At 42.6% G+C, this 57,671-nt stretch carries 41 protein-coding genes, 2 tRNA genes and 1 pseudogene (1 of these 44 running past the window's edge); 29 read left to right on the top strand and 15 right to left on the bottom strand.

What is annotated here, in order from left to right:
* Together PN447_RS14095 and PN447_RS14090 are read right to left on the bottom strand one after the other, a co-directional pair.
* Positions 1 to 847: the beginning of a 3'-5' exonuclease gene (locus tag PN447_RS14095; protein ID WP_271763663.1), read on the bottom strand. Its footprint begins 1,616 nt before the window's first position; the window shows 847 of its 2,463 coding nt (coding positions 1-847); the start codon lies at positions 845 to 847; its stop codon lies beyond the left edge, outside the window.
* Positions 848 to 863: 16 nt separating this feature from the next.
* Complete coding sequence (locus PN447_RS14090; RefSeq protein WP_271763662.1) at positions 864 to 4,349, bottom strand: RNA-directed DNA polymerase; 3,486 nt, start codon at positions 4,347 to 4,349, stop codon at positions 864 to 866.
* Positions 4,350 to 4,635: 286 nt separating this feature from the next.
* Between PN447_RS14090 and PN447_RS14085 the strand changes: the two genes are divergently transcribed.
* On the top strand, positions 4,636 to 4,959 hold the full coding sequence (locus tag PN447_RS14085; protein WP_271763661.1) for a hypothetical protein: 324 nt from the start codon (positions 4,636 to 4,638) through the stop codon (positions 4,957 to 4,959).
* 158 nt (positions 4,960 to 5,117) lie between these two features.
* Here the strand turns inward: PN447_RS14085 and bioB are convergent, their stop codons facing one another.
* The 4 genes from bioB to PN447_RS14065 all read right to left on the bottom strand — a co-directional run bounded on the left by bioB (position 5,118) and on the right by PN447_RS14065 (position 10,204).
* Positions 5,118 to 6,128: a biotin synthase BioB gene (bioB, locus tag PN447_RS14080; protein WP_271763660.1), complete on the bottom strand. Its 1,011-nt coding sequence runs from the start codon at positions 6,126 to 6,128 to the stop codon at positions 5,118 to 5,120.
* Between the two features lie 341 nt (positions 6,129 to 6,469).
* Positions 6,470 to 9,349 carry a glycerol-3-phosphate acyltransferase gene (locus PN447_RS14075; RefSeq protein WP_271763659.1) on the bottom strand — a complete coding sequence of 960 codons (2,880 nt, stop codon included), beginning with the start codon at positions 9,347 to 9,349 and terminating at the stop codon, positions 6,470 to 6,472.
* Positions 9,350 to 9,444: 95 nt separating this feature from the next.
* Positions 9,445 to 9,585, bottom strand: coding sequence for a hypothetical protein (locus tag PN447_RS14070; protein ID WP_271730551.1), 141 nt, complete (start codon positions 9,583 to 9,585; stop codon positions 9,445 to 9,447).
* A gap of 319 nt (positions 9,586 to 9,904) precedes the next feature.
* Positions 9,905 to 10,204 carry a 30S ribosomal protein PSRP-3 gene (locus PN447_RS14065; protein ID WP_200988431.1) on the bottom strand — a complete coding sequence of 100 codons (300 nt, stop codon included), beginning with the start codon at positions 10,202 to 10,204 and terminating at the stop codon, positions 9,905 to 9,907.
* 139 nt (positions 10,205 to 10,343) lie between these two features.
* On the opposite strand from PN447_RS14065, the gene PN447_RS14060 reads away from it, so the two are divergent.
* A complete protein-coding gene (locus tag PN447_RS14060; protein ID WP_271763658.1) occupies positions 10,344 to 11,150 on the top strand; it encodes a TIGR01548 family HAD-type hydrolase in 807 nt (268 codons plus the stop codon).
* A gap of 50 nt (positions 11,151 to 11,200) precedes the next feature.
* Here the strand turns inward: PN447_RS14060 and PN447_RS14055 are convergent, their stop codons facing one another.
* Together PN447_RS14055 and ruvB are read right to left on the bottom strand one after the other, a co-directional pair.
* Complete coding sequence (locus PN447_RS14055; RefSeq protein ID WP_271763657.1) at positions 11,201 to 12,007, bottom strand: tetratricopeptide repeat protein; 807 nt, start codon at positions 12,005 to 12,007, stop codon at positions 11,201 to 11,203.
* A 48-nt stretch (positions 12,008 to 12,055) separates the two neighbouring features.
* The gene (gene ruvB / locus PN447_RS14050) at positions 12,056 to 13,153 is read right to left on the bottom strand and encodes a Holliday junction branch migration DNA helicase RuvB (RefSeq protein WP_271763656.1); all 1,098 of its coding nucleotides are present in this window, start codon (positions 13,151 to 13,153) and stop codon (positions 12,056 to 12,058) included.
* 142 nt (positions 13,154 to 13,295) lie between these two features.
* Between ruvB and hisF the strand changes: the two genes are divergently transcribed.
* The 8 genes from hisF (at position 13,296) to PN447_RS14010 (ending at position 21,991) form a co-directional block, all read left to right on the top strand.
* Positions 13,296 to 14,084 carry an imidazole glycerol phosphate synthase subunit HisF gene (hisF, locus tag PN447_RS14045; RefSeq protein WP_271763655.1) on the top strand — a complete coding sequence of 263 codons (789 nt, stop codon included), beginning with the start codon at positions 13,296 to 13,298 and terminating at the stop codon, positions 14,082 to 14,084.
* Positions 14,085 to 14,177: 93 nt separating this feature from the next.
* On the top strand, positions 14,178 to 14,369 hold the full coding sequence (locus tag PN447_RS14040) for a hypothetical protein (RefSeq protein WP_271763654.1): 192 nt from the start codon (positions 14,178 to 14,180) through the stop codon (positions 14,367 to 14,369).
* A gap of 82 nt (positions 14,370 to 14,451) precedes the next feature.
* Positions 14,452 to 14,524 (top strand) — tRNA-Ala (locus PN447_RS14035).
* A 234-nt stretch (positions 14,525 to 14,758) separates the two neighbouring features.
* Positions 14,759 to 15,340, top strand: coding sequence for a Uma2 family endonuclease (locus PN447_RS14030; RefSeq protein ID WP_271763653.1), 582 nt, complete (start codon positions 14,759 to 14,761; stop codon positions 15,338 to 15,340).
* Positions 15,341 to 15,442: 102 nt separating this feature from the next.
* Positions 15,443 to 17,779, top strand: a complete 2,337-nt coding sequence (gene hsdR / locus PN447_RS14025) for an EcoAI/FtnUII family type I restriction enzme subunit R (protein ID WP_271763652.1) — start codon at positions 15,443 to 15,445, stop codon at positions 17,777 to 17,779.
* Positions 17,780 to 17,852: 73 nt separating this feature from the next.
* A complete protein-coding gene (locus PN447_RS14020) occupies positions 17,853 to 19,301 on the top strand; it encodes a type I restriction-modification system subunit M (protein ID WP_271763651.1) in 1,449 nt (482 codons plus the stop codon).
* 399 nt (positions 19,302 to 19,700) lie between these two features.
* Positions 19,701 to 20,315: a hypothetical protein gene (locus PN447_RS14015; protein WP_271763650.1), complete on the top strand. Its 615-nt coding sequence runs from the start codon at positions 19,701 to 19,703 to the stop codon at positions 20,313 to 20,315.
* 2 nt (positions 20,316 to 20,317) lie between these two features.
* Positions 20,318 to 21,991, top strand: coding sequence for a restriction endonuclease subunit S (locus PN447_RS14010; RefSeq protein ID WP_271763649.1), 1,674 nt, complete (start codon positions 20,318 to 20,320; stop codon positions 21,989 to 21,991).
* Between the two features lie 96 nt (positions 21,992 to 22,087).
* Here PN447_RS14010 and PN447_RS14005 read toward each other — a convergent pair whose 3' ends face one another.
* Positions 22,088 to 22,582, bottom strand: coding sequence for a pentapeptide repeat-containing protein (locus PN447_RS14005; protein ID WP_271763669.1), 495 nt, complete (start codon positions 22,580 to 22,582; stop codon positions 22,088 to 22,090).
* A gap of 139 nt (positions 22,583 to 22,721) precedes the next feature.
* Here PN447_RS14005 and gcvT point away from each other — a divergent pair, with 139 nt between their 5' ends.
* From gcvT to gcvP, 3 genes are all read left to right on the top strand, one after another.
* Positions 22,722 to 23,858 carry a glycine cleavage system aminomethyltransferase GcvT gene (gene gcvT, locus PN447_RS14000; protein WP_271763648.1) on the top strand — a complete coding sequence of 379 codons (1,137 nt, stop codon included), beginning with the start codon at positions 22,722 to 22,724 and terminating at the stop codon, positions 23,856 to 23,858.
* 219 nt (positions 23,859 to 24,077) lie between these two features.
* The gene (gcvH, locus tag PN447_RS13995) at positions 24,078 to 24,467 is read left to right on the top strand and encodes a glycine cleavage system protein GcvH (protein ID WP_271730529.1); all 390 of its coding nucleotides are present in this window, start codon (positions 24,078 to 24,080) and stop codon (positions 24,465 to 24,467) included.
* An 81-nt stretch (positions 24,468 to 24,548) separates the two neighbouring features.
* On the top strand, positions 24,549 to 27,461 hold the full coding sequence (gcvP, locus tag PN447_RS13990; RefSeq protein WP_271763647.1) for an aminomethyl-transferring glycine dehydrogenase: 2,913 nt from the start codon (positions 24,549 to 24,551) through the stop codon (positions 27,459 to 27,461).
* A gap of 323 nt (positions 27,462 to 27,784) precedes the next feature.
* Here gcvP and PN447_RS13985 read toward each other — a convergent pair.
* A tRNA-Pro gene (locus PN447_RS13985) sits at positions 27,785 to 27,858 on the bottom strand.
* 128 nt (positions 27,859 to 27,986) lie between these two features.
* Here PN447_RS13985 and lipA point away from each other — a divergent pair.
* The 4 genes from lipA (at position 27,987) to PN447_RS13965 (ending at position 32,304) form a co-directional block, all read left to right on the top strand.
* A complete protein-coding gene (lipA, locus tag PN447_RS13980) occupies positions 27,987 to 28,856 on the top strand; it encodes a lipoyl synthase (protein ID WP_271763646.1) in 870 nt (289 codons plus the stop codon).
* Between the two features lie 45 nt (positions 28,857 to 28,901).
* Positions 28,902 to 29,828: an NAD(P)H-dependent glycerol-3-phosphate dehydrogenase gene (locus PN447_RS13975; protein ID WP_271763645.1), complete on the top strand. Its 927-nt coding sequence runs from the start codon at positions 28,902 to 28,904 to the stop codon at positions 29,826 to 29,828.
* Between the two features lie 465 nt (positions 29,829 to 30,293).
* Positions 30,294 to 31,541: an RNA polymerase sigma factor SigC gene (sigC, locus tag PN447_RS13970; protein WP_271763644.1), complete on the top strand. Its 1,248-nt coding sequence runs from the start codon at positions 30,294 to 30,296 to the stop codon at positions 31,539 to 31,541.
* Between the two features lie 307 nt (positions 31,542 to 31,848).
* Positions 31,849 to 32,304 (top strand): transcriptional repressor, encoded by a 456-nt coding sequence (locus PN447_RS13965; protein ID WP_271763643.1) that lies wholly within the window; start codon positions 31,849 to 31,851, stop codon positions 32,302 to 32,304.
* Positions 32,305 to 32,314: 10 nt separating this feature from the next.
* On the opposite strand, the gene PN447_RS13960 is transcribed toward PN447_RS13965, so the two are convergent.
* A complete protein-coding gene (locus PN447_RS13960; RefSeq protein WP_271763642.1) occupies positions 32,315 to 33,532 on the bottom strand; it encodes a peptidoglycan-binding domain-containing protein in 1,218 nt (405 codons plus the stop codon).
* A gap of 15 nt (positions 33,533 to 33,547) precedes the next feature.
* Positions 33,548 to 37,282, bottom strand: coding sequence for a cobaltochelatase subunit CobN (gene cobN / locus PN447_RS13955; RefSeq protein ID WP_271763641.1), 3,735 nt, complete (start codon positions 37,280 to 37,282; stop codon positions 33,548 to 33,550).
* Positions 37,283 to 37,473: 191 nt separating this feature from the next.
* Between cobN and PN447_RS13950 the strand changes: the two genes are divergently transcribed.
* From PN447_RS13950 to PN447_RS13920, 7 genes are all read left to right on the top strand, one after another.
* On the top strand, positions 37,474 to 39,402 hold the full coding sequence (locus PN447_RS13950; protein WP_271763640.1) for a GAF domain-containing sensor histidine kinase: 1,929 nt from the start codon (positions 37,474 to 37,476) through the stop codon (positions 39,400 to 39,402).
* 22 nt (positions 39,403 to 39,424) lie between these two features.
* Positions 39,425 to 40,912 (top strand): hydroxysqualene dehydroxylase, encoded by a 1,488-nt coding sequence (locus tag PN447_RS13945; RefSeq protein WP_271763639.1) that lies wholly within the window; start codon positions 39,425 to 39,427, stop codon positions 40,910 to 40,912.
* Between the two features lie 455 nt (positions 40,913 to 41,367).
* Positions 41,368 to 43,074, top strand: coding sequence for an Ig-like domain-containing protein (locus tag PN447_RS13940; RefSeq protein WP_271763638.1), 1,707 nt, complete (start codon positions 41,368 to 41,370; stop codon positions 43,072 to 43,074).
* Positions 43,075 to 43,255: 181 nt separating this feature from the next.
* A complete protein-coding gene (locus PN447_RS13935) occupies positions 43,256 to 44,416 on the top strand; it encodes an FAD-dependent oxidoreductase (RefSeq protein WP_271763637.1) in 1,161 nt (386 codons plus the stop codon).
* 32 nt (positions 44,417 to 44,448) lie between these two features.
* Positions 44,449 to 45,099 carry a histidine phosphatase family protein gene (locus PN447_RS13930; RefSeq protein ID WP_271763636.1) on the top strand — a complete coding sequence of 217 codons (651 nt, stop codon included), beginning with the start codon at positions 44,449 to 44,451 and terminating at the stop codon, positions 45,097 to 45,099.
* A 134-nt stretch (positions 45,100 to 45,233) separates the two neighbouring features.
* The gene (locus PN447_RS13925; RefSeq protein ID WP_271763635.1) at positions 45,234 to 46,250 is read left to right on the top strand and encodes a glucokinase; all 1,017 of its coding nucleotides are present in this window, start codon (positions 45,234 to 45,236) and stop codon (positions 46,248 to 46,250) included.
* A 57-nt stretch (positions 46,251 to 46,307) separates the two neighbouring features.
* Positions 46,308 to 47,402 (top strand): TRAP transporter substrate-binding protein, encoded by a 1,095-nt coding sequence (locus tag PN447_RS13920; protein WP_271763668.1) that lies wholly within the window; start codon positions 46,308 to 46,310, stop codon positions 47,400 to 47,402.
* A 4-nt stretch (positions 47,403 to 47,406) separates the two neighbouring features.
* Here the strand turns inward: PN447_RS13920 and PN447_RS13915 are convergent, their stop codons facing one another.
* Together PN447_RS13915 and PN447_RS13910 are read right to left on the bottom strand one after the other, a co-directional pair.
* A complete protein-coding gene (locus tag PN447_RS13915; protein WP_271763634.1) occupies positions 47,407 to 48,744 on the bottom strand; it encodes a TRAP transporter large permease in 1,338 nt (445 codons plus the stop codon).
* Complete coding sequence (locus tag PN447_RS13910) at positions 48,741 to 49,295, bottom strand: TRAP transporter small permease subunit (protein WP_271763633.1); 555 nt, start codon at positions 49,293 to 49,295, stop codon at positions 48,741 to 48,743. The genes PN447_RS13915 and PN447_RS13910 overlap by 4 nt, the downstream gene beginning before the upstream one ends.
* Positions 49,296 to 49,506: 211 nt before the next feature.
* Between PN447_RS13910 and PN447_RS13905 the strand changes: the two genes are divergently transcribed.
* From PN447_RS13905 to PN447_RS13890, 4 genes are all read left to right on the top strand, one after another.
* Positions 49,507 to 50,952 carry a bifunctional orotidine-5'-phosphate decarboxylase/orotate phosphoribosyltransferase gene (locus tag PN447_RS13905; protein WP_271763632.1) on the top strand — a complete coding sequence of 482 codons (1,446 nt, stop codon included), beginning with the start codon at positions 49,507 to 49,509 and terminating at the stop codon, positions 50,950 to 50,952.
* 338 nt (positions 50,953 to 51,290) lie between these two features.
* Complete coding sequence (locus tag PN447_RS13900) at positions 51,291 to 52,637, top strand: histidine phosphatase family protein (protein WP_271763631.1); 1,347 nt, start codon at positions 51,291 to 51,293, stop codon at positions 52,635 to 52,637.
* 104 nt (positions 52,638 to 52,741) lie between these two features.
* The gene (locus tag PN447_RS13895; protein ID WP_271763630.1) at positions 52,742 to 54,031 is read left to right on the top strand and encodes a dihydroorotase; all 1,290 of its coding nucleotides are present in this window, start codon (positions 52,742 to 52,744) and stop codon (positions 54,029 to 54,031) included.
* Between the two features lie 1,177 nt (positions 54,032 to 55,208).
* Positions 55,209 to 56,717, top strand: coding sequence for a HEAT repeat domain-containing protein (locus PN447_RS13890; RefSeq protein WP_271763629.1), 1,509 nt, complete (start codon positions 55,209 to 55,211; stop codon positions 56,715 to 56,717).
* Between the two features lie 214 nt (positions 56,718 to 56,931).
* On the opposite strand, the gene PN447_RS13885 is transcribed toward PN447_RS13890, so the two are convergent.
* Positions 56,932 to 57,066: a hypothetical protein gene (locus PN447_RS13885; RefSeq protein WP_271763628.1), complete on the bottom strand. Its 135-nt coding sequence runs from the start codon at positions 57,064 to 57,066 to the stop codon at positions 56,932 to 56,934.
* Positions 57,067 to 57,495: 429 nt separating this feature from the next.
* On the opposite strand from PN447_RS13885, the pseudogene PN447_RS13880 reads away from it, so the two are divergent.
* Positions 57,496 to 57,671 (top strand): annotated as a pseudogene (locus tag PN447_RS13880) (ATP-binding protein); the annotation flags it as partial.

Genomic DNA, 57,671 nt, shown 5'->3' with positions numbered 1-57,671 from the left:
GAGTAGCGCGGTAGTTCCAAGTTAGAGAGTATTCTTGAGGGTGAAAGTCTTGTTTAAATCGACGAATAACTTTATCCGGTTCCGAACCTCGCCACTTGTAAATCGTTTGGTCTAAATCACCAATCATGGCAATATTATCCGTACCAGAAGCTAAACATTTAACAATTTCATATTCAGAAAGATGAGTATCTTGAACTTCATCAATCTGGATAAAATCAAAGCGTTGTTTCCATCTTTGTTGAATTTTTGGATAATATTCCAGCAAGTAACGCACGTAAAATATTAAGTCTGCAAAATCCACAGCATGACGTTCTTGAAGAATGCTTTGGTATTGACTCGCTAATTGTGCTTGACCTATTCCTAGAGATGCAAACAGGTTTTCTAAAGGATAATGGGGAGATAACTGTAACTGACTAGCTTTAACTTTACAATCAGCTAATTTAAAAAAGATATCTTGAGCTTCTTTGTCTTTGGAAAGACAGAAAATCTCTTTAATTATTCCCAGACAGTCAGCATCATCGTAAACTACAAAATCTACTGGTAAACCAATTTGACGAGCTTCAACTCGCAGTATGGAAGTACATAAACTATGAAAGGTTTTGATGGTGATGTGGCAAAATTCTTCAGGACACATTTGTGCTAACCTTTCTTTCATTTCTTTTGCTGCTCGGTTAGTAAAAGTCAAACACAAGATTTTTGCTGCAGGAATACCGCTTTTAATAGCTTGAACTACTCTTGATGATAAAACGCGGGTTTTACCAGTTCCCACTGGAGCAAGCACTAAAATTGCTCCGTTGATGTGCTTGATGATTTTTACTTGATCTGGGTTAGCTTGAGTTGGTGACATAGAAAGTATGATATTTTTACAGTGAGAACTTCTGCTCTTTAGTGACTTCTGTCTTTTTCGGGTTGTAATATTGTCTAACTCTGGCTGGTTCAACTTCTTGAAATATTTCTGCAACTTTTCCCGATTCTGCAAGTTTCACAGCATCTTTAATTAAATAATCCTTGACCTCTTCCTCAGAAAATGAAATATTATCTGGTAAGTCATAATTGTAAAGTCCCAAAATCAAAATGTAGTTTTTTTTGAGTCGGGTAAACGGAGGAGGATTACTTTCTAAAGCCTTAGCAACATTTTGAAAATGTTGATTTTGTACATAAGGTTTAGCTAGCTGACCCAAATATAGCCAAGTTTCTGTTGCTTTTAGCTTTTCAATATCAGATTGTGCTTGTGTTGCACAGTTAAATATTAATTCCCAATTATTGAATTCGATTATAGGTAAAAAGCGAAATGCTTCCAGTAAAATTGCGCGGTAATATGTACTGGTTTCTTCATTTGTTATGTTACTTTTTTGAAAATGTTCCCATAGTTGATTGATTGCATTTATGTGTCCCTGAGAAGCTAAACCAATAACTACATCTAGCAAATCACGAATTACGAATAAGTCAGGATCGCAAATTAAGTTAACAATTTCCTGACAAACTGGATCAAACCCTAAAATTAGTAATTTATTTACCGATAATCTAATGCGAGATTGTAACTTCCTCTGTTTGATATTTAGTTCCCGCTTTTCTGTTTTAGTGGGTGAATCAGCTTTCTCCTTGATAGTTACTGTAATTTCTTGTAGTTCTTTTAAACTATCTTGAAAAATATGAACAAATTTAGACTTTAACTGATTTTTTTTATTCACCCAATTGTCATTCTTCTGTTGAAATTGACTACTCCAATTAGCAATTATAATAAACTTATCATTTCTTGGGAGAGATGGGAACGTTAAGTCATTTTGATTGTTTAATTTTTTGGTAACCAATTTTTGATAAATTTTGCGACTCAGCCGCATTTCTGTAATATAAATACCCTGAGAATATAAACAATGCTGATATATTTTAATCAGTTTCCACCATGATTTGTCATCATGACTCCTATTAGCTAATTCAAATTCTGTGCGGTAATCATAATTCATTATCCATAAAGGATCAAGAAGCTCAAAATTAAATTCTTTATTTAGTGGATCTAAATCAGTATCTAGTTTTGTTGTCGGTAGAAAATCTGATATATTATCATAATATTCAGTCTTATTCTCATTAAGATTAAGTCCTAGTTTGCCGAGTTGCTCTTTTAATTCTATTTCAAATGGTTCAAGCTCATGAGTACGCGGAACAACTGCAATAATATCATCAACATAACGATGCAATTTGATTTGATGTTTCCATCGCGGTTGATTACGGAAATAATCATCAACTGCTTTCAGATACAGATTTGCATAAAAACCTGATGTGAGAGTTCCTTGTTTTAGTCCCATCCCATTCTCATGTCCATTATTCAAATTTCGCTTGAGAATTTGACTAAGTAACCACTTAATGCGGTTACTGCTAATTTCCAATTCTGTGACACTAATATCAAGCAACTGTTGTTGAATCACTTTGACATAATATGATTCTATGTCAGTTCTCATAACAGCACCATTTGGATAACTCTCAGCACTTGCTCGTGATTCTTCTAAAAAATTTTTATATTTAGGAAAGTAATCTTCATATAAATCTTCCGTTTGTTCTGACTTGAGTTTATAGGAATAAAAATTCAACTCGTTTTTTTGTGCAAGAGTTTGCAGAATCGCAATAGCTAGTATTTCTTCTTCTAAACGAGTTAACTGCTTTGAACGTCCTTTTGTTCTACTCTTGACAAATTTATAGTCAATATCCTGATTAGAGGGAAGAAATTTATCTGAATATAAACTGTCAACTAAGTTATCAACGACCATTTGTAAATTTTCATCTAGATTACTTTCAAATAATCGGATTTCTATTTCATCATAAAAAGATTCATTGAACACATTATTTCTGGCTTTAACCCAAGCTAATTCTATATTTTCTAAACTTATCAGTTGATTCCATTGATTATCTTCTTCAATTTCCCTATTTTTGATGGTTTGACAAAGGGCATGGAATTGAGTTTCATGATTGAAAATACCTTTTTCTTGCCAATAGCTATTAACAGGATTCTCAAAGTAAACTATATCTTTAACTGGAATCACATCAGAAAATGTATGGTTTTTACCAATAAAGGTTTCTAAAGCATTGCTTATAGCCTTGGTTCCTTGATTAATGTCAGTAATTTGAATAATTTGCTTGAGGGTATGTTCTAGGTTTTTTGTTCCTATTGTCATCAAATATAATGTTTCAACCGGTACTTCCTCTAATAACCTTTTTAAAGCAAGTGCTTCATCTTGCCAAAAATCTTTTTTTATTTCTGTATCATTTTGTAGTTCTAATCCTAAAGCTTGAAGTTGTTTATCTCTTTCTCGTTTAAGAATGTTATCTTTGTCTATAGATGCAGCAATATCAAGTTGCATGACAAAGAGGTTAGATAATAATTTATCTGAAGATTTATCTCCCTTGCATTTATTTTTTAGGTAAGTAATTGTCGTAAGAGTTGCTTGTGCCAAAGATTCATTGATTGGCTGAAAATTTAATAAGATGTTAAATGGTGCAATCTTCTCTTTGAGTTGCTGCATCAATTTTTGATAAATCGCATAGCTATAAATATTAGGTTCTATACCTATGCAAATAATTTCTATTGGGTTTAATCGAATTTCTTCTTGAGGTAAAGTTAATATTTTTGCAATCAAAGCAGTTGTAGCAGCACCCATAGTACCACCAATATCCAATAAGTAAATGCGTGGATGATATCTGAGTTTTGTCATTAATCGACTGGAGTCAATGACATTATCTAAAATATGAACTGCTTTAAAGTAGTTAGGAGGAAATAGAGTATAAAACTGAAATGCTTTACTTTTTAAATCTGCTTTATCTAGAGAGTGTAAAATATCTTTTGAATAATCAAGTTGCTGATATCCCTTTGCGTCTGGGATGTTTGACAACCATTGATGTACAGCAGAGTAAGCAGAACTAATGACAGGATGAAACGACCGATAAATTTTGGCTTGTTCAGCTATGACTAAATTAGTGAGTTTTTTTGAATGCTGCGCGGGAAGTCCTGAAAGTGCTTGCAATAAGAGTTGCTTGGCTATGTCATTAATAGTCTTTCCATCATTTTCGGCTCTCTGTTTTAAAGCTTCTATGGTTTCATCCTCTAGTCGAATGGTGACTACCCTTCCTGGTTCCCATAAGATAGTTAGCTCACCGTTGAGAACCTGAACAATATCTTCAATGGTTTCCAGTTTGGATTTACCAGGATTTTCTATTGCTTTACTTATAGAACTGTGATATCGGGAAGCAGGGGAAACATCTCCGTCTGCAGCTCGATGTTCCGCAAATTCCTTGGCTAATTTGTACAGCGTCCAGTCTAATTCCTTGAGACGTTGCTCGAAATCCTCATTTTGTATCATTTGTGTCTGTCTTCCTCTATGTTGGCTGACTATAAACTCAGCCTATCTCTCTTTTTGTATTATGTCAATGATATAGTTTATTAAAATAATTGAAGATAAAAGCTACTTGACTGTTTATAATTAGCGTGCAATAATACCTTCAGCAACAAAGAAGGCACTCCAAGTGTATTGGAATGCCTTTTGGTGTACTGAACCCTTCCCAATTGCCTGGGGGAAAGGGTTCTAACTTTCTTAACGTTAAATTGTTTCTGTAATTCTCAAACTCAATAAAAAGCGAGAACTAACAATGTATAACCATGATAACTCACGGGCAGTTGATATAGGACAAACAGTTGCTGCCCTTCCTGATTCTTTGGCTGAAAAAATCAAATATATGGAATTGACCCTTGCTTTAGCCAATGCAGAAAACCAACAACTTCAGGAAAAACGGGATGATGAGAGGAGGGGTTATGTAATGCAATATATTATGCGGTTGATTGCGCAGCTGGAAATTCCCTCTAGTCATCAGCGCGTTCTCAAAGCGATGACAACTTCAGAACTTGATACTTATGCACAGGAGTTGTCTGAGCAATTAAAACACCGTCCACTGAAACATTTGTCAGTAGCATAGTACAACGTGATTTGAGCAAGAGGGACATTTATTATGCCTTTCTTGTGTCCTGAAGTCAGACAGTGAACTTCACTATTAAGTCGCAAAAACAGGAATATTTTCCAATTTTCCTATCATCTTTCTCCCCTCCTCCCTTGGGGGAGGGGTTGGGGGTGGGTTTATCCCACGACTGCGGGAGTTGTCACTTGTTGGGGTCTTTGCTGGGGGGGACGCATTTCTAACCCCAGCAAATTCAGCATTTGTCTGTCAGCGTCGTAGTCTGGACAGGGGGTAGTGACAGTGAGCATTTTCTGATCATCGCTGGAAAAAATAGAATTAGCCCCAGCCATAAAACATAAAGCTTGTTCCACTTGAGAAAGTCTCGCCCTACCAGCACTCAGACGCACATCAGAAGTTGGCATAATAATTCTGGCTGTAGCAATCATGCGCACTACTTCCCAAATGGGGACATCTGGCTGATTTTCTAGGGGTGTACCCGGGACTTGGGACAGAATATTAATCGGTACTGACTCGGGATGAGGTTGTAAATTCGCCAGTGTCTGTAACATCCCCACGCGATCCTCGACACTTTCGCCTAAACCCAGGATACCCCCAGAACAAACAGTGACGTTTGTTTGTCTTACATTGTCAATTGTATTGAGGCGATCGCCATAAGTTCTCGTGGTAATAATAGTATTGTAATATTCCTGGGAAGTATCCAAGTTATGATTATAAGCATATAGTCCGGCCGCTTCTAGGCGTTTGGCCTGGTCTGTGTTAAGCATTCCCAGAGTACAGCACACCTCTAGACCCATATCCGTGACTTCTTTCACCATGTCCAGCACTGTTTCAAATTGCGAATTATCCCGCACCTCCCGCCAAGCAGCACCCATACAAACCCGACTCACACCCTGTGCTTTAGCTTGTTGAGCAATCTTAACAACTGTTTCTTTCTCTAGCAGTGCTTGGGGCTTTACCTCAGTTTTATAACGGGAAGACTGGGCGCAGTAACTACAATCTTCGGGACAAGCGCCGGTTTTGATTGATATCAGCTTACAAACCTGTATTTTTCTGGGGTCATGATATTGACGATGCACGCTAGCAGCCTGATAAATCAGCTCTAGGAATGGCTGGTTGTATATCGCCTGAATCTCTGCTTTCTGCCAATTGTAGCGTATTCCCACCGACATCACTATCCTCTTTGAGACTGGATTGATTAAGAGCCATTTTCTAGTTGGTTCTCTGAAAATACAGCGTTGGGATTAAATCATCTCAATCTTAGTGCTGTAGATATTAGACATCAGCTTACCAAGATTTCGCGGTTCTGGCATTAGCTCAGATCACGGAGGACTCAACTGCTGACTGGAAACCAGAAGAGGTCTATCGTGATGTGAATGGCGCGCGCAATAAAATATTGCGTGCTTTGCAAGCAACTAACTGCCTTCACCGTGACCCATGATTCTATCGTGCTTTCTGACGAGTCAGAATTGACGGATGCCGTAGTTAATCTAGTTTAATCGCTTTGATTAGCTTAAAAGTTGCACAATTCTATAATTCCTCTTGACCCATCTATGCGTACCCGTTGCCCATCTCTTAGTCTCACTGTAGCATTATAAACATCCATAACAGCGGGAATACCGTATTCACGAGCTACGATAGCACCGTGAGAAAGTCTTCCGCCAGCTTCAGAAATTAAGCCTCCTGCTCTAACTAACAAAGGTGCCCAGCCTGAATCTGTATAAGGTACTACTAAAATTGTGTGGCGGTCAACTTCTGGTAATTGTTGTAAGTCTCGTACTATCTTGATCCGACCTTCCGCTTGACCGTGGCTAGCGGGGATACCCTGTAGTACTTGGTCTGAGTACAGTGGGGAGGGAGGAAGGGGATGGGGTGGTGTATGACCATAAACTAAAAGGGGGATTTGATGAAATTCACTATCTTGCTGGAATTGCCATCGCCTAAATTCTACTATCTCAGATAAATCTTCCCTCAGTTCAATATCATCACCTGCTACTAAACGCCGGACTTCGTTCAACTCTAGAAAAAAGATATCCCCACTTTGCTGGATTAAGCCGGATTTTAAGCAAGCTTGCTCTAAAGCTAAAAATCGCCACCGCAATTCAGCTAAGAAACGAGAATAAATTTCGGTAACTTGTCCTTTAATATCTACCCGGCGCTGTACTACCCCCCCTTTGCGCTTTGTCAACCTCACCGGTTTGTCCGTCTCTGCTGCACTTTGCCATAACTGTAAAAACAAGTCCTTGATGGTTTGGGGGTTTTCTTTCCAGGTAGGAACAGCAATATTTGTGCCCACATCACTCAAATAACCGTAATCTTCCAGCAATTGGTTAAATTCATCGAGAATTTTCTCTCCTTCTGGTGTTTGCGCCAATTCTTCAAAGACTTGATCCGGTTGCGAGTCAGGTAATTGCTGTTTCGCCTGTGCCGCTAAAGCAGTCAGCGATCGCAATGCTGCTACCTCCGGAGCTATACTGTGATCAATTTCCGCATCTTTAACGCGAAAAATCCCCTGTCTTAAAGCGACGCTCAAAGGGACTAAAATGCTGTAATAAGTTGCAGTGCGTAGTAATTCCAGAATATAATCTATTCTCTCCAATAACTGGGCTGCTGTCAGTTCTTCTATTGATTCATGTGCTAATTCTGACAAACTAGGCAGAAACTTTTTACTATAATCCCGCTTAAAGTCTTTTTCTAAGCTCAGTTCTCGCGTGAGTAACCGCATTAACCCTGGTAAATTATTCCAAGTGGACTTTAACGGCGGTTTGCTCATCTTCGCCCCCCTAGTGAGAAATTCCAGACTTTCTGGTGGTAGACCCATCCGTAAAAAAATCTCTCCTAGCAGGGAAGCATTAAAATAAGCCCGGGAATAGTGGAGAGTAGCAGTTGCCGTAAAATCCAATCCCCAGGAGCGATCGCCCAAAACCACTGTAAAAATATCTCCCCAAACTCCGCAAGTTAAGGGGCGATTAATCGACCAAGTTAACGGATGAATCACACCAGGAATGACCTCGGCGGCTATTTTCCTCGTCCAGATGGGCAATAGAGTAGTAATAGGTCGAGACTGCAAAACCCAGAGATTTTGACCATCATAAGTCCACTCCATATCTTGGGGTACCCCGCGATACTGTTTTTCTAGTTGGCGGACTAAATATGCTACTTGTTTGATTAATGCTTGTGGTACTTCTACTTCCTGTCGGGACATTTCCCCCACCACTTGCACAGAGGAAACATTCTCTGTTTCCACCACAAAGGCGCGATATTGTTCTGGTGTCACCTTACCGGAAACCACTTGAGTGGGACTACCTGGTAAAGCCTCAATTACAATTGCATCCCCCTGTTGGCTAATGGGGTCACGACTGAAAGCTACACCAGAATACACACTGGGAATTTGTTGTTGTACCAGCACAGCCATGGCCATATCTGGTAAACCGCGATCGCGACGATATTGTACAGCAGACGGATGATTGTAAGAAGCTTGAACTTGGGCGATCGCATCTCGTAATTGCTCGGTGGTAGTAACATTCAAAATTGTTGTATACTGTCCGGCTGCAGAAGCTTGTTCAGAGTCTTCTCCGATAGCAGAGGAGCGCACCACCAAAGGAGACAGATGAGAAGGCTGAATAATTGCCATCAAATTTTCCGGATCATCAACTCGGGAAATTACCCATCCTTTAGGTACTGGATAGCCCCAGCGATTAATTTCAGATAATGTTGCGGCTTTGTGTCCCACCAGATTTGCATCTAACTGGTCATCTAAACAAAAAATCCGGTGATTCCCGCGTAAATATGCAAAAGCTGCTTGTGACTCTGCATCAGTCTCCGGTGCTGGTAAATTCAGGTCATCGGGAATTTTTGTATAAATCCACCCTAATACTCCCGCTAGGGTCACAGCCGCGATTATTTTGGGTATATCCTCAATATTCAGGAGTAACATCAACCAAGGAAACAGGAATAAAACTCCGAATTTTACCCATTGCCTAGATCGCAGAACTATAAAACTGATAATAGCCAATAAACTTGTAAATATTGCCACCAGAGGATCATGTACCAGGAACCCCCAAACAACATTGGTTGTCCCAGCCCCTCTGCCCGCCCCATATCTCCCTAAGACTAAGCCGATGAGAGCAATTAATTCCCAAGGGGATCCAGGGGGAAAAAACACACGGCACAGCAAAACTGCCCCCATGCCTTTCAGGGCTTCTGAAATAACCGCCAGGATTCCTACCCAGGTGCCGCCGTGATAAAAAGCGGCTGAAACACTGATGTTTTTAGTACCAATTTGTGATAGTTTTCTACCCGTCAGGGCATAGGTAATCCAAGCAATAATTGGCAAAGACCCCAAGAGGGGACAAGCAATTAAAATAACGAGGACACCCCAAGATTGAATCATTATGGTAGCGAAGACGTTTTAATCTATCTTGGTGGGTGGACACGTGGCAGCGGAATCAACCGTTGTTGCCAGTGTCCATCTTAGTTCCTAATCGCTTAGTTTAGCGCATAGGCGGCTTGCAAAGCCCATATAATTAAGGCGGCAATGGAACCCAAGAGTAGCACAGTAGAGATGGTGACTACTCTGGGGGAATCGGCACCCTTGAATTTCATAATTCCTCGGTTTAAATCGGACATAGCTTTGTAATCCTCCTTTGTTACAGTGCTAATTTGTCCGTTTTGATTGTAGTCTTTCTATTTGTCCATCAAGCTAAATTACAGATAATATTTTGTTTAAGCTTTGTATTTTGGCTAGCAAGTCCCTGTTGTTGAGAAATCCGTTGCTCATATGCATTCCGAATCGTAAAAACAGCGCCCGGGGCGCTGCTCATTTCAGGATACAGCAAATTTTATTGGCTGAGAAGGGCGGGCTTTCCTACCCACCCCACAAGTCTTTTAAGATTTATATAGTACTTGTCCCCATGCAACTTACTGTATCTAAAAACATAAGTAATATTTAGGCGCTACCTGTAAAAGCAACTTCAGGGAATTTCAATTGAGCTTCTGCCATCGGTCGTCTTCTGCCTTCCTCTTGCCAGTAGTTAATCACTTCTGTAGCTTTATTGAGCAATTCGACGCGATCTAAATCACTAATCCAGTGTTTAGCTTCTAATTCCTTTTTTAACTCTTCCCAGGCATCATTGCGAGGCCAGAAAAAGTACTTAGTCAAAGGACTTGTACCCTTGCCTACAACTTGATCCACTGCTAGGGCAACGTTTTCATCTAACCACAGAATTTTCAGAATAAATTGGGTCAATCACACCTCCGGGGAATATCAGGGGATTCTTACACTGTATGTGCTATGCGATCGCTTATTCTAACGCAATACCTCACCTATTGACTAAATAGTGGTCACAAATTGCTCTACCATAACCTCATAAAATAGAAAATCTCCTATGATGGCAAAATCTTCAGTAAAAACTATTGTTGTTTTCGATATTGACGGCGTAGTCAGGGATGTTGGTAACTCCTACCGTCGGGCTTTAGCGGATACTGTGGAGCATTTCACCAACAGCGCCTATCGTCCTACACCCGGAGACATTGATCAGCTCAAATCTGAAGGACTATGGAATAATGATTGGGAAGCTTCCCAAGAATTTATTTACCGCTACTGTGAATCCCAAGGGAAAACTCGCCAGCAGTTACAACTAGATTACAATGCCATAGTTGCCTTTTTCCAATCTCGTTATCGCGGTACAGACCCAGAGAACTGGACAGGGTATATATGTAACGAACCCTTATTATTACAACCGAGTTATTTAGAAAACCTCACCACCGCTGGAATTGCTTGGGGATTTTTTAGTGGTGCTACCCGTGGTTCTGCTACCTATGTTTTACAGAAACGTCTGGGTTTACAGTCACCAGTCTTAATTGCCATGGAAGACGCACCGGGTAAACCAGACCCTACAGGACTGTTTACCACAGTGGAACTGTTAGAAAATCAAGTTAATAATCTAACAATTATCTATGTGGGAGATACTGTAGCTGATATGTATACGGTTAACAAAGCTAGGGAAATAAAACCTGATCGTAATTGGATTGGTGTAGGAATTTTACCGCCCCACGTCCAAGACACAGCCGCCCATAGTCATGCTTATAGTCAAACTTTACTAACAGCAGGTGCAGCGGTAGTTTTAAGTAACGTTGAGCAGCTCAATCCGGTCAAAATAGGAGAATTACTACAAGAGCTGGGGAAAATTTAAACTTTTCCATCAGATCGCCGACTTGTTAAGGAAGTCGGGGATCTATTTGATTACTCAATATGCAAAAATTTATCTAAAGCCGCTACCATCTTGGGCGGCCAACGGCGAATATTTTTGACCCAGTTCATATCTTTGTAACGATTATCCAGGCCATAGGCTGCTACCCAGTTACTTTCGGCTTCCCCTTTGTTACCATTTACCCAGTAAGCTGCGGTGAGGGCGGCGCGCATATCAGCAAATTTAGGATATTTGCGGACTATGTTTTTCATTTCGTGGATGGCGGCGTCGGTTTGACCGGTTTCATACAGGGCCAGGGCGTAGTTAGCCCTGGCAAAGGCAAAGTTAGGGGCTATTTCTACGGATTTTTGATAGTCGGCGATCGCCTCTTGCCATTGTCCTAAACCCGATTTGGCATTACCCCGGTTATTGTATGCCATGGCATCATTAGGGTCAAGTTCTAATATATGATTATAGTCGGCGATCGCCTCTTGCCATTTCCCCAACCCTTCCAAAGCTGCACCACGGTTTAAATAGGGGTCAGTTGCATCGGGGGCTAATTCTATAGCTTTGTTGTAATCTGTGAGTGCTGCTGCTAATTTATTTTGACTGACCCGGGAGTTTCCCCGGTTACTCCATGCACCTGCATTAGTGGGAAACTGCTCAATAATTTGTGTCCAGTAAATTTCCGCAGTGGCAAAATCACCTTTATTTGTAGCTGCTAAAGCTTTATTAGCTAGTTGATTGCCTTGTTCTAGCTGTCCTTGAGTAATAGTAGCTCCTGGGGATACTGCCATGGCTGGTGTACTCCAGGTGAATACCAGTAATAAACTCAACAAAGTACTAATTAATTTTACCATCAGGATTTACCTTAATTTCCAATTCTCAGTGTCCCCATTTTCCCCCAATTACAGCATAGATAACTGTTCATTAGGGGGCTTGAGTCCCAAATGCTTGTAGGCGGCGGTGGTGGCGGTGCGTCCCCTGGGAGTGCGGCTTAAATAGCCAATTTGCATGAGGTAAGGCTCATAAACTTCTTCAATGGTTTGGGTATCTTCACCGGTAGCGGCGGCAATTGTTTCTAATCCTACCGGACCGCCGTTAAATTGTTCAATGATCACACTCAACATCCGGCGGTCTGTCCAATCTAAACCGCAGGGGTCTACTTGAAATAGTTCCAGTGCTTCGGCGGCGACCGTTTCTGTAATCTTACCTGATATTCTGACTTGGGCGTAATCACGGACTCGTTTAAGTAATCTATTAGCGATCCGGGGGGTACCTCGGGAACGACGAGCAATTTCTGTTGCACCATCTGCAGCTATGGGGGTTTTGAGTAACTCCGCGCTGCGGGAAATAATTTGGCTGAGTTCTTCCACTTCATAAAACCGCAGTTTCTGCACTAACCCAAAGCGATCGCGTAGGGGTGAGGTGAGAGCGCCTACACGGGTTGTGGCTCCCACTAGAGTAAATTTGTTGAGTGGTATACTTCTAATGCGAGCGCCAGAACCTTTACCAACGGTGATATCTACGCGATAATCTTCCATGGCTGGATAGAGAATTTCTTCTGTCATGCGGGAAAGACGATGAATTTCATCAATAAATAGGACATCCCCAGGTTTGAGGTTGACCAGTAACCCGACAATATCTCTGGGACGTTCTAGGGCGGGGGCGCTGGTAATTTTGTAGTTTACTCCCATTTCCGATGCTAAAATTACTGCCATTGTTGTTTTTCCCAATCCCGGAGGGCCATATAGCAGTAAGTGATCTAGCACCTCACCCCTTGATTTAGCTGCTTTGATGGCAATATCTAGCACATCCTTTAAGTCTTTCTGTCCAATGTAGTCACCAAATCGCTGTGGTCTGATACTCTCTTCTGGGTGACCTTGTTCGTCAGTTGTTACCGACGGTTGCAAAATCTTCTCGTCAGATCCACTGCGACGCCCGGTAGGCTGATTTGGTTTTCCGTTGGGTTCTTGAGGCTGTTTTTTCGAGGAGATTATCGCCATAATTCAGCTATCAACCTTGAGTTCAGGACTGTTTGAGGATTAAACCACCATGGCTAGAGCAAAAAAAAATTTTTGCTGAGAATTACACAGGTCAATTTAGAATTTAAATTCCAGATGATTAGCCAGGAGTGAAAAATTTATTATGTTGTCTAAAAGAATCTTACCCTGCTTAGATGTGAAGGCGGGACGGGTTGTTAAAGGAGTTAACTTTGTCGATCTCAAAGATGCGGGGGACCCGGTGGAACTGGCTCAGGTTTACAATGAAGCTGGTGCTGATGAGTTAGTGTTTCTGGATATTACCGCTACTCATGAAGACCGGGACACGATTATTGATGTGGTCTACCGCACTGCTGAACAGGTGTTTATTCCTTTGACCGTGGGTGGTGGGATTCAATCATTAGAAAATGTTAAAGCTTTGTTACGAGCCGGGGCGGATAAGGTTAGTATTAATTCGGCAGCGGTACGTGATCCAGACTTGATTAATCGAGCTAGCGATCGCTTTGGTAATCAGTGCATAGTTGTTGCTATTGATGCCAGGCGCAGAATTTCCCCCGAAAATCCGGGCTGGGATGTCTACGTCCGCGGTGGTAGGGAAAATACTGGTTTAGATGCTTTACTTTGGGCACAAGAAGTGGAAAAACGCGGCGCAGGAGAATTACTAGTGACGAGTATGGATGCTGACGGAACTCAAGCTGGCTATGATTTAGCACTGACCCAGGCGATTGCGGAATCTGTACAAGTTCCTGTGATTGCTTCCGGTGGTGCTGGTAATTGTGAACACATCTACACTGCATTAACTGAGGGGAAGGCGGAAGCGGCGTTACTCGCTTCATTACTACATTACGGCCAATTAAGTGTGGGGGAAATTAAGGAGTATTTACGCGATCGCTCGGTACCAGTCAGGTTGTTATCTTCAGGTTCAAAATTTTAGGGAAATTTAACCAGATTTATCACAAGTTGAATCCAGTTCTCTGAAATAGTGTTAAGATAGGTGTATAAGTATGAATAAATATGAAGAAATATTATGTTGGTTGTAATTTTATTATTTGACATTGCACTAGTGGCGTGGTCCTTGCACCTGATGGAAAAAGCCGTACAGCATAAGGAGTTTTCCTTAATGCTGGCTGGGGGCTTAGTGGCTCTGGCGGCGGCGGCTATGTTAGTTGTTTATTTTCTGATGGGGCATTGTATGACCTATTTGTTACAATTGTCTTAAAAAATCCTGAAGAATTAGAGATTAATCATAAATCCACCTTGACAAAACTCAAATCTTCAGGGATTATGATAAAGCATGACTCGGGGCTATAGCGCAGTTGGTAGCGCATCTCAATGGCATTGAGGGGGTCAGCGGTTCGAATCCGCTTAGCTCCATATTTATATAATTTATACGTTTATATAGCATTTCCCATGCTCGTGAGGTACATTTTTTTAGTTTGAGGGAACAGGGAACAGGGAACAGGGAATAGGGAATAGGGAATTGGTGTGTACTTCATGAGCCTGAAAAAGGCTATATTATTTGGTTATATTATTTCGTTGTGGGGGTGGTAAGGGGATGGTAAAACCCCCCATCACTCTTGATATTCTGGCGAAAAAGTCGAGGTAATCATGTCTGTGCAATTGCTAAGACGGAAATTTACAGTTGAGGAATATCACAAAATGGTTGAGTCGGAAATTCTCACAGAGAATGACCGAGTAGAACTGATTCGGGGGGAAATTCTGCAGATGTCGCCCATTGGGACAAAACACGCAGCTTGTGTAAATCGACTAGTGAATTTGTTGGTGCAGTTGTTAGGGAAACAGGTAATAGTTGCTGCTCAAAATCCCGTTGTATTAAATAATAACTCCGAACCTCAGCCAGATGTGGCATTACTCAAACACCGAGATGATTTTTATGAAACCGCACACCCCCAAGCTGAGGATATTTTTTTGTTAATTGAGGTGAGTGATTCCACTGTCATGTATGACCGAGAGGAGAAAATCCCCTTATATGCACAAGCAAAGATCATGGAAGTTTGGTTAGTAGATATTAACTCACAAATTGTCGAAGTTTATCAACAACCGACAGATACAGGTTATCAGCTGAGGCAAAAATTCACAGCGGGTCAAAATTTAACAATTCTCTCCCTACCAGATGTGAACATTACTGTTAATCAAATCTTGGTCTCCCCTAGTCTTCCCTTTAATTAGGAGAGGGTGAGCGGTTGTGGTTGAAATATAGGTTAAAGGTTACTACCCAATCTTGTATACTGAGGTTGTGTATTTTTGTGTTCACGTTTCAGCGGGACTTTTATGTCAGAAGCTATTGATAAGAAATCTTTAAGTGAACGTGATATCTGTACAAAGTACATCACACCAGCTTTAGTGAATCAGGGATGGAATATCAATATTCAGATTCGAGAGGAAGTAACGCTGACAAAGGGGAGGGTGATTGTTAAGGGTAAGCTTGCTATTCGGGGTAAACAAAAACGCGCGGATTATGTGCTGTATTACAAACCCGGTGTACCACTAGCTGTGATTGAGGCTAAGGATAATAATCACAGTGTGAGCGCCGGAATGCAACAGGCGATCGCCACTGGTGAATTAATTGATGTCCCATTCATCTTTAGTTCTAATGGGGACGCTTTTATGATGTGCGATCGCACTATGACCGAGGGACAGCGAGAGCGAGAAATACCCCTGGACCAGTTCCCCACACCGGAAGACCTTTGGCAAAAATACTGTAATTGGAAGGGAATTGACTCGGAAATTCAGGGGATTATTTCCCAAGATTACTATCCCAGTCCTGAGCAAAAACAACCCCGCTATTATCAACAGATTGCTATTAACCGCACAATTGAAGCGATCGCCAAAGGACAAAACCGGATTTTATTAGTGATGGCCACGGGTACAGGTAAGACTTTTACAGCTTTTCAAATTATCTGGCGGTTGTGGAAGTCGGGAGCAAAAAAGCGTATTCTGTTTTTAGCAGACCGCAACATTTTAATTGATCAAACTAGAGTCAATGATTTTAAACCCTTTGGCTCAAAAATGACAAAAATTAAGCAGCGACAGGTAGATAAATCCTATGAAATTTATCTCTCCCTATATCAAGCAGTGACGGGAAATGAAGCGGCGAAAAACATTTATCGCCAATTTTCTCCAGATTTTTTTGACCTAATTATAATAGATGAGTGCCATCGGGGAAGCGCCAATGAGGATTCAGCATGGCGAGATATTTTAACCTATTTTAGCAGCGCTACCCAGATTGGCTTGACAGCTACCCCCAGGGAAACAGAGGAAGTTTCTAATATTGATTATTTTGGAGAGCCAGTTTTTACCTATTCCCTGAAACAAGGGATTGAAGATGGCTTTTTAGCTCCTTACAAAGTAATTCGCATTGATTTTGATCTAGACTTGAGTGGATGGAAACCGAAACCAGGACAACGGGATAAATACGGTAAAGAAATTCCCGACCAGATATTTAATCAGCAAGATTTTGATAAAACCCTGGTGTTAGAGAAGCGCACTGAGCTAGTAGCACGGATAATTTCTGATTATCTCAAATCCAGCGATCGCTTTGCCAAAACTATCGTTTTTTGTGAAACCACCGACCACGCGGAACGGATGCGGGTAGCATTGGTGAATGAAAATATTGATTTAGTCGCCAAGAATAGTCGCTACATTATGCGAATTACCGGGGATGATGCTCAAGGTAAGGCAGAATTAGATAATTTTATCAACCCAGAAAGTAAATATCCCACCATTGTTACCACCTCAGAGTTACTCACCACCGGTGTTGATGCTAAAACTTGCAAGTTGATTGTTTTAGATCAGCGCATTCTGTCTATGACTAAATTTAAGCAGATAGTTGGGCGGGGAACTCGCATTGATGAAGACTACGGTAAAATGTTCTTCACCATTATAGATTTTAAGAAAGCAACCCAGTTATTTGCTGACCCTGACTTTGATGGTGAACCTGTACAAATTTATCAACCCAAACCCGATGACCCAATTAATCCCCCTGATCATGGGGATGATGAGCAAATCATAGATGATGGTGAAATTATCCGCAAGCAGAAGCGAGAAAAGTATGTAGTTGCAGATCAAGAAGTCAACGTTACTCTGATTCGGGAGCAATACTACGGTAAAGACGGTAAGCTAATTACAGAATCAATTAAAGACTATACTCGCAAAACAGTGACTCAGGAGTACGCTTCATTAGATATTTTCTTAAAAAAATGGCGTTCTAGTGAGCAGAAACAGGCGATTATTCAGGAGTTACAAGAATTGGGTGTACTTTGGGAAGCTTTAGAAAAAGAGATTGGTCAGGATTTTGACCCCTTAGATTTAATTTGTCATGTGGTCTTTGACCAACCACCACTGACACGCAAGGAAAGGGCGAACAATGTCCGCAAGGGTAACTACTTTAGCAGGTATGGGGAACAAACCAGAACGGTTTTAAATGCTTTGTTAGATAAGTACGCTGATCGGGGAGTTGAAGATATTGAAACTCTGGATGTGTTGAAAGTTAAACCAATCAGTGATTTAGGTACTCCCTTAGAGATCATTAATATTTTTGGCGGTAAGCAGAATTATTTACAAAGTTTGCAAGAATTAAAACAGAAAATTTATGACCTTGCTATGTAGTGGGGTTTACCAGTATCCTGGTTAAGACATTCAGCCACCCACTAGGACAACCGGGACAAAGACAAAATTTATTATGTCCATCAGCACTACAATTAAAACCATTCAAGATATTATGCGCAAAGATGCGGGCGTTGATGGTGACGCACAACGCATCAGTCAATTAGTTTGGATGATTTTTCTCAAGGTTTTTGATGCTCGTGAACAAGAATACGAACTCCTAGAGGATAATTATAAATCTCCTATTCCTGAAGGTTTACGCTGGCGTAACTGGGCTACGGATGCAGAAGGAATTACCGGAGATGCTTTACTAGATTTTGTCGATAATAGTTTATTTAAAACTCTCAAAGACCTGAGAACTACCACCACTGATCCCCGTGGGCAAATGATTGGTAAGGTATTTGAAGATGCCTACAATTATATGAAAAATGGTACTCTCATCCGCCAAGTAATTAACAAACTTAATGAAATTGACTTTAATAAAAAAGAGCAGAAAAAACAGTTCAGCGAAATTTATGAAAAGATTCTCCAAGATTTACAAAGTGCGGGAAATGCAGGAGAATATTATACCCCCCGTGCGGTGACTAAGTTTATTGTCGATAGAATCAAACCACAACTAGGGGAAATTGTCCTTGATCCCGCTTGTGGTACAGGTGGCTTTTTAACAGCAACTATTGATTACATTCGCCAACATTTCCAAAGTGCTGATGTCCCACAAATTCTGCAAAGGACAATTTGCGGAACTGAGAAAAAGCCCTTACCTTATAATCTGTGTATCACTAATTTGATTTTACATGGTATTGATATACCCGCAGCCGAACATGATAATACTTTGGCGCGACCATTGCGGGATTACAGTCCTCAAGAACGGGTAGATGTAATTATTACTAATCCGCCTTTTGGGGGGATGGAGGAAGATGGAATTGAGGATAATTTCCCCGCTACCTTCCGCACCAAGGAAACAGCAGATTTATTTTTAGTGCTGATTGTTAATTTACTCAAAGAAGGCGGTAGAGGCGCAATAGTTTTACCCGATGGAACCCTGTTTGGGGAAGGTGTGAAAACTCGCATTAAGGAAAAACTGCTGCAAGATTGCAATCTACATACAATTGTGCGGTTACCAAATGGGGTATTTAATCCCTACACAGGTATTAAGACTAATCTGCTATTTTTCACTAAAGGAGAACCCACAGAAACCATCTGGTATTATGAACACCCCTACCCAGGGGGGTATAAGTCATATTCTAAAACTAAGCCGATTCGCTTTGAGGAGTTTGCACCAGAGCAGGAATGGTGGGATAACCGCGAGGAGAATGAATTTGCGTGGAAAGTTACAATTACTGATTTAAAGGCGAATAATTACAACCTAGATATTAAAAATCCCCACCAAGTTGATATAGAACAGGCTGATTTAGATGAAATGTTAGCAGAATATCACAAACTCATGGCTGAGTTGGGTGATGTGCGCGATAAGTTAAAATTTGAGTTGATGTCAGCTTTGGAGGGTAATGATCAATTAGAGTAAAGATTAACCTTTTAGAGGATGTTTGAAAATTTATGGCTAGTGTCTCAAATATTGACCCCACCCTAACCCTCCCCTTGTAAGGGGAGGGGACTGGATTTTGTTGTTTCCCTTTTTATCCGGTGTTCCCTGTTGCAAAGTTATAAAACAACATCTTATTGAACCCTAAGAAATTATGGTTCTTCAGTACCTAATATGCTAAATTGTTTTGATAAAATCCGAAAAGGCTTACCGTATAAGGGAAATAATGTTGGTTATTGAAGAAAATGCCTGAATATTCCTTCTTAATCTCTGTTCCCTGTTCCCTGTTCCGGTGTTCCCTCGAACCAGTTGTTAAATTAGCATAACAAGTACGGTAGAGCCGAAATTATTAAAACTTATTCATCATCGCGAGGTAGAAGGATGGCTTATAGTGATTTCAACCTAGCAAAAGTTAAAAATGATTTTGGCTTAACCTTGGAGGAAAGCCGTAATTTATTTGTGGATACGAAACCAGTATTACCATCTGCAACTTTAACAACTCTACTGAGTGATTATGTTCCCTTAGCCACATCTATTTCTACTGAAAAAGCTAGATCAGAATTTTTAATTGCGCCAATTCTAGCCGAGGTGAGACGACTATTAAATTATCAAATCTCTCTGTTTTCGGGTAATGAGTTTAATGTCGATTCCCAAAGAGGGTTACAAGGGTTTTGTGATTATATTATCAGTGGGTCTCCAGAACAATTATATATTTCTGCCCCTGTAACTATTATATTTGAGGCTAAAAAAGAAGATATTATTGGCGGTCTTGGTCAATGTGTGGCGGCGATGGTGGCGGCGCAGATATTTAATCAGAGTAAGGGTAATGAAGTTGAGCGTATTTATGGTTCTGTGACTACTGGTACTAATTGGAAATTTTTATTTTTAGAAGGGACAGTTGTTTACATTGATCAGATTGAATATTATATCAAAGAAGTTGATAAGATTTTAGGAATTTTGCTGCAACCTTTCCAACCTGTTTTGATTGCTGTTTAATTATGAAAGTAGATACTTTTTTTACAAATTTTGATTTGTTGACTGATGCGCCAAATGCAACAGCTAAGTTGCGGGAGTTGATTTTGCAATTGGCTGTCATGGGTAAGCTTGTAAGACAAGAGCCAAATGATGAACCTGCTTCATTTTTACTGGAAAAAATAAAGCTTGAGAAAGAGTGGTTGATCAAGGAGAAAAAAATTAGAAAGTCACAAATATTACCAGCGGTTGAAATAGACGAGGTAGCATTTAAACTACCCGTAGGATGGGAGTGGACAAGATTAGATGATATATGCTCTAAAATTACTGATGGAGTTCATAAAACACCAAAATATACTGAATGTGGAATTCCATTTTTATCTGTGACACAGTTAAAAAATGGAATGCTAGATTTTAGTAATACTAAATATATTTCACCTGAAGAACATGAAATATATTATCAAAGATGTAACCCTGAAAAGGGTGATATTTTGATATGTAAAGTTGGCAGCACAATTGGCGTTACAACTGTTGTAGAAGTAGATATTGAATTTAGTATATTTGTTCAATTAGCCTTAATTAAACAAATTATAGTAAATCCCTATTATTTGAAATTTGTTTTACTCTCAGATGAGGTTCAAAACTATATTAAAGAAAACTCAGTTGGTTCAGCTATGCCCTATATTTCACTCGAAAAACTCAAATATATTCAAGTTCCCCTCCCACCCCTTGCGGAACAAAAACGGATTGTAGAAAAGTGCGATCGCCTGATGTCCCTGTGCGACGAAATCGAAAAACAGCACAAACAAAAGCAAGATAGTATTGTGAGGATGAATGAAGGTGCGATCGCTCAACTCCTCTCCTCCCAAAATCCCGATGATTTCCGCCACCACTGGGAACGCATTTGTAATAATTTTGATTTACTCTACAGTGTCCCTGAAACCATTCCTAAACTACGTCAGGCGATTTTGCAATTGGCTGTCATGGGTAAGCTTGTAAGACAAGATCCAAATGATGAACCTGCTGCGGTGTTGTTGGAGAGGATTAAAAAGCAGAAGGAAGAGTTAGTTAAGGATAATAAAATAAAAAAAATCAATAATTATTTACCTGTTAAAGTTAGCGACATAACTTTTAGTTTGCCATCTAGTTGGAAATTTATTCGATTAGGTGAGTGTATTGAATTGGTATCAGGACAGCATCTGGGTGCAGATGAACAGAATAATAATGGAATGGGAATTTCTTACTTAACTGGCGCTTCTGACTTTGGACAAGTTTATCCAACAATAACTAGATGGACGAAACAACCAAAAGCTGTAGCTATTGAAAATGATATTTTACTTTCTGTAAAAGGAACAGTAGGTAAATCGAATATTTTAAATTTAAAACAAGCTGGTATTGGTCGTCAGCTTATGGCACTGCGTCCTATTTTAGTTAATTATCAATACCTTTACATTTTTTGTTTAAGTGCATCTGATAAATTCTATTCTTTAAGTACTGGTATAGCTATACCAGGTATAAGTCGAGATCATGTATTGCAATTTATATTCCCCCTCCCACCCCTTGCAGAACAAAAACGGATTGTGGAGAAGTGCGATCGCCTGATGTCCCTGTGCGATCGCCTAGAAGCCAAATTAAAACAAGGGAGAGAAAGCACACAAAAGCTGATGGAAGTTGCAGCAAAGCAAGTATTGCTAAATTAGCACCAGGGAATTAATGAACTTAAATACATCTAAACAGGGGTTTTAACCCCTGGCTTCTCAGTTATATCCCTGAATTATAAGGAATATACTGTATTATTACTTACATTGGAGAGATTCGCGAGTATCTACACCAGTTTGAGGATTCACCCCACTAGCTTGAGCGCACAGTTTTTTAATTTCCGGTCCATCTAAAATCGCATCGGTAAAATCAGCCCCGGTGATGTCCACATTCTCAAAGATAGAACGTAACATCATCGCATTGGTAAATACAGCATCGGTTAAATCAGCACCTTTAAACTTAGTCAAATAGGCTATACCATCGCTAAAATCTGCACCATGGAGATTTACCCCCTCTAACAAAGAGCCATTGAACACACCGCCGCGGAAATTCGTATTACTAAAATTAGTGTTCTTTAAAACCACATTGGTAAACTCAGTCCCCACCAAATCTTGACCAGAGTAATCTTTAACCTCCACTTCCTCACCCACAGAACGGGTAATACTAGAAGAACTAGCAGCTTGAGCGGAGAGGGGGAAGAAAAACACAAAGGTAACTAAAACCAAACTAGCCAGTAGTTGCCAATACTTAATCATTTTTTTGTTAACAAATCTCAACAATTATATTATTCACTATTACAGCTTACTGACGGTGATTAACCCCAGCTAGCCTGAGCCATAACTATAAAGCATACCCTAGGATATATAATGACCTGCGATCGCATAAATACCTGTGGCTCATCAACAAGACATCACCCCATCCTTAAGGCGAACCCCGTTATATCAACTAGGTGCGGAACTCAAAGCCCGTTTTACCAGCTTTGGCGGTTGGGAAATGCCTGTACAATTTACTGGTATTAGTCAGGAACATGAAGCTGTGAGAACCGCCGCGGGGATGTTCGATATATCCCACATGGGTAAATTCACCCTCCAAGGTAAACACCTAATTAACCAACTTCAGCCCTTAGTACCTTCCGACCTCAACCGACTAAAACCAGGTGAAGCACAATACACAGTCTTACTCAATCCCCAGGGAGGAATTATTGACGACATCATCATATACTATCAAGGTGAGGATAGCACCGGCACACAAAAGGCTGTACTAATTGTCAATGCAGCCACCACAGATAAAGATAAAGCATGGCTATTAGAGCAACTAGACCAAAATCAGGTAGAATTTCAAGACCTGTCACAGTCAAAAGTATTAATTGCCATCCAAGGACCAGAGGCCGTTAAACATCTTCAGACCTTAGTACAAGCAGACCTACAACCTATTAAACCCTTTAGTCATCTCCAAGCAACTCTACTGGGTAAACCCGCCTTTATCGCCCGCACCGGTTACACAGGGGAAGATGGTTTTGAGGTGATGGTAGATGCAGATGAGGGTATAGAATTGTGGCAAAGACTCCATCAAACCGGCGTTACCCCTTGCGGACTAGGTGCTAGAGACACCCTAAGACTAGAAGCAGCCATGGCCCTTTATGGTCAAGACATTGACGACACCACCACCCCCCTAGAAGCGGGTTTAGGGTGGCTAGTTCACCTCGACAGTAAAGATGATTTTATCGGTAGAGAAATTTTAGCACAGCAAAAGGCCCAGGGAGTGCAGAAGCGGTTAATCGGCTTACAAATGTCAGGGCGGAATATTGCGCGCCATGGCTACCCCATTCTATCAGCAGGTCAACTTGTGGGCGAGATTACCAGCGGGACTTTATCCCCCACATTAGGCTATCCTATAGCCTTAGCCTATGTTCCTACTCAATTAACAAAGGTGGGTGAACAGTTAGAAGTAGATATACGTGGTAAGAATTACCGGGGTGTTGTAGTCAAACGTCCGTTTTATCGCTCCCAAAATCGTCTCACTAACTGATAATGTGTTTTGAGTTACTCAATTTAAATTATGGTTATAGCATTTCTTGGTTGAGTAGGTACACCGATAGCTACCGCTTGGGTCAGCCATACCCGACCCCTAAACCAAGGAAAAGGTAACTATGGTAGACCTCATATAATTAGGAAACGCTATCATGACCGACCATAACTGAGGGAACTGTGGGCGCTAACTATTTTGATATGGAAGGAAAAAACTAAAATGTCTTTTGAATATCCGCAGGATTTGAAATACCAGGATACTCATGAATACGTGCGGCTAGATGGAGAAATTGGCACCATTGGTATTACTGAATTTGCTATAGACCAAATGGGTGATGTTGTCTTTTTGGAATTACCAGACATTGGTGACCTAGTAACCAAGGGAGAAACTTTTGGCACCATTGAATCTGTGAAAGCCGTTGAAGACCTCAATTCACCAGTTACCGGTACAGTCATAGAACGCAATGAGATTTTACTAGAGTCTCCCGAAGAAGTAGCAGAAGACCCCTATGGTGAAGCCTGGTTGTTAAAAGTGCGTGTTAATGATCCCGATGAGGTACTGGATGCTTTGAGCGCTGATGAGTACCGCGCCCTGGTAGAAGGGGAGTAGATGAGATATGTAGGGACTTGTCCCTACAGTCTTTGAATATTTGTTGCAAAATATGAAGTAGTTACGTTTGGAGTTCAACTTGTGGTAAGTTACCCACCTATTCCCCAATCCAGCCATGAACCAATAATTAGTGAAATAATTAGTCAAAGCAGTTCAAAGTTAACTAATTTCTCAGAACGGCATATTGGCCCCGACTCCCAAGAAATCCAAGAAATGCTTGAGGTATTGGGTTTAGACACTCTGGATTCACTGATTGATAACACAGTACCCCCCGGTATTCGCCTACAAAAAAAGCTCAAATTACCACCAGCCCAGGGTGAATATACCGCTCTAGCTAAATTAAAACAAATTGCCGCTAAAAATCAGGTGTGGCGTTCATACCTCGGTACTGGATATTATGACTGTATCACCCCCCCGGTGATTCAGCGCAATATTCTAGAAAATCCGGGTTGGTATACAGCTTACACCCCCTATCAGCCAGAAATCGCCCAGGGACGACTGGAAGCCCTGCTCAATTTCCAGACAATGATTATTGACCTCACAGGGTTGGAAATTGCTAACGCTTCCTTACTGGATGAAGCGACCGCAGCAGCAGAAGCCATGAGTCTGAGTTATGGGGTGTGCAAAAATCAAGCCCATGCTTATTTTGTCTCTGACAACTGTCATCCCCAAACTATCGAGGTGTTGAAAACTCGTGCTCAACCCTTGGGGATTGAAATCATTATCGGTGATCATCGCCAAGATTTTACCCAAGGGATTTTTGGGGCTATTCTGCAATATCCTGCTAGTGATGGCACGATTTACGACTACCGCGCTTTTATTCAAAAAGCCCATGCTCAGGGTGCATTGGTGACGGTAGCAGCAGACCCTTTAAGTTTAACCTTATTGACACCACCCGGAGAATTTGGTGCTGATATTGCAGTGGGTAGTACTCAACGTTTAGGTATTCCTATGGGGTTTGGGGGACCCCATGCGGCATACTTCGCTACCAAAGAACAGTATAAGCGCCAGGTTCCGGGGCGCATTGTGGGAGTATCAAAAGATGCTCACGGTCAGCGGGCTTTACGTCTGGCTTTACAAACCCGGGAACAGCATATACGGCGGGAAAAAGCAACTAGTAATATCTGTACTGCCCAGGTGTTATTGGCAGTCATGGCCAGTATGTATGCTGTATATCATGGTGGAGATGGTATTAAAAACATTGCCTGTAGCATTCACCAGTTAACTGTGATTTTAGCTGCAGGACTAAAGCGGCTGGGTTACAGGATTAGTTCTGAATATTTCTTTGATACCCTGCGCGTAGAGTTAGGCGCACAATCACTCACACCAATTCTGCAAGCTTGTCAAGAGAGAAAGATTAATATCCGGGTTTTTGATCCTACATCTGTGGGTATTTCCCTAGATGAAACTACTACCCCAGAAGATTTAATTGATCTGTGGCAGATTTTCGCTCTCAGCGATGACTTACCCTTTACTCTAGAAGATTTAACTTCTGATTCCTATTCTCATCTGTTATTGGAGCGCACCAGCAGTTATCTAACTCATCCGGTGTTTAACCGCTATCACTCCGAAACTGAGTTATTACGTTATCTGCATCAGCTAGAAACCAAGGATTTATCTTTAACTACATCCATGATTCCCTTGGGTTCCTGTACCATGAAACTGAATGCTACCGCAGAGATGATCCCCGTTACTTGGGAGGAGTTCGCTAAGATTCATCCCTTCGCGCCGGTTGCACAAACCAGGGGTTATCAAATCCTCTTTCAGCAACTGGAAACCTGGTTAGCGGAAATTACAGGTTTTGCGGGAATTTCTTTACAACCTAATGCCGGTTCTCAGGGTGAGTATACAGGACTTTTGGTAATTCGTCAATATCACCACAGTCGGGGGGAAGGACACCGTAATATTTGTTTAATTCCTGAGTCCGCCCACGGAACTAATCCCGCCAGTGCGGTGATGTGTGGGATGAAGGTGATCCCAGTTGCTTGTGATGATTTGGGTAATATTGACCTGGATGATTTGCAAACCAAGGCGGCTAAACACGGGGATCAACTGGCGGCTTTAATGGTCACCTATCCTTCCACCCATGGTGTGTTTGAGGAAGGGATTCAGGAAATCTGCGCCATTGTTCACCATCACGGTGGACAAGTGTATATGGATGGGGCGAATATGAATGCCCAAGTGGGTATTTGTCGCCCTGGAGATATTGGGGCGGATGTCTGTCATTTAAATCTGCATAAAACTTTCTGTATTCCTCATGGTGGCGGTGGCCCTGGTATGGGACCGATTGGTGTGGCTCAACATCTTGTTCCTTTCCTCCCTGGACACCCGGTTATACCCTCTGGAGATGCTCAAATTGGGGCGGTGGCTGCTGCGCCCTGGGGTAGTGCTAGTATTTTAGTTATCTCTTGGATGTACATTACTATGATGGGGTCTGAGGGTTTGACCCAGGCGACTAAGGTGGCAATTCTCAATGCTAATTATATCGCCCACCGCTTAAAGTCTTACTATCCGGTGCTGTATAAGGGCAAAAATGATTTTGTCGCCCATGAGTGTATTTTAGATTTACGGGGGGTGAAAAAGTCGGCGCTGATCGAAGTTGATGATATCGCCAAGCGGCTGATTGATTATGGTTTCCATGCGCCTACTGTGTCTTGGCCTGTGGCGGGTACTATGATGGTGGAACCCACAGAAAGCGAATCTCGCGCAGAGTTAGATCGGTTCTGTGAGGCGTTGATTGCTATCCGGGGAGAAATATCTGCTATTGAATCTGGCCAGATGGATCTGCAAGATAATCCGCTCAAAAATGCACCCCATACGGCTTACAGTTTGATTGCGGGAGCTTGGAATCATGGCTATCCCCGTGAACAAGCTGCTTACCCTAGTCCCTGGACTCGTGAATATAAGTTCTGGCCTAGTGTGGGGAGAGTTGACTCGGCTTTTGGCGATCGCCATTTTGTTTGTGCTTGTTTACCTATGGATGCTTATCAGTAAGGTCATGGGTGGTTAATCACCGCTCCTGACTCTCATATCCCCGACTTCTATTCAGATTTATGGCTACTGCATAAAATGACCGTCAGAAGTCGGGGATATCTGTGGGGCTCATATCCCCGACTTCTATTCCAGGTTTAGGGCGGCCAGATTCAAGTCATCTACTCGAATTTAGGTGGGGTGAAAGGCGCACTTCGTTGGGGATTTTTCCTAACTGAAGCAATAGAAATCAATAAAAGCTATGATTGTAATAGTTTTGAACGCCAATACACCGTGATGACTAGGTAGTTGGTCAACGCGGACAATTCAAATTAAGTTAATGTACATCGGGATGACTGGATTCGAACCAGCGGCCCCTTCGTCCCGAACGAAGTGCGCTACCAAGCTGCGCTACATCCCGCCACGACATACACGATACGATTATATCATAATAGTACAACTTTGTTGATATATAATCAATATCTCACCCTAACTCATTGAACTACCCTTTGCTAGGATGAGATTTGTATAACTTCATAAGGGCAGATTGTGACTGTTAAACCAGACTGGTTGCGAGTAAAAGCGCCTCAATGGCAGCGCGTTGGTAACGTTAAAGAAATTTTGCGGGATTTAGCGCTTAACACAGTTTGTGAAGAAGCGTCATGTCCTAATATTGGTGAGTGCTTTCAAGCTGGTACTGCCACATTTTTAATTATGGGTCCGGCTTGTACCCGCGCCTGTCCTTACTGTGATATTGACTTTGAGAAAAAACCCCAACCTCTAGACCCCACAGAACCAGCACGACTAGCAGCAGCTGTGGAGCGGATGAAACTAAATCATGTGGTGATTACTTCGGTCAACCGTGATGATTTACCTGATGGTGGTGCTTCTCAGTTTGTGCTGTGTATTCAAGCGGTGCGGGAACTCTCACCTCAAACCACAATTGAGGTGTTAATTCCTGACTTGTGCGGTAATTGGAATGCTTTAGAAGTGATTTTACAAGCCTCCCCAGAGGTACTCAACCACAACACAGAAACGGTAGAGCGGTTATATCGCCGGGTACGTCCCCAGGGAAACTACCGACGGAGTTTAGAATTATTGGGGCGATCGCGGCAAATAGCCCCCCAAGTATACACCAAATCTGGGATTATGGTGGGTCTGGGTGAAACTGATGGGGAAGTCCGCCAAGTCATGGCAGATTTACGCAGTGTAGATTGTGACATTTTGACCATTGGGCAATATCTCCAACCCAGTCAAAAACACTTACAAGTTAATGACTTTATCACCCCAGAACAATTTGCAGCTTGGCAGGTCTTCGGTGAGGAAATCGGATTTTTACAAGTTGTTTCTTCACCCTTGACAAGAAGCTCATATCATGCAGAGCAAGTCAGAGAACTAATGCAACGCTACCCCCGTTAAGTAAGTGTTGAGTCCTTAAGTAATTGTCAGTGATTATCAAGAGTGGTGCAAAAAACTACCATAGGTATACTGGGTGCTGGTGCTTGGGCTATGGCCTTAGCCAACTTAGCCACGGACAACGGCCATGAGGTGCGTATCTGGTCACGTGGGGGAAAAGTAAGTTTATCAGCAGTTTTACAAAATGCTGACATCATCTTGTCGGCTATCTCCATGACAGGGGTGAGTGAAATAGTGTCTCAAATTGAATTCCTCCCCCTGTCAGCCAAAACAATTTTTGTCACAGCCACCAAAGGACTAGATCCCCAAACTACCTGTACCCCCTCGCAAATTTGGCAAGGAGCATTCCCTGATCATCCAGTAGTTGTTTTGTCAGGGCCAAATTTATCGGCGGAAATTCGCCAATCACTACCAGCAGCAACAGTAGTGGCCAGCAAGAACCAGAAAGCGGCTCAATTGGTGCAACAGGTATTTTCTTCTAGTTGTTTCCGGGTATATACCAATCCTGACCCCATAGGAGTGGAACTAGGGGGAACATTAAAAAATATTATGGCGATCGCAGCGGGTGTATGTGATGGCTTGCATCTGGGAACCAACGCCAAAGCCGCTTTAGTCACCCGTGGACTGACGGAAATGGTTCGCATTGGCCAAAATTGGGGTGCAAAGAGGGAAACATTTTATGGTTTATCAGGTCTAGGAGATTTGTTAGCGACTTGTAACAGTCCCCTCAGTCGTAATTACCAAGTTGGTTACCAGATGGCTGGGGGTAAAACACTAGTAGAAGTTCTGGCAAATTTACCAGGAACAGCCGAAGGTGTGAATACTTGTCAAGTCTTAATCAAACGAGCCCAGGAGCACAGTATTGCTATACCCATTACCGAACAAGTTTATGCCTTACTGCAAGGTGAAGTCACACCCCGACAAGCTTTGGAGGAACTAATGCTACGAGACATAAAGCCAGAGTACAACTGTTAATGCTGCGTAGGATGACAAAGTATCACGAATAGTGTGAGCCTGAATAATCCCTAGAAAAAAAATCATAAAATCGTCAGGATATTCTTTCACCCCGATGTATATATCACTATAGCGATGGTAAACATATGTTTTACAAGTTACCAACTTGTAAAACTAGTTTTACAAGTTACCAACATCACCCTGATAGCGTATCGTGGCATAGGCCATATAGATATCCTGTGTTAAAACCCTCACTAAAATATTCCATGTTTATTTAAAACCTAGATATAGATTTGAATAGCTATTGGTTCAATTGAAACGCTCAACCGATACATCGGTAACAGTGTGAAAAATATCAGTGTGTTGTCTGGATCAGAAGCTTAACTGAAACCTCTACCAGATTAGTTCATGTTGAATCACGCAATAGCACCAGTTCATTAGTTGCGCCATTATCTATTGTTACCTGGAGCCATTGAGACTAGCCATATGCCAGCAATATCTTTTTATGCAGATGAGGCTTCCTACGCTCAGAAGTCTGTCGAGAGTTTGAATACAGAACTGACTATTGATGATGAGTTATCGGCTGATGATATCCAAGAGTTACAAGTAGCAGCAAATGACCCTGCTCACTTGGCGGGGAATACTAACCGTCGGAGTACAGACCTAGTACGTTTATATCTTCAGGAAATTGGGCGAGTACAGCTTCTGGGGCGAGATCAAGAAGTTTCAGAAGCCCAAAAAGTTCAACGTTACTTGCGGATGCGGACTGTACTAGCTAATGCGGCACAGCAAGGGGATCAAGTGATTGTGCCATTTCTCAAGTTAATTGAGGTTCAGGAGCGTCTGACATCTGAACTGGGACACCGCCCATCTTTGGAAAGGTGGGCTAGTACGGCGGGGATGAGCCTACCGGATCTCAAACCTACTTTAGCAAATGGCAAACGTCGCTGGGCAGAAATTGCTCAGTTAACAGTAGAAGAGCTAGAACAAATCAAATCCCAAGGACTCCAAGCCAAGGAACACATGATCAAGGCTAATTTGCGCTTGGTAGTGTCCGTGGCGAAAAAGTATCAAAATCGGGGCTTGGAATTATTGGATTTAGTCCAAGAGGGAACTTTAGGCTTAGAAAGAGCTGTAGAAAAATTTGACCCCACTAAGGGATATCGCTTTAGTACATATGCTTATTGGTGGATTCGTCAGGGAATTACACGGGCGATCGCCACTTATAGCCGCACAATTCGCTTACCTGTTCATATTACAGAAAAGCTGAACAAGATTAAAAAAGCACAACGGAAAATTTCTCAAGAAAAAGGTCGTACAGCCACCTTAGAAGACCTAGCCATTGAGTTAGAAATGACACCAAACCAAGTCAGGGAAGTGTTACTTAAAGTACCACGTTCCGTGTCCATGGAGACGAAGGTAGGCAAAGATAAAGACACCGAATTAGGGGAATTATTGGAAACCGACGGGATTACCCCCGAAGAAATGTTAGTGCGAGAATCTTTACAAAGAGACTTGCATACTTTGTTAGCAGATTTAACTAGCCGTGAACGTGATGTAATACTGATGCGGTTTGGTTTAGCGGATGGTCATCCTTACTCCCTAGCCGAAATTGGTCGCGCTCTGGACTTATCTAGAGAAAGAGTACGTCAAATAGAATCCAAAGCCTTGCAAAAGCTGCGCCAACCGAAACGACGCAACTTTATCCGGGATTATTTAGAGTCCTTAAGTTAGGGTCAAATCTGGAACCGCCTAGGTTCCACAACCAAACAAATCTACCATCTGCTTTCTCCTAGTCATGGCGTAGCGTGGCGGAGGTTCCATAGATTTACCAGGGTTTTTTTAACTATAGCACTACGCATACACCTTAGGACATCATAATTGTGGTTTTAAGGGAAGAGGAAACAGGGAAATGTCCTAACACTTGTGGTTACTGCTATGACTAATTTATAATTTTTGGCAAGAAGAAATATTTATTGCAAATTAATCCCAGAATTTGTTATATTCTCAACTAATAGGCTTTGTTGAGAAAAGAATTAATATGACTGTTTACACATCTTCTTCGCTCAAGGCAGAACTAAATGATAGAGGTTGGCGTTTAACACCCCAACGGGAGACGATTTTACACATTTTCCAAGAACTTCCCCAAGGTGAACATCTCAGTGCTGAGGATCTTTATCATCGACTGGAGAGTGAGGGTCAGGGAATCAGCCTTTCAACAGTCTATCGGACGTTGAAATTGATGGCACGGATGGGGATTTTGCGGGAACTAGAACTGGGAGAAGGACATAAGCATTATGAAATTAACCAACCCTCCCCCCATCATCACCACCATTTAATTTGTGTTAAATGTAACGCGACTATCGAGTTTAAAAACGACTCGATTTTAAAAATAGGTGCAAAAACGGCTCAAAAGGAGGGATTCCACCTGCTAGACTGTCAAATGACAATTCATGCAGTCTGTCCTCAGTGCCAACGGTCTCTTATGCCTTTGTAGCTGTGATAACCTAAAGGTTTCCGCTAGTGATATTACTTAGATTGATGCCGTAAAATGTTTTTGCTTGCTGAAGAGCGCGTTTAGTCTCATCGGACATAACGCCGTTGAGATCACCTCGATAGAAACCCTGTTCTTGTAGTCGCCTTTGAATTTCCAAGACACTGAAATTACCCTGGCGACCGGTGTTAATTAAGCTATATAACTTAGCTCTAGTAGTCGGTCCAGCAATTCCACTGACAGCTAAGTGATTAGCGGCTTGAAACCTACGCACAGCATCATCAGTGTGGGGACCAAAATACCCGCTTGGTGTTGCGTTTAGATATCCGGCTGCGATCAAATGTTGTTGAAGCAGTCTGACAGCCTCACCCCGATTACCCATCCTGAGATTTTCTGGATTAGCTGTTTGTCTGGGTCTGGGAGGGGGTGTTGTTCCTCCACCAACGCCCACAGGGGGCAATTTTTTGATTGTGGACGGGCCAACAATGCCATCAGCATCTAATTTAGAAGCTGTTTGGAATTGTTTGACAGCTTCTTCAGTAACCGGACCAAAGACCCCAGTGGCTTTACCAGAATAGAAACCTGCAACTCGCAGCCTTTCCTGTAAAACCCTGACATCTTCGCCTTGATCACCTCTGTGGAGCAACTGGGGATGACGGCGTTGAGTTGGACTTTTTGCAGTTGTAACTTTTTTTGGTTGCGGTGTTGAGGTTTTTACTGTCTCAAATGGTGTACTAGCAGTAGTCAGAGAGGGAATAGATTCTACATGACTGTTGATGGTGGGTACTACGGTGCTGGTAATAGTTGGTGCGGAGGCTTGGGGATTTACTGCTTGTCTGAGCAAGGTTTCTAATTTTTGCCGTGTCTCTACTCCCAGAACCCCATCAACTACTAAACTTTGAGATGCTTGAAAACGCCGTACAGCATCTTCTGTGGAAAAATCATACACTTGTGTGATCTGCTCTCGGTAAAAGCCTGCTTGTTGCAATTGTCTTTGGAGGTTGGCTACCGAAGGACCTTGATCACCTCGTTGTAGTGCGAAAGCACTGCTGATAGAACTAAGAATAGATACAGCCACAGCTAAGGGTAACAAGTGCTTCCAGGCTCCACCAGAAAGGCGTTTCCAGTCTGGGGCAGATGCTTTCTTGAATAAGACACTCAAGGATGCTAATTCACTGGATGCACTGTTTTCATAGGTATTGGCTAAATATAAATATGCAAGATTGTCCATGTGATATCTCCTAATTTATTTTTCTTCGATGGTTGCTTCTGCTTGATGTACCAGATTTCGCAACTTATCTAATGTCTTGCTGTTTACATCCTGCCATAAACCGCGCTGGTGCGCTTCTAATAATTTATCGGCAATATCACGCATTGCCCAAGGATTTTTATCCTGGATAAATTCACAAACTATAGGGTCTAGTAAATATGCTTGTGTCACCCCCTCATACATATGGTCTTCGACACATTGGGCTGTGGCATCATAGGCAAATAAATAATCTACCGTCGCCGCCATTTCAAAGGCACCTTTGTAACCATGGCGCATCATTCCCGAAATCCATTTGGGGTTAACTACACGGGAACGATACACCCGGGCAATTTCGGCTTTGAGGGTGCGCACTTTTGGTTGAGCGGGATGAGAATGATCACCAAAATAGGTTTGCGGGTTGTTTCCTTGTAGCGATCGCACGGCTGCTGTTAAACCGCCTTGAAATTGGTAATAATCATCAGAGTCGAGTAAGTCATGTTCCCGGTTATCTTGATTGTGTAAAACAATTTGCATTTGTCTTAGGCGTTGCTCAAAGGCTTCTGGTGCCGAAATACCCACTAATTCCCCTTGAGTATCAGGGGAACTACCACTAGTGTAAGCGTAGCAACTCCAGTTAATATAAGCACGGGCTAAGTCTTGCTCATCTATCCAGTTTTGTGATGTCATCAGCCCTTGGAGACCCGCACCATAGGCACCGGGTTGAGAACCAAAAACCCGGTATTGCGATCGCACTCTCGCTGATTCCACTGTTAAGCCTTGTTGCATCCACAACTGAGTATCTTGGCTGACTCGTGCCGCCAGTGGGTTAAAGTCTTCGGGTTCCTTGAGTGCGGCCACTGCGATTACAGCTTGCTCGAATAGGTCAATTAAATTGGGGAAAGCATCCCGAAAAAATCCCGAAATCCGCAAGGTAACATCAACACGGGGACGACCCAAAATGCTCAAGGGTAAGATTTCAAAGTCTACTACACGCCGCGCCGCACTGTCCCAAACAGGACGCACTCCCATTAAAGCTAGGGCTTCGGCGATATCATCGCCCCCGGTGCGCATGGTTGCAGTACCCCACAAGGATAAACCCAAGGTTTGGGGATACTCGCCGTTTTCTTGGGTGTAACATTCAATCAGATTTTCAGCAGCTTTTCTCCCCACATCCCAGGCGCTTTCTGTGGGAATGGCGCGAATATCCACAGAATAAAAGTTTCTCCCGGTGGGTAAAACTTCTGGTCGTCCCCGGGTGGGTGCACCTGAGGGGGCGCTGGGAATATACTTACCATTGAGTCCCTGGAGTAAGTTGGTGATTTCGTCCTTGGTTTGTTCTAAGGCGGGGATGAGTTTAATTTTAATCCAGTCAAGATGGGGGGATGACAGGGGGGGAGCATTCAGGAGTTGTTCTACTAATTGGGCGGCGTGTATTTCCAGAACTTCCACTGCGTCGCCGACGGTGCGACGGGTTTTTGGGGTGATGTTGTGTAAAATGTGCTGATCAATTTCTGATAACTGAGTGTTAAAATCTGTGGTTAGGGGGTCAAACTCTAGTCCCCACTCTGTGGCTAGGTTACGGGTGATACCTATGGAGTAACGGTTAGGGATACGGGCGATCGCGACTATTAAATCTCGCAGTTGTCGCCCTTGGGGACATTGACCGAAAATATGTAAACCGTCGCGAATTTGCGCTTCTTTTAGTTCACACAGATAGCCACCGATGAAGTTTAAAATTACCGATTCAAACTTTAAAATATCGCTTTCTATGGCAATACCTAGCTCTTGGTGGAGATTTTCTTGGATAACTAATTCCCGAATGCGATCGCGAATTGACGGTAAACGCCCAGGATCTAAACTTTCCGCCTCATAATATTCATCCACCAAGTTTTCTAACTGTTGTAGTGCGCCATAAAGTTCTGCTCTGGTCATGGGGGGAGTGAGGTGGTCTAAAATCACCGCTTGGGCCCGACGTTTAGCTTGAGAACCCTCCCCTGGGTCATTGACAATGAAGGGGTAAAAATGGGGAAGTGGTCCGAAAGCTACTTCGGGATAACAATGACTGGATAAGGCGACACTTTTACCGGGTAACCATTCTAAATTGCCATGTTTCCCCACATGAACCACTGCATCTGCGCTGAAAATTTCCCTCACCCAATAATAAAAGGCTAAATAAGCATGAGTGGGTACTAAATCCGGTGCATGATAATTCAAACTAGGGTCAATATCATAACCCCGTGGTGGTTGAATCCCTACAAATATGTTACCCAGTTGGATTCCTGGAATGGGGAAAGAGTCAGGACATCCCCATGTTTGAGTAATTTCTTGCTGTACAGTTGTGGGTAAACTAGCAAAATACTTTTGATAATCGTCACTGTCAACACTTTGCAGCACAGGGCGAAAATCTCTACCTTCTGGGTCATTAGTTACCCCACTAGTTAGAATGTCGATTAATTCATCTCCATTTCTGGGGGGATTCTCTACCACATAACCCGCATTTTGTAAAGCCTTAATTATTTCTACACAACTGGCTGGTGTGTCCAATCCTACGCCATTAGCTAATCTGCCGTTGCGATTGGGGTAATTTGCCAAAATCAGGGCAATACGGCGCTTTTGGGGAGGCTTTGAGCGCAGGTTTACCCAGTTGGCTGCTAGTTGGGCCACAAACTCAATGCGATCGCTCACTGGTTCATAAACCATCACATCTGTTTCTAAGTCAGGATGGCGCTTTTGTACAGTTTTAAAAGAAACAGCGCGGGTAATAATCCGCCCATCTACCTCTGGTAGCGCCACATTCATGGCTATATCCCGGGGGGAAAGTCCTTGTAATTGTGACTCCCACTGCTCCACACCACCACCACTGAGGATAACTTGTAAGACTGGGACATTCAATTTTTGCCAAAGGTCTAGCTGGGGTGCTTCTGCTTCCAACCGCGCCAGAGAAAAGCTCGTAGTATTTAGTAGTACTCCTATTTGCTCTGTATCTTTAGGCTGGAAAAACTCACTTAATTCTCCTTGAACATCAGGATCACGCAATGAGGAAACAAACACTGGTACAGGTTGTAAATTACGTTTTGCCAGGGCTGTACACAAGGCATCAATTACTTTAGTATTACCAGATAGATAATGAGCGCGGTAGAAAAGAATGCCCACTTTAGGTATTGGTGATTTCCTAGTCCCCATTCCCCAGTTATATAACCCAACACGGGGAACTCCTTTAGGTGGTGAGGCTTGGAAAGAAGTATGAAGACAGGTATCACAGATAAATTTTAGAGCGTTAACAATATTTTCTACTCCGCCTTCTCGGAAATACTGTAATACTTGATTAATAACACTTAAAGGCAAAGTAGATTGGGAAATTAATTCTGGGTCTAGACCGTCGTCACCAGGCATTACAATCAGAGTTGTACCTTGACGTTGTACAATTTCTTGCACCACTGCTAAACCATATGCCCAATAGGAACGTCCTCCTAGCAGACGCAAAATAATCACTTGGGCAGATTCTAAAACTTCCTCAGCATAGGAATCTATACTTATTTCTTGCTGTAACTGCAACAGGCTAGCAACCCTGATAGCTGGGAAGTTTGGTGGTAATTGAGTCACTCCTACTGCTAGGGTTTGAATGTCGGTATCAGCGGCGGTAATGAATACAAAAGGAGCGGGAGATTGTTCGATCAAAACTAACCCTTCGGACTGATTCCATCCCCCCGGTGTGGCGCTGATACGATGCATAATCTTGTATTACCCCCCTAAACTGTTGAATATAACACTGTTTTCGCCCGTGCAAGTTATTACATGACATATTAATAGGATGCCAAGAAGTGCATGAATGCCATCAATAAACAGATTTTTCATATCTGACGCACTCTACAAGAGATTTTACACTGTCTTCTGCCACGTAAATTATTACCAGACCATTAAAAATGCTTAGTTCTCCTGATTTGAGTTTTTCTCGAAACTTGCCTTTAGTTGTATTTAATCAGCTGGGGGAATTTTTACAGCAGATGGCTCAAGTCGTCGGAACTGCTGCATTGGTACTCACTGAGTCTGTATTAGTCAGGATTTCTTTACCCCAAGAGTGGCGTAATCAAAGGTTTACGCTGTTGATTTCTCAGGAGTTTAGCGCCCTTTTGGTGGGAACTTTAGCACCGGGGTATGGGGGGGATTGCGCCGCATACAATAGCAATTTGACATTTAATTCTGAGGCGATCGCATTATTTGTCTCCCAGGTACGAGATTTGTTTGAGGGAAATTCTGACACACACCAAAATCTGGAACGCTATCGAGAGCTTGTCAGACCTAATGATGCTCAGACCCAAACTAAATTTACACTGTTGTTATTAGAGTATATCGGCACACAGTCATCCCAGAAGATTATAGATCCTTTAACCCCTACTGATAGCCCGGGATGCGTAGCCATTCCTCAAGTTTATACTTGTCAGCCTGTGGAAGATGCCTTAAAAAAACAGATTTTGCAAGAGCGACTGTTAAATCAGGTGACCACCCAGATTCGCAAAAGCTTAGATTTACCAGTGATTATGGCCACGGCGATCGGTATGGTACGGGAATTTCTGGCACTAGACCGATTAGTAATATATAAATTTCAGGGTTTGAGTGTCAAAACTGATTTACATGGCATAACCATAGATGAAAACCTACCCCCAGGAGAGATGGGGGGTTGTATTGTCTATGAGGAGAGGGCTGAAGGTGCCATTTCGTCGGTGTTGTCTTATCAAGAAAATGACTGCTGGTCTAAGAACTCCACCTGTTTAGCAAAGTATCGCCAAGGATTTACCTTAGTAATTGAGGACGTGGAAAAAACTTATGTCACAGAAGAATGTTTATTGAATTTATTACGAAAATGCCAAGTTAGGGCTAAGTTGGTAGCACCAATTATATTTGAACAGAATCTTTGGGGTCTATTGATTGCTCATCAATGTCATACCCCACGGGAGTGGAGCGAAAGTGATCAAAGTTTACTCACTTCCATAGCGGAACAATTAGCCATTGCTATTCATCAAGCTGAGTTGATGCAATCTTTACAAAAAGCTACCCGCACCCTTACCCAAGAAAAACAAAGTTTAGAACAACGAGTAATTGAGCGGACAAAAGCCCTACGGGAAGCTTTACTAGCTGCAGAAGCTGCTAGTCGCCTCAGAAGCGAATTTCTGGCTACCATCAGCCATGAATTACTCACTCCATTAACCTATGTGATCGGGATGTCTTCCACTTTGTTACGTTGGCCCCTCGGAGAACTGAGTCAACGTCAACGAGATTACCTGCAAACCATCCATGACAGTGGAGAACATTTATTAGAGCTAATTAATGACATCCTGGATTTATCCCAAATTGAAGCTGGTAAAACTGTATTAAATATTACAGATTTTTCCCTAACCCATACCGCCGAAAATTCCCTAGAGTCACTATTAGAAAAAGCTGATAGCCAACAGGTTAATCTTCAACTGGATTTACAAATTGACCCCCAACGGGATCTGTTTACTGCTGATGTACAGCGAGTAGAACAAATTCTCTGGAATTTATTAACCAATGCGATTAAGTTTACCCCAGGAGGTGGTAGTGTTACCTTGCGGATATGGGTAGAAGATCATACTGCTGTCTTTCAAATTGAAGACACTGGAATTGGTATTCCCGAAGAACAATTACCGGTCATGTTTGAGAAATTTCAGCAATTAGATACACCCTATCGCCGGCGCTACGAAGGTACTGGGTTGGGTTTGGCTCTGACTAAACAACTGGTAGAACTCCATCGCGGCCGAATTGAAGTAGAATCTACTGTAGGTGTTGGTTCAATTTTCACAGTATGGATACCAGCCCAGCAACAACGCAATTAATCGGGACTGGGGGAAGAAAAAGATGACAGCAGGGTTACCAAGCAAACGTGTAATAGTAGTTGGTGCTGGTTGGGCGGGTTTGGGTGCTACCTACCAGTTGGCAAAACAAGGGTATGATGTTACACTTTTAGAAGCTGGTGCATATCCTGGGGGTTTAGTTGCAGGTTGGAAAACCACCGCTGGCAAATCTGTAGAAGCAGGAATTCACGGCTTTTGGTATCCTTACAGAAATATTTTTGCTCTGATTAATGAGTTAAAAATTAATCCCTTCACTACCTGGACTCGTTCGGCGCAATATTCCCCAGCGGGGTTAGAAGTTGAATCCCCAATTTTTCAAAATTTACCACGGCTCCCGACGCCTTTGGGTACTTTTATTTACACTCAGTTTCAGAGATTACCCTTAGCTGATCGCCTGAGTGCCTTACCTTTACTTTATTCTCTCATAGATTTTGACAATTCCGACCAGGCTTGGCGGCGTTATGATTTTGTCACAGCGCGGGAATTGTTTAAAGATTTTGGCGTTTCAGCTCGACTTTATCAAGAGGCTTTTGAACCCATGTTATTGGTGGGTTTATTCGCTCCCGGTGAACAGTGTTCCGCTGCTGCTACACTGGGAATGCTGTACTTTTTTATCCTCGCCCATCAAGCTGATTTTGATGTGGTTTGGTGTCGGGGAACGGTGGGGGAAAAAATCTTTCGCCCCTGGGTGGAACAAATTACCCAAGCTGGGGGGAAGGTGTTAGCCCAGCATCCTGTAACTGATATAGTTATAGATAGTCAGAATCGCGCCCAGGGTGTGGTGTGCGGTGATCAGGTGTTTGATGCAGATGCGGTGATTTTTGCTGTGGGTGTAACAGGGATGAAAAAAATTGTCGCCCATAGTCGCAGTTTACAAAGCCGCCCTGAATTTCGGAATTTAAATAATTTAGGCGCTATTGACGTTTTAGCTACCCGGTTATGGTTTGACCGTAAGGTTAATGTTCCCCGTGCTTCTAATGCTTGCTTTGGTTTTGATGAAACCACGGGATGGACGTTTTTTGATTTAAATGCTTTACATGATGAGTATCAGCAGGAACCGGGAACAGTCATAGAAGCTGATTTTTATCATGCTAATCAGTTTCTGTCCATGAGTGATGCAGATATTGTGAATATAGTCAAGGGGTATTTGACAACTTGTGTCCCCGGATTTGGGGAGGCTAAAGTTGTTGATAGTAGTGTCATTCCCTTACCCAATGCGGTTACCCATTTTGCTCCGGGTAGTTATCGTCATATGTTACCCGCTCAGACGAGTTTTGAGAATGTATTTATGAGTGGTGATTGGATTATCAATCGTCACGGTTCTTGGTCCCAGGAAAAGGCTTATGTTACAGGTTTAGAAGCTGCAAATTTGGTGATTTCTTATTTGGGTCAGGGTCAACCTGCCGAGATTATACCTGTAGAAGAGGACGAACCACACATCAAAATGGCGCGATCGCTTCACAAGACTGTGCGGGGTTGGGGTTGGGGTTGACGGTTGACTGCTGACTGGTCAAAAGCAGGAGCCAGGGGTTAAAAACCCCTGTCTCAAAGCTAAAGTCGGATAAATCCGACTGGAATAGATTACCCAGCTACCCCGGAATTACTGTAATACTTTTGCCCTGGGGACTCTGGTCTATTAGGTTAAAACTAGGTTTTTGCCATAAAATTAACCGGATTTCTGTGGCGAATCTTGCTAATTAAATACTAGTGGGAGTATTAACAGTTTTTATTCCCTAGTTATCGTTCCATCATCCTGATATTGAACGAGATTCTTGACGTCACGGTAGTCGCCCTGTCTAAGAACAAAGATATTTAAGCTATTGGTGCCACTCTACGCGAACTTCACTCTGCTATCGATATCCTTTGATATCTAGTTGATTTGATGTTTGTCTTCATAGTTTCGTCAGTGTAACTGTCTATTTAACCTTGTCTTGAGGAGTAATTTCTATGTCACAATCACCGACGATTAGTATCAGCAGTCAGGCGGTAGATGCCTTTCCCAGTGGAAATAGTAACTATGGATTTCGGGTTCGTTACACCTTCACCTTCAGTGAACCTGTCACCGGCTTCACCGCTGAAGATATCACGGTTACCAATGGTACTAAGGGAGCATTTACAACAGTCAGCCCCACGAAATACCAATTGTTAGTAACCACTAATGTACTTGACCGTGATGCCCCTGGTGAAACAGGGTTAGAAGTTTCTGTGCGAGCAGGAGCCGCTTTTAATGTTAATGGAAATCCCAACAGTCCGGCTTCATTGATAGCACCATTAGCCCCGGTAATTAACTTGGTAGCGGCAGATGACAAAGTTAACAGACAAGAAAGGCTTGATGGTTTTAATATCACTGGTACTGGTACACCAGGGGCAGAAATTATGCTCCGGTTCGATAGTGAGCCTAATAGTAAGAGACCCGGGAAACAAGCTACTGTAGGGTCTGATGGCACATGGTCAATTCCTATTACCGCTGATGATGTTCAAGGTTTTGACCCTGGTGAAGAAGGCATCTTTGTCTATCAAAACTTGAATAGAAATGTTAGCCCTCAGAGAAGTAGATTTATCGAGGTTGATACTTTTGCCATCGACAATATAGGCGCTAATATAGTCGGTGCTACTGGTCTACAAAGTCCACAAAGTCCACAAAGTCCACAAAGTCCACAAAGTCCACAAAGTCCACAAAGTCCACAAAGTCCACAAAGTCCACAAAGTAGTGTAACTATCATCGATATCACCGACCCCAACACCGGAACACCTCTACAGGAAACCTTTGATACTGTCTTTAGATTCTCTGTAACGGGTTCAACCCCATCATCTCAGGATCTGCAGATTGTCTTTGGGGACGGTAGAACTCAAAGTATTCTCACTACTCCCGGTAGTGCTTCAGGTCTACCTTTTTTTGGTAGGGAGTCTATCCTTGACGACCTACAGTCATTCCCAATCAGGGTTTCCCCTGAAAATGGTAATATGATGAGGTTCCAATTGCGAGATTTAGCCAATGGCACTATTACCCCCTTAACCATTAGTGGTGTTACAGGGAATAATTTTACTCTGACTGGTGGTAACTTGAAGATTGTTGCTAGTAGTCTGGGCAGTGCGGATAGTATAGAAATCTTAACCAAGAAAATTGAAGTCAATGGTGAGCAACTGGAAGCTATTAACCTGGGTAACCTCGACACTTCTAGAGTGACTGGGGACAGAATCACTGTGAAGGTGGATACTACCCTGTACCGGGAAGCTGCTTTTGATAATCTAGTGGGCTTCTACTTGGCAGACAAAACTACAGGGGCAGTGGTTGACAGGCTAACTGGTGACAGTATAGCTGGACTAGGCGATCGCAATGCATATCTGAGTGCGGTGCGTAACAATGCGGTGCTGACTCGCAGCGTTACCAATAACCAAATTATAGACTTAAGCAGCACCTTTCAAGTCAATTCTAGTCTTGACTTGTCAGACTATGTCCTGCTACCATTCTTATTCGCGAATGGTGACCTCAACTCAGTGAGACCTGACTTTAGTAACCTATTTGTCGCCGGTAATAGCAACCAGATCCGCTTGTTGGGTAACAATGTCTTCGGCTTTGAGGACCTAGCCGGCGGCGGTGACTTCGACTTTGATGATGTAGTCGTCCAGTTTCGAGGACTAAGCGTGGTATAAACTCGCAATTCGTGAGGGAAGGTCTACGCATACCTGTTTTGAGGTAAACGTAAACATATTACTCATAGGGATGTAGAAACCCATCTGACTACGTTGAAAATGGGGTAGTTCATTTAAATCTTGAGAGGCGATCGCAATATCCCCAACCGGGAGTAAAGTCTCAAGATTGGAGTAGGGAAAAATGCCCAACAAACACTTAGTATTAATTGGTGGTGGACATAGCCATGCTATCGTGTTGAAAAACTTTGCCCACCATCCTTTAGCAGGAGTTGATTTAACATTAATTACCCCAGATATTTATACCCCTTACTCCGGTATGTTACCCGGTCATATTGCCGGCTTTTATACCTACCAAGAGTGTCACATCGACTTACAAAAATTAACTAACTTTGCTGATGCACAGTTATGTATTGATAGAGCGGTGGGACTAGACTTGAAAAACCGTAGGGTGATTTGTGCTACAAGTCCACCAGTAAACTTTGATATCCTATCTATTGACATTGGCAGCACCCCAGCTACAATATCTGTACCAGGTGCCGCTGAATATGCGATTGCTGCTAAACCAGTACCAAAATTGTTAGAACATTGGTATGGGCTATTAGAACGTGTAGCTAAAAACCCTGAACAACCCGTAAGTATAGCTGTTGTCGGTGGTGGTGCGGGGGGTGTGGAGTTAGTACTATCCATGGAAACTCATTTACAGAGAATTAGATCACAAAATCAGGGTTTGACAATTGATTTATTCGGGCGTCAGGAGCAACTGTTACCCAATTATCCCCAATCAGTGCAAGGTCAATTGCAGCAGATTGTAACTCAACGGGGGATAAATTTACATCTAGGGGAAACCGTGGCGGAAATTGCACCCCAACAGAGCAATGGGGAAACACCGGCAATGTTCCAGGTAAAATGTGTATCTGGGTTATTGGTAGAGTCCCAAAAAGTATTTTGGGTTACCCAAGCATCAGCACCCCCATGGATAAAAACCACAGGACTAGGTACAGATCAGCAAGGATTTATTTTAGTAGGAGATACTTTACAAAGTCAAACTCACCCAGAGGTATTTGCTGCGGGGGATATTGCGACGATGGTAAATCACCCCTGTCCTAAAGCTGGAGTATTTGCGGTACGCCAGGGTAAACCATTGTTTGAGAATTTACAAAGAATATTATCAGGTAAGTCTGTCAAAGTCTATAGACCACAGCCAGAATATTTAAGTTTAATCGGGACTGGGGACAAACGAGCGATCGCCACTAGAGGCGCTTTGACTTCATCTCCTCACCGGGTTTTCTGGTGTGGGAAAGACTGGATTGACCGCCGCTTCATGGTACAATTCACGGGCTAGGTGATCTAGGAAACTGGCGATGAAATGGTTTTATGAATCAAATAGTTTGGATAGCCAGACACGCTAACCGTCTGGATTTCGTTCACCCTGACTGGTTTCTCACAGCAGTCAGACGTTATGACCCGCCTTTGTCTGAAGATGGGATAGTGCAAACTCAGCAGTTAGCTCAACGTCTGCAAACAGAAACCATTACTCATATTTTCGCTTCCCCATTTCTGCGCACTGTACAAACAGCCAACGCCGTGGCAGAAGTTTTAAATTTAAGGATTAAACTAGAAACAGGTTTGAGTGAGTGGTTAAATCCCCACTGGATGACCGAAGCACCGGAAATACACTCAATTTCTGAGTTAAAGGCACTATTCCCCAGAATAGATTCTGATTATACACCAGTTGTCAGCCCTGAATATCCAGAAACTGAGGTCCAAGTACAAGAGCGTTCTGGAAAAACTGCCCAATTGTTGGCTAGTGAATGCTATCCTGAAAATATCTTGCTGGTAGGACATAGTGCATCTGTACAGGGTGCTGCAATGGGGTTAGTAGGGGACATTGCTAAAACAGAAGTCACGGCTTCTTTATGTTCCTTAGTGAAAATCCTGCGCCAGGGACCTGAATGGTTGCTAGAACTAAAAGGAGATACTTCCCACTTGATGGATATAGAGGATTTTCCTTCGTGCATTGGTTGATACGCCCTCTCTTAAAGAGTGTATTTGTTAATGAATGTTAGCAAAAAAGTATCGGAAGTGGTTCGATTTGCTCAAATCCTGAATGAGGATTTTTGACTGCACAGACAAATTAATTAATTCCCATCCTCAATTCTATGACTTTGTTACTAGCAGGAGATATTGGCGGCACTAAAACTATTTTGCGGTTGGTGGACGCTGAAAATTTACATACCATTGCACAGAAAACTTACCCTAGTGGAGATTTTCCCGACTTAGTCCCCTTAGTCCAGCAGTTCCTCCTTCAGCTTCATACCCCCACACCCCAAAAAGCTTGTTTTGCGATCGCCGGACCAGTGGTAGATAATACAGCCAAGCTGACTAACTTAACTTGGTTTCTCGATACTCCCCGTTTAAAACAAGAATTAGGCATTGATTCCATGTGCTTAATTAACGATTTTGCCGCTGTGGGTTACGGTATTTTCGGATTAAGTAAAACAGATTTGCTCACCTTGCAAGTTGGGAAACACAAACTAGAAGCACCCATTGCTGTTATTGGTGCTGGTACTGGTTTAGGACAAGGGTTTTTAATTAAACAGGGGAACTATTATCAGGTGTTTCCCTCAGAAGGTGGACACGGGGATTTTGCCCCCCGCAATGAGTTAGAATTTCAGCTGTTGAAATATCTACTGGATAAACATGATATTCAACGGGTGTCTGTAGAAAGGGTAGTTTCCGGACAGGGTATAGTGGCAATTTACCAATTTTTACGCGATCGCCAAGTATACAGCGAATCACCAGAAATTGCGGAAATTGTCAGAACCTGGGAAAGAGAAGCCGGACAGATGGAAAAAAGCGTTGACCCCGGGGCGGTCATTGGTGGCGCTGCAGTCCAAGGGAGCGATCGCCTGTCGGTGGAAGCCCTAAAATTATTTGTGGATATTTACGGCGCTGAAGCGGGTAATCTAGCCCTAAAATTACTCCCCTATGGTGGTTTATATATTGCAGGTGGAATCGCGCCTAAAATTCTCCCCCTCCTGAAAAACGGCAATTTTCTGTTAAACTTCAGCGAAAAAGGGCGGATGCGTTCCATCCTGGAAGATATACCCGTACATATTATTCTTAACCAAGAAGTAGGTCTAATTGGTGCGGCTTTACGTGCAGCTAGATTGTAAAAAACTGGTAAATTACGGATAACCCACTAATTAGCGCTGATAAATTTACCAAGCATGATTAAACGTCGCCAAATTCTCAACACAGCTGCGATCGCCGCTGGGACTGCGGTAACATTAGCTGCATGTAGTCGTAGCCAAACCGCAGCCAACATCCAAACCAGTCAGCCCAATATTCGGTGGAAAATGGCTACCAGTTGGCCGAAATCTCTAATTATATTTACCGGTGCAGATATAATTTCTAAGCGAGTTAAAGAAATGACCAACGGGCGTTTTACCATTACACCCTTTGCTGCGGGGGAGCTAGTACCGGGGTTACAAGTCATGGACGCAGTGCAAACCGGAACAGTAGAGTGTGGACATACAGCCAGTTATTATTATACCGGCAAGAACCCAGCCTTAGCCTTTGGCACTACCATACCCTTCGGCCTCAACGCCCAACAACAGAACTCCTGGCTGTATCATGGGGGGGGACTGGAAACCATACAAAAAATTTACAGCGACTTCAACATTATCAACTTTCCCGCCGGTAACAGCGGGACCCAAATGGGGGGATGGTTTAAACGACAAATTAACACCGTGGCCGACCTCCAAGGCTTAAAAATGCGTATTCCCGGAATTGGTGGTCAAATCATGTCTCGTATGGGTGTCAACGTACAAGTATTACCAGCGGGGGAAATTTTCCTAGCACTGGATCGGGGCGCCATTGATGCAGCTGAGTGGGTCGGTCCCTACGATGATGAAAAACTGGGTTTACACAAAGCTGCCGAATTTTACTATTATCCTGGTTGGTCGGAACCAGGACCGACATTAGATGTTTTAGTTAACCGTACTGCTTGGAATAAATTACCCCCGGAATACCAAGCCATCCTCAAGACAGCAGCTTATGAAGCCAACATGAATATGCTCTCTGAGTATGACGCTTTAAATAGTCAAGCATTAGCCAGACTCACCGCAGGGGGGACTAAATTAGTTCCCTTCAGTCGGGAAATTATGCAAGCATCTCAAACAGCCTCCTTTGAGTTCCTAGAAGAAAATGCTAGTCAGGACAACACCTTTAAAGAAGTTTACCAACAGTGGAAAGGGTTCCGTCAGCAAGTTTTTGACTGGAACCGTGTCAATGAATTGAGTTATGCTAATTTCTCAATGAGTTGATCAATTAGCTTCCTAAATTCGGTAAAAAACTCACAATCCCCGGAAAAGCAATTATTAACACCAAAACTAGCATTTGCAGCAAAATAAAGGGGATAGCGCCCCGATAAATATCAGATGTGGTGACTTCTGGGGGGGCGACACCACGCAGATAGAACAATGCAAAACCAAAGGGCGGTGTGAGAAAGGAAGTTTGCAGATTTGCGCCTAAAATCACACCGTACCAAATCAAATCAATACCTAACTGTTGAGCTACGGGGACAAATAGGGGGACAACAATAAAAGCAATCTCGAAAAAGTCAATAAAAAAGCCGAGAATAAATACTGTGACCATGCTGACAATCAAAAACCCCGTAGTCCCACCGGGAAGATTAGCTAGGAGATCAAACATAAATTGATCCCCATTCAACCCCCGGAACACTAGACTAAAGGCTGTGGAACCCAATAAGATAAAAATTACCATGGTGGTAATTTTTAAAGTGGCATCGCAAACCTGACCCACAGATGGTAAATTTAGCTGACCGTTAGCAGCAGCAAGTGCGATCGCACCTAGACAACCTACAGCACCGGCTTCTGTAGGGGTAGCAAAGCCAAAAAAGATACTACCCAATACCAAGAAAATCAGAACCAACGGCGGTAGCATGACCTGAAATATCCGTTTTCCCAAGGCTTTACCACCAATGTTGCGCACCTCCGCCGGTAAAGCTGGCGCTAAATCTGGCTTTAAAAATGCCACAATCAGCACATGTAAAGCAAAAGCACCGGACATCATTAAACCGGGAATCAAGGAACCGATAAATAAATCACCTACAGAAACCCCTAACTGGTCACCCAGCACCACCAACACCACGCTAGGGGGGATAATTTGCCCCAGAGTCCCCGATGCCGCAATTACACCAGTGGCTAATTCCTTATTATACCCATAACGCAGCATAATGGGTAGGGAAATTAACCCCATAGCCACCACCGTTGCAGCCACCACACCAGTAGTTGCTGCCAACAGCGCCCCCACTAACACCACAGCTAAAGCCAGTCCCCCCCGTAACCGTCCTAATACAATCCCCATAGTTTCTAACAGGTTCTCAGCTATGCCAGATTTCTCCAGCATTGACCCCATAAAGATAAAATAGGGGATAGCTAACAGGGTATAATTAGCCATGATGCCAAAAATCCGCTGTGGCATGGCAGTTAAAAATATCGGGTCAAATACACCCAGGACAATTCCCAGTATGCCAAATATGATTGATACCCCACCCAGAGAAAAAGCTACGGGATATCCCAGGGATAACAGCACCAAAGCCCCCGCAAACATAGCAGGCCCTAGCCATTCATAATCTAGTGTCATGATTTTCCTCCGGGGATATGGCGATCGCTATCGACTCTACCTTGAAGAATGGCCAAGTTTTTAATTACCTGAGAAATTCCCTGAACAATTAACAACACAAAGGAGACAATAATCATGGTTTTGATGGGGTAGCGGGGTAAACCATCAGGGTCTGGGGATGTTTCCCAAATTTCCCAGGAAGCCAGGATACTACCCCAAGAAAAAAATATCACCATCAGAGAAAATGGAATTAAAAATAACAATGTCCCCAGTAAATCTGCTAGTGCTTTCTGCCGGTGACTCCAATTGTTGTAAAACACATCCACTCGGACGTGTTCATTATGCTTTAAGGCGTAACCTGCACCCCAGAGGAAAATTAAATCAAAAATATACCATTGGGCTTCTATGTAAGCATTAGAAGTTAAATTAATGCCAATCAACCGCCCTAAGTATCGCCCTAAAACATTCCATGCGCCAAGTATGACCATGACTAGCACCAGTCCACTGGTTAATTTGCCAATGCGCTCAGTACAGATATCAATGATTTTGGCTATCCTTAATAGTTTTTCCAATGATTATCTCATCCTCTTTAAACTTGCTATCCTAGTGACTAATCTTATGATTTTTCCCGCACAATAGCATCACGTAACGTAAGCCATAGGCACAAAAAAGACCATCATAGGTATAGGTAAGCTAGGGCTGTGTTTTGATGGAGTGGGATTGAGCCGACTGGTGCGATGAGATAGGGTTTTTTAAACCATACAACCCAGGGTAACCATAAAAATGAACTTTTTTGATAAATTACAAGCTAGTATATTCCAAAATCAAAGTTTACTATTTGTAAGTCTTGATCCAAATCCAGAACTCCTACCAGCACATTATAAATCTGAGGATATCATTGCTGATTTACATAATTGGTTAGAATCGATTATCCGCGAAACTGCTGATTGTGTCTGTGCTTATAAACCAACTTTAGGATTTTATGAAGCCTTGGGTGTTCCAGGTTTAGAACTGCTAGAAAAAACTTTAGCAGCTATTCCTAGTCATATCCCCATTATCTTAGATGCTAAACATAGTGATTTAAATACCAGCACTGTGTTTGCTCGCAGGGTATTTACACAATTGAATGTGGATGCTGTTACCCTCAGTCCTTATACAGGACAAGACCATGTAGCACCGTTTTTAGTTTACCTTGATCAAGCAGTATTTATTTTATGCTGCACTTCTAATGTGGGAGCAGAAGCTTTACAAAAATATCCTACAGAAGAATTACCTCTATATTTACAGGTAGTCAAGGAGTCTAGGAATTGGGGAACTCCAGAACAATTAGGTTTGGAGGTGGGGACGACAAACCCTGAGATTTTAACTCGGATTCGGTCAGTTGCGCCGGAAAGGTTGATTATGGCCCGGAGTATTTGGGCTGGGGGAAGTAATATCAATATCAAGGAAATTTTAGCAGCTGGGTTAAATAGTCACGGTGATGGGTTATTGATTCCTGTTCCTCAAGATATGTTCACTCAACCCAAATTAGCTGATCATATCCAGTCCTTACGTGCAGAGATTAATCAAGCTAAAAGTGAAATTTTCTCTGATACTTCTACCTGTGCTGTGTGGTTACCTGATGTTTCTGTTGTCAATCTCCACCCCCAACAAGACTTGATTTTAAAACTTTATGATGTCGGCTGCATCATGTTTGGTAGTTTTGTACAAGCATCGGGAGCCACTTTTCCTTACTACATTGACTTACGGAAAATTATTTCCAATCCCCAGGTTTTTAATCAGGTTCTCACTGCTTATGAGAAAATTTTAAATTCTCTTGAGTTTGACAGATTAGCAGGTATTCCCTACGGTTCTTTACCCACTGCTACGGGTTTATCTTTGCGTTTACATTGTCCCCTAATTTTCCCGCGCAAGGAAGTCAAAGCACACGGAACTCGCAGGTTAATTGAGGGGAATTTTGATCCTGGTGAGACTGTGGCGGTGGTTGATGATATTCTGATCACGGGCAAAAGTGTGATGGAAGGTGCCGAAAAGTTAAAATCAGCAGGATTGAATGTTAAGGATATTGTCGTATTAATTGACCATGAACAAGGTGTAAAGGCGAGATTACTAGATCATGGTTATCAAGCTCATTCTGTGTTTACACTGACGGAAATTACAGAAACACTGTATCAGTGTGGGCGAATTAACCAGGAGCAATTTTTAGCCTTTCACGAAAGTCAAGGTTAGCAGTATTCATGCTTACATAACCACAGTTTCAGATCCCGGAATTTCTGGTTTGCAATTCCCAGGATCTACTCTTGTGGGGAATTGTGGGTGCTCACCTACCTGAACCTCGCTCTAGAAATTGATCTGATTTTGAATAGCTATGAGCAGAAATCAGCAGCAGTAGGAGAATTACAGTTTTATTCAGCATGATTGATATAACTTCTCAGGTATTCACCTTGAAATTTACATAACTCCCGCCAAATTTGATTCACCCCTAGGTGTGAATCTGTCTGCCAAAATGCTCAATTGAAGAGCAATCGTTGTAGAATTATTCCTTGAAATACAGGAGGGCAAAACCGATGACCCGTGTCATCATTGTGCGCCATGGACAAAGCAGCTATAACATCGAGCGCCGCATCCAAGGACGTACTGACGTGTCAAGATTAACAGAGAAAGGGTGTGCAGATGCTAGTAAGGTAGGAAAAGCCCTCAGTAATATTCCTTTTAGTGCTATTTATACTAGTCCTCTCCAGCGGGCTAAAAAAACAGCTGAGATTATATACAGTGAGTTGGTAACAGACTCTACAAAGTCTGTAACTCCCCAAGTTGCTGATAACCTGATGGAAATTGATCTACCTTTATGGGCAGAAATGCTCAGTGCTGATGTCAAAGAAAAGTTTACTGAAGACTATCGCACCTGGAAACAACGCCCCCATGAATTGCGGATGTTGCTCAAGGATGGGACAACGGAACATTTTCCTGTCCTGTCTATCTATGAACAAGCGCGGTTATTTTGGCAGGAAATTCTACCCCGTCATCAAGGTGAAACTATCCTCATAGTCGCCCATAATGGCATTAATCGGGCTTTGATTAGTACAGCTTTGGGTATTTCCCCCAGTCGTTACCATAGCTTACAGCAATCTAACTGTTGTATTAGCGTCCTGAATTTTGCTGGTGGTTTAGGGGAACCGGTGCAATTAGAATCTCTGAATCAGACCCAACACTTAGGGGAAACTTTACCCTCTTTGCGACCGGGACATCAGGGAGTCCGTTTGTTGTTGGTACGTCATGGGGAGACGGAATGGAATCGCCAAACTAGATTCCAAGGGCAAATAGATATCCCCCTCAATGATAATGGTAGACAACAAGCCCAAATCGCCGGAGAATTTCTCAAAGATGTGGTGATTGATTTTGCTGTTAGTAGCTCTATGCTCCGCCCCAAGGAAACAGCAGAATTGATATTGAACCACCATCCTAGTATAAACTTAGATTTACAAGATGGTTTGAGAGAAATCAGTCACGGACTGTGGGAAGGTAAATTAGAAACAGAGATAGAGCAAGAATTCCCCGGAGAATTGCAGCGCTGGCGACTAGTACCCGCCCAGGTACAAATGCCAAAAGGGGAAAACCTAGAGCAAGTTTGGCAGCGTAGTGTGGCATCTTGGCAAGGAATTATACAAGATGCCCTCACGAAACAACTCAAAACCGGTTTGGTGGTAGCCCACGATGCTACTAATAAAACTTTGCTGTGTCACGTTCTCGGTTTATCGGCTGATAATTTCTGGAACTTCCGCCAAGGTAATGGCGCTGTAAGTGTAATTGACTATCCATCTGGTCTGGATGGGTTACCAGTGCTACAAGCAATGAATATTACCAGCCACTTAAGTGGAGGGGTACTAGATAAAACTGCGGCTGGAGCTTTGTAAAAAACAAGTCTTTTGACCAGAAAGGACTATGGTGGTTAAAACCACCAATTCGCCTCCCTCTCAGGGCTAAAGCTGCTGATTTTCCCGCTTACCACCATATTTTTATGACAGAACTGCTAAAAAAAGTAAGGGTAATTAATCCTAATTTAAAATCTGACGAGATAGCTGATGTACTCATAGCTGATGGTAAGGTCGCCGCGATCGCCCCGGATATTTCTGATATTCCTGCTGACACTACTATTCAAGATTGTCAGGGATTAATTCTGGGCACAGGATTAGTAGATTTGTATAGTCACTGTAGTCAACCGGGATTTGAACAGCGAGAAACTCTCTCATCTATGTTACAAGCTGCAGCAGCGGGAGGGTTTACCAGAATTACTATTCTCCCAGATACATCTCCAGTTGTTGACCATCCGGCTATGGTAACACAGTTGCAGCAAACCCCACCCCCTCACCCCCACCCCCGGAAACAGGAGGGGGAGTTAAAGTTACACCCTCAAGTTTACGTTTGGGGAGCTATCAGCCTAGATTTAGCGGGGAAGCAATTGACGGAATTAGCAGATTTAGCTGCTGCTGGGGTCGCGGGTTTTACAGATGGTCAGCCTTGGGATAATTTAGGGTTTGTACACCGAGTCCTGGAGTATCTCCAACCCTGGGGTAAACCGGTGGCTTTTTCCCCTGGCGATCGCCTATTATCCGGTCATGGGGTGATGCGCGAAGGTGTCCCGGCCCTGCGTTTCGGTTTACCCCCTGTACCAGCGAGCGCGGAAACTACCGCCCTGGCTGCTTTGTTAGAATTGGTCGCCGCTACAGCTACACCAGTACACATTATGCGGGTTTCTACCGCTCGCAGTGTGGAACTCATCGCCACCGCTAAGGCTGGGGGTTTACCCATCACCGCTAGCACTACTTGGATGCACTTATTACTTGACACGACGGCAATAGCCAGTTATAATACAAGCCTAAGGCTAGAACCACCTTTAGGTAACCCCAGTGATGTAAAAGCCTTACAGGCAGGGGTTAAAAATGGTGTGATAGATGCGATCGCCATAGACCATGCACCTTACACCTATGAGGAAAAAATGCAAGCCTTCGCCTCCTCACCTCCAGGGGCGATGGGTTACGAGTTAGCATTACCCCTACTCTGGCAGAATTTAGTCGCAACTGGTAAATTTACGGCTTTAGAATTATGGGGCGCTCTCAGCACTCACCCAGCAGAATGTTTACAACAGCAACCCAGTACAATTACCACCGGTGCAAAGGCGGAACTGATTTTATTTGACCCCCAGGAAACCTGGAAGGTTGAACCCCAGAACCTCTATACACTCTCTAGTAATACACCTTGGCTAGGAAAACAACTTCAGGGACGGGTTGTAAAAGTTTGGCATCCCTAATAGGGATTATGGATAAGTTTACTCTACGGGGATATATGGAGTTGGGTGGTGTAATTTCTTTAATTACTGTTAGGTATGGTGGGTGATGACGACAGGAAGCGAAAAAAAAACTTTTTTTTTCGCCCTAGTTATTTTCACTGATAGAGATTTATAGGTAATTGTAAATTATATCACTGTTAAGATTTGGGTTGAGGGAAATTTGGATAGAAATTCTAAATGATTGTGACTACATAAAATAAGGAGAATAGAATGAGAAAATATATCATTTTTGGGGTTGTGAATTTGAGAAAATAAGAAAATATATCATTTTTGTGGTGAGGGGGGTTATGAGTAGTTGTGAGGAGAGAATTTAGATAGTGGTCTAGGGTAGTTAGTATTTGAATGTTTAATTTTAACAGGGATTATCAGTAATTGTGACTAAGTGTAAAATCCCCACCTAGTCAATAGGTGGGGTGGGTGGGAATGACTGATAGGGATTATGGGTAGTTGTGACTGTTTATTATGTGTCGTTCAACTAATCACATTTTGATTGATCCCCCCAACCCCCCTTAAAAAGGGGGGCTAAATTCTTTAAAGTCCTCCTTGAAAAGGGTGATAGTGTTGAAAATGTTGGTAACAAGTTTGAATCCCTGATAGGGATTATAGGTAGTTGTGACGATCTGCATGATTCGGAGCAACACGGAAGTTTGAATCGCGATCGGTTGACTGGTGACTGGTGACTGGTGACTGTTGACTGTCCTTGTGGATTGGGATTGCTGATACAAAATTTGAGCAATTAATGACTCTATTATTAATAGACAATGAACTTTATCTGGGTAAAACGCAAAAGATGTTGAGAATTTTCTCAATAAAATTGCTCAGGAAAAAAACATTGATGTGCAAATCTTAGTCAATGAATGGTTGAGAAATAATATTAAGTTAATTGAAAGTATTCAGTAAAAGGGAACTGACAAGTCAGCGCTTGCGCGATCGCATTCCCCAAATCCCCAAATAGCGATACCTTATAATTACCGTTATGTTGATTTTAACAGTGTTAGCAGGTGATGACACACTGGTAAGTTACTGGTATAGGTACTTTAATAATTCTTGACAATTACCTTTATACCTGACAAGTATTGGGTAACACGTCATTATATAATGTCTCCAAGACTAAATTAACTACCAGTGGTAACCTAAGATGAACGAGCCACAACCAGGGAAATTTGATCTAGTACTAGGTGGTACTGGTAACGCTCCAGAAAATGCCCTGGTCTTAGGGGGAATCCAAGGGGCGCAGCAGAGATATAAGAACCCTGACCCCAATGTGAGGATAAATGCCATATCCCAAGCGCTCAACTATGGGGAGGATGGGGTTAAATTACTTCTCCAAGCTTTAACTACAGATGAATCAGATGATGTCAAGTATGTCGCTTATAATCTCCTGCGATCTAAAGACAATAAGTCTATTCAGGTTATTGATGCTTTACAATCTTATGAACTATCTTCGGCGCAGCAGAGATATAAGAACCCTAACCCCAATGTGAGAATAAATGCGATATCCCAAGCCCTCAACTATGGGGACGATGGGGTTAAATTACTTCTCCAAGCTTTAACTACAGACGAATCAAACGATGTCAAGGATGAGGCTTATAATATTTTGCAATCTGGAAGCAATAAGTCTATCCAGGTCATTGATGCTTTAAAAGCTTATAAACTATCTTCTTGGCGGGAAATTGCCACACTCACAGGACATTCAAAAGGGATTAGTTCAGTAGCCTTCAGCCCATATGGTAAAACCTTAGCTTCTGGGAGTGGGGATAAAACCATCAAACTTTGGGATGTCGCCACCCATAGAGAAATCGCCACACTCAAAGGACATTCAGAAGGGATTAGTTCAGTAGCCTTCAGCCCATATGGTAAAACCTTAGCTTCTGGGAGTAGGGATAAAACCATCAAACTGTGGAATGTAGGCACTCGTCGGTCAATCGCCACACTCACTGGACATTCAGATTTGGTTTTTTCAGTAGCCTTCAGCCCGGATGGTAAAACCTTAGCTTCTGGGAGTGGGGATCACACCATAAAACTGTGGGATGTCCCCACCCGTCGGTCAATCGCCACCCTCACCGGACATTCAAGTTGGGTTGATTCAGTAGCCTTTAGCCCGGATTATAAAACCTTAGCTTCACATTCAAGTTGGGTTCGTTCAGTAGCCTTCAGCCCGGATGGTAAAACCTTAGCTTCTGGGAGTGGGGATCACACCATAAAACTGTGGGATGTAGCCACCCAAGAGAGAATCGCCACCCTCACTGGACATGAACATTGGGTTAATTCAGTAGCCTTCAGCCCAGATGGTAAAACCTTAGCTTCTGGGAGTATGGATTGGCACCCGGATGGTAAATGGATAAGTATTGGGAGTATGGATAACACCATAAAACTGTGGGATGTCGCCACGGGAGGGGAAATCGCCACTCTCAGGGGACATTCAGGTTATGTTTTGTCAGTAGCCTTCAGCCCGGATGGTAAAACCTTAGCTTCTGGGAGTTGGGATAAAACCATAAAACTGTGGGATGTCGCCACAAGGCGGGAAATCGCCACCCTCACCGAACATTATGGTTGGGTTTATTCAGTAGCCTTTAGCCCGGATGGTCGTACCTTAGCATCTGGGAGTGGGGATGAAACCATCAAACTGTGGCAAAGGCGTTATTAATCCACACCCAGATTATTTACTGTAATTTCCTGACCTTCCTGTAACTCACTTTCCAGGGTTCTGACGATTAACTTCCGATCAGTAGCGAACTGCTTGCAGCAGCGCTTCGCGATCGCTCAAAAATAATCAAGAAATCAGGTTAAAATGCCCGAAACTCATAGATAATATTTGGTTGATTCTGTCAATGCGTAAGTCCTAATATAATAGGGTGATATCAAGTATTGAATTGAGACTGTTGCCGACGCGAAAACCAAGCAATGATGGTGGTAGTCTTTTTCAGAAATTTAATTGGAACACAATCGCGTCTGGCTAAGGCGTGTAAGTCTACACCAGGGATAACCGCTCCCATACCCCCTTTGAAGTAGAAGGTAAAGTCTAGCTTTGTCTAGGTTTTATATAGCAGCTATTAATTAAAGTGTCCTTTCCCCGGATATTGAAGGAGACAGCGATCGCTTACTACCCAAAGGCGATCGCTTTAATTTCTTCTTGTATCCTCATTTTTAATACTAATTCCTGGTAAAACCGTGTAACTTCTGGCATAAATATCACTATAGCAATCCTAAATGATTCATGAACAATTTCTGTTCCCTGTTTCGGTGTTCCCTGTTCCCTTTCCTCACTGATAATTTCTCAAGTCAAATAGGATGACTATATAAAACTGAGATTAAATGAGATTAAAATTTATTATGGCTTCTTTCAAGGATAAAAACTAATGTCAGATCATAATTTTCCCAAATAAATGTGTAAACTTAAAGAGTTTACGTATGATCAAAATTTTATGACTCGCTGGTTTAATATTGCAGGTCCATGTTCAAACGATATCCACTATGTTCTATCTCCCACAGTCAGATTACCAGACTTAGAGGCGTTAATTCAACAACGTAGTTATTTTGTCCTACACGCACCACGACAAACAGGGAAAACCACCGCCATGTTATCCCTAGCAAAACAACT

It is taken from the genome of Anabaena sp. CS-542/02, from assembly GCF_028331085.1.
Taxonomy (GTDB): domain Bacteria; phylum Cyanobacteriota; class Cyanobacteriia; order Cyanobacteriales; family Nostocaceae; genus Anabaenopsis; species Anabaenopsis arnoldii.
The sequence above is the reverse complement of the archived record's forward strand: the minus strand, read 5'-3'. Positions and strand labels throughout refer to the sequence as shown.

Coding starts and splice junctions, on each gene's coding strand:
- PN447_RS13960 (WP_271763642.1), bottom strand. CDS start 33,532: ATGGACAATCTTGCATATTTATATTTAGCCAATACCTATGAAAACAGT.
- hsdR (WP_271763652.1), top strand. CDS start 15,443: ATGTCAGAAGCTATTGATAAGAAATCTTTAAGTGAACGTGATATCTGT.
- PN447_RS13945 (WP_271763639.1), top strand. CDS start 39,425: ATGACAGCAGGGTTACCAAGCAAACGTGTAATAGTAGTTGGTGCTGGT.
- ruvB (WP_271763656.1), bottom strand. CDS start 13,153: ATGGCGATAATCTCCTCGAAAAAACAGCCTCAAGAACCCAACGGAAAA.
- PN447_RS14060 (WP_271763658.1), top strand. CDS start 10,344: ATGATGGCAAAATCTTCAGTAAAAACTATTGTTGTTTTCGATATTGAC.
- PN447_RS13950 (WP_271763640.1), top strand. CDS start 37,474: ATGCTTAGTTCTCCTGATTTGAGTTTTTCTCGAAACTTGCCTTTAGTT.
- PN447_RS13940 (WP_271763638.1), top strand. CDS start 41,368: ATGTCACAATCACCGACGATTAGTATCAGCAGTCAGGCGGTAGATGCC.
- PN447_RS14090 (WP_271763662.1), bottom strand. CDS start 4,349: ATGATACAAAATGAGGATTTCGAGCAACGTCTCAAGGAATTAGACTGG.
- PN447_RS14015 (WP_271763650.1), top strand. CDS start 19,701: ATGGCTTATAGTGATTTCAACCTAGCAAAAGTTAAAAATGATTTTGGC.
- PN447_RS14020 (WP_271763651.1), top strand. CDS start 17,853: ATGTCCATCAGCACTACAATTAAAACCATTCAAGATATTATGCGCAAA.
- PN447_RS13905 (WP_271763632.1), top strand. CDS start 49,507: ATGAACTTTTTTGATAAATTACAAGCTAGTATATTCCAAAATCAAAGT.
- PN447_RS14085 (WP_271763661.1), top strand. CDS start 4,636: ATGTATAACCATGATAACTCACGGGCAGTTGATATAGGACAAACAGTT.
- PN447_RS14040 (WP_271763654.1), top strand. CDS start 14,178: ATGTTGGTTGTAATTTTATTATTTGACATTGCACTAGTGGCGTGGTCC.
- sigC (WP_271763644.1), top strand. CDS start 30,294: ATGCCAGCAATATCTTTTTATGCAGATGAGGCTTCCTACGCTCAGAAG.
- bioB (WP_271763660.1), bottom strand. CDS start 6,128: ATGTCGGTGGGAATACGCTACAATTGGCAGAAAGCAGAGATTCAGGCG.
- PN447_RS13900 (WP_271763631.1), top strand. CDS start 51,291: ATGACCCGTGTCATCATTGTGCGCCATGGACAAAGCAGCTATAACATC.
- PN447_RS14070 (WP_271730551.1), bottom strand. CDS start 9,585: ATGTCCGATTTAAACCGAGGAATTATGAAATTCAAGGGTGCCGATTCC.
- PN447_RS13965 (WP_271763643.1), top strand. CDS start 31,849: ATGACTGTTTACACATCTTCTTCGCTCAAGGCAGAACTAAATGATAGA.
- PN447_RS13930 (WP_271763636.1), top strand. CDS start 44,449: ATGAATCAAATAGTTTGGATAGCCAGACACGCTAACCGTCTGGATTTC.
- PN447_RS14010 (WP_271763649.1), top strand. CDS start 20,318: ATGAAAGTAGATACTTTTTTTACAAATTTTGATTTGTTGACTGATGCG.
- hisF (WP_271763655.1), top strand. CDS start 13,296: ATGTTGTCTAAAAGAATCTTACCCTGCTTAGATGTGAAGGCGGGACGG.
- cobN (WP_271763641.1), bottom strand. CDS start 37,282: ATGCATCGTATCAGCGCCACACCGGGGGGATGGAATCAGTCCGAAGGG.
- PN447_RS13915 (WP_271763634.1), bottom strand. CDS start 48,744: ATGACACTAGATTATGAATGGCTAGGGCCTGCTATGTTTGCGGGGGCT.
- PN447_RS13895 (WP_271763630.1), top strand. CDS start 52,742: ATGACAGAACTGCTAAAAAAAGTAAGGGTAATTAATCCTAATTTAAAA.
- PN447_RS14075 (WP_271763659.1), bottom strand. CDS start 9,349: ATGATTCAATCTTGGGGTGTCCTCGTTATTTTAATTGCTTGTCCCCTC.
- PN447_RS13925 (WP_271763635.1), top strand. CDS start 45,234: ATGACTTTGTTACTAGCAGGAGATATTGGCGGCACTAAAACTATTTTG.
- PN447_RS14055 (WP_271763657.1), bottom strand. CDS start 12,007: ATGGTAAAATTAATTAGTACTTTGTTGAGTTTATTACTGGTATTCACC.
- PN447_RS14030 (WP_271763653.1), top strand. CDS start 14,759: ATGTCTGTGCAATTGCTAAGACGGAAATTTACAGTTGAGGAATATCAC.
- gcvH (WP_271730529.1), top strand. CDS start 24,078: ATGTCTTTTGAATATCCGCAGGATTTGAAATACCAGGATACTCATGAA.
- PN447_RS13885 (WP_271763628.1), bottom strand. CDS start 57,066: ATGGGAGCGGTTATCCCTGGTGTAGACTTACACGCCTTAGCCAGACGC.
- PN447_RS13890 (WP_271763629.1), top strand. CDS start 55,209: ATGAACGAGCCACAACCAGGGAAATTTGATCTAGTACTAGGTGGTACT.
- PN447_RS13935 (WP_271763637.1), top strand. CDS start 43,256: ATGCCCAACAAACACTTAGTATTAATTGGTGGTGGACATAGCCATGCT.